Raw genomic sequence first — 45,824 nt, 5'->3', positions numbered from 1 at the left:
CGCCGCGACTTGGGAATGCGCCTGTCCGCCCCAGCCACCTACCACGACATGAAACCGTTCAAACGCCCATCGTCGTTCCTCCGCCGAGGCTCCTTGTTTGCCTTTGGCCTTCTGCTGACCTTGCAGGCGCGGCCCGGCCTGGCGCAGTCCCTCCCCTCCACGCCCCAGGCCAGCGCCCTCAACAATGGAAGTCCGGAGGAAGCATCCGCGTACTACAAGGAGCTCTCCAGGAAGCTGGGCTTCCTCACGCCCGCGACCATCGAGAAGCAGGCGACCACCAAGGACCTGTTGAGCTACCTCGGGTCCAAGGAGCTCACCCCCGCGGACGTCGCGTTCGCGGCGCCCGAGGCGTTGATGGCGGGGAGGGCGACCGTCGCGCAGGCGCTGCCCGTGGGCAGCAAGGTCGCGCTCAAGGCGGACACGGGCTTGTTCCTCGCCCGCTGCAAGGGCTGCCAGACCCCCGTGTCGCCCCCCTGCCGGACACCGTGACCGTCCACGTCACCAACGTGGGCACCGCGGCCGCCGCCATCTTCGAGGTGGTGGACGCGGGCAATGGCAAGATCGGCCTCAAGGCGGACACGGGCCAGTACAACGGTTGCTCGCCCACCGCCACGGTTGCCGACACGGTCACGATCAATGCCGCCGACCCCAGGAGCCAGGCCAGCGCCCAGTGGACCGTCGTGGTGCAGAGGGCCGGTGCGAGCGAGGAGATCCTCGTCTCCCGCTTCTTCGCGCCCAAGATCGTCAACTTCAGCGTCGCTCCCGACAAGCGTGAGATTGGCCGGCTGGAGGTGTTCCCCATCCTCGAGCGCGCCCTGGGGCACCGCCACGTCCACAACCCCGAGGCCTCCAAGTCCTTCCATGCCACCTTCGCGGGTGTGGAGCAGGAGCTCGGCACGGTGGCCTCGGTCAAGGGCCAGCGTCTGCGCAGGACCATCTTCAACTACCTGCGCAACCCCTTCAGCACCGCCCTCGAGCCCCTGCTGATGCCCAAGGGGTTTGGCGACCTCTACTCGGACGAAGCGCCCGACGCGGGGATGAAGCCGGGCTATTTCATGACCCTCACGCGGGTGCAGTTCGCGCTGATCAAGCGCTGGGCCGAAGGGGCGTTCGAGGAGGACTGGGACGCGACGAAGGCCCACGCCATCGACCCGACCCTCACCGCCGAGGGGCTCGACCGGGCCGCGCTGGAGAACGCCGTGGGCGGCCCCTTCTTCCCTGGCATCGACTGCAGCTGGATGGTGCGCCGGCCCGAGCTGTACGCGGCGCCCTTCCGCAACTGGTCGCAGCTCGGCTTCGTCATCAACGAGGGCGGTGCCTACATCGAGAAGGAGCGCGCTCCGACCGCGGTTGCCCCCGCGCAGAAGGCGATCGCCCAGGCCCGGCCCCCCCATGAAGACTCCTCCCACCTCCAGCCCCGCGGACCCGATGGACTCCACTGCGACCCATGGCGTCGTGGTGGTGGGAGGCGGCGTGGCGGGCCTGAGTGCCGCCCTCACGCTGGTGAGGGCGGGGGTCTCCGTCCGCGTCCTGGAGCGCACGGACTACTCGGCCTGGCGCCCCGGGGAGACCCTCTCCCCGGTGGCCTGGGCCGAGCTGCGGCAATTGCTGGCACCCGAGCCGTTGGAGCCGGAGGGCTTCCTGGAGTCGCATGGCCTGGAAGCCACCTGGGGCTCGGAGCGGCCCCACCACCACTCCTTCCTCGCCAATCCCTATGGGAGTGGCTGGCATGTGGAGCGCCGGCACCTGGACGCGCTGCTGGCCCGCCATGCCCAGTCACTCCAGGTGCCGCTGTGGCGGGACACCTGCGTCACCCACCTGGAGCGCGAGGGGCACGGGTGGCGGGTGCGGGTCCGCACGCCCCGGGGCCCCGCGGAGCTGCGCTGCGAGGCCCTGGTGGATGCGACCGGGCGCTCGGCCCAGGTAGCGCGGCGGCAGGGCGTGCGGCGGCGCGACTGGGATGCGCTGTGCAGCGTGTCCGGGGTCATCGACAGGCCGCCCGGGTTCCCGGAGCAGCACCTGGTGGTGGAGGCCACGCCACGGGGCTGGTGGTACGCCGCGCCGCTGCCCGGGGGCCACCTCATCCTCACGCTCCTGAGCGACGTGGATGTGCTCCAGCGCCACGACGCCTTGCGGCCGGCGGGATGGAGCGCGCTCTTCTCCTCGACCCGGCACCTGCGCGAGCGGGTGGGCGGGCTCGAGGCGGTGACGCGGCTGCATGTGCGCCGCTGCGAGACGAGCCGCCTGGAGCACGCGGCGGGAGAGGGCTGGGTGGCGGTGGGGGACGCCGCGGCGATGTGGGATCCGCTCTCCTCGAGCGGCATCCTCAAGGCGCTGCGCACCGGGCGCGCGGCGGCGCGGGCCTTGTGTGCTGCCCTGGGAGGACACAGCGGCGCGCTGGAGGAGTACGCGCGGCAACAAGCGGAGGAATTCAGCCGCTACCTGTCCGCGCGCCAGGCCCACTACTCCCTGGAGCAACGGTGGGCGGGAGAGGATTTCTGGCGGCGCCGGCTGGACGCACGGGCTGCCTCTCATCCAAGAGCCGATGACACGGGCGCCGTTCGAGTTTCGACCTTACCCATTTCGGGAGGGACGGGGTGAGGGTATCGGGCACTTGGGGCCCCTATGAATTGTCTGACACCCTTCCGGTGACACATCACAACGCGTCAATGACGTGTCAGTCGCTCGCTGACACCGCGTTCATTGCCCCTTCACGAGGACCTTCTCCTGCCATCACGGGTCACGCTTGGCGTGGCCGAGCAGTTGCATTACATGAGCAGCAACAGTGCGCCGCGACTTTGGAATGCGCCCTGTCCACCCAACCAGTCTCCCGAATGCGTGAGGAATCATGAGAACCCCTCTACTTACCGCCCTGCTGTTCAGCGCCACCGCCGCCCACGCCCAGCAGTCCATCGTGGTCAATGGCAGCTTCGAGGATCCCAAACTCGGTCAGCCCTGGGCCGTGCGCCCAACCATCCCCGGCTGGCGGACCGTCTCGGGTCCCGGGCCCGAGATCCAGACGGGCAACGTGGGCTGGAGCCCGCTGGACGGCGCCCAGCACGTGGAACTCGACTCGAACGCTCCCTCGTCGATTGCGCAGGACCTGAACACCCGCCCCGGCGGCGTCTATGAGCTCAGCCTCTCCTTCTCGCCTCGGCCCGGCATCCCCGATAACCGCATTGGCGTCTACTGGAACGGCCAGCAGCTCGCCGTGCTGGACATGAACGGCGCGGGTACCAAAGGCACGACCTGGAAACGCTTCACCTACCGCGTGAGCGCCACCAGCGCCAGCACCGAGCTGCGCTTCGAGGATCTCGGCGTCAAGAACGGGGTGGGCGGGCTCATCGATGACGTCCGGGTCATTTCCCAGGACTCGAGTGGTGTGCCCGACAGCGGCGTGCCCGACAGCGGCGTGCCCGGCACGCAGGCCGCCGCGGAGCAGCTGTGGCTCGAGAACCAGAGCAACACCCCCATCACCACCAAGATGGTGCTCGAGCAGGGCAAGCCGTATCGCCTCACGCTGCAGGGCACCTACAGCATGTGGTCTGGCTTCGCCGGCCAGGGCAAGAGGTCTAGCAAGCCGGAGCCCACGCCCATGTTCCCGAGCGCGAAGGGAGAGAACAAGCAGGTGGGCCTCGACCCCGAGTTCATGTTCGCGTGGCCCAGTGGCTCCTCGCTCGACAAGAGCACGGAGCCGGCTCCCCGGAAGAGTGCCCTCATCGAGGTGAGCCTGGACGGGGGAAAGACCTGGAAGCACCCGACCACCCAGGATGCCTTCAACGCCGAGCACAAGTACACCTACGAGCTGACGGGAGAGGGCAACGCGTTGCAGGTGCGCAACATCGACAAGCCCGTCGGTGACAACTACGGGCGCGTGCAGATCTCCGTGCAGCCCGGTACCTAGCAAGGACTGGGCAGGTACGCACGGGCGGGCTCGGGTACACTCCCAGTCCATGCTTCGTCCCGCCTGTGTCCTCCTGCTGCTGGTGATGGTGCTGCCAGCCCTCGGCTGTGATGACGACTTGCGTTCGCCGTCCGGGGAGGATGACGAGGTCTTCACCCTCCCCGTCGGCGCGGAGGTGACGGTGTCCGTGGGCGAGTGCATCAACGCGCCCCCGGTGCGGCTCTGCACGGACTGGGACCTCGAGAGCCTGACCCGGGCCTCCCTGTCCGGCGACGACTTCGAGCTGGGAGAGCAGCGGGTGGAGGCCGGGGCCGCGCTCATCCGCGTGAGGGCGAAGGCCCCAGGGCGGGGGACGCTCACGGTGGAGTATGTCGATGAGCGGGGCCAGGCCCAGTCCGTGGAGGTCCGGCTCCAGGCGCTGGAGGTCACCCGGACGGAACTCGGGCTGCCGTGCGCCGACCGGTTCTCCCAGCGCCCCCGTCCCGTCGCCGCGGGCAGCCGCTTCGAGTTCGACATCTACGCGAACGCCGGTGACACGGGGCTGACGACAGGAGACCTCTCCCTGGTGGAAGCGCCGGGCTTCATGCTGACGGAGCCGGTGGACGGCAAGGGCGTGGCCATTGCTCCCACCGAGCCTGGAATGTACGCCTGGACGCTCGCGGGCGGCGGCTCCGCGCAGTTCCTCGTCTTCACCCCGGACGCCCTGGACCTGACGCTGACGGAGGAGGCGGCGCGAGGGACACAGCCTCGCGCCATCATCCTGGGCGCCGCGGTGGGGGGCACCCCGGTCTGCGTCCACGCCCCGGACGACCGGGCGGTGGTGACCGTGACGGGAGAGGGGTGCGCGCCGCTCCTGTCGGGGGTGGAGATCGCCGGGCCCATGCCGGTCCGCCTCGGGAGCGGCGCCTTCAAGTTCGAGCTGGTGGGCGCCGGGAGCTGTGACGTGGACGCGCGGCGGGTGGGCGGGCGGGGCGTGACGCGGCCCTTCACCGGGGCCGTCCCGGATGGAGGCGTGCCCCCCGTCATCGGGCCGGTGGTCTCCGAGGAAGGGGTGGAGCTGTCACTGCCCGTGCCGGCCGGTGGCGCCTGTCCGGGGAGCGTCTCGGATGGACGGTGCGAGGCGCCCTGGTACCTGGACGGGGACTGCTACATCGACTCCGACTGGCGCATCCAACACCGAGACCCCGCCGCCACGGACGGGGGCGTGGTGGCCGAGGAGGCGCCCGTGGGCGTCGGCCTGACGACGCGGCTCCTGCTGTCGTTGCAGCTGGGCCTCAACCCCACGCCCATTCCCATCTCGCTGGGGCCGCCGCAGCACCTCACCTACGAGCAGGACCCCGCGTGGGACTGGAGCGTCTTTCCTCCCAGGCGGAGCGCGGGGCTGGGGCTGGAGAACCGGGGCTGCGTGGGCTCGGAGGTGCTGATGACGGTGACGCCGCTGGCCGAGGGCACGCACGGGCTGGCCTTCCGCGCCGACAACCTGGATGACACGGGGGAGCTGGACGTCGAGGCCCGGCGGGTGGACCGCGTGGTCTACACCCTTCGCCCGGACGGAGGCCCGTCGAGGACCGGCTCGCCGGTGGAGCTGTTCGTCCGCTCGGAGGCCACGCTGACGGCGCGCTACCAGCGGCAGAACGGCACGCCCCTCCATGGGAGCGGCCCCCTGCGCATCGAGACCGATGACCCGGGGGCCCTCTCCAGTGTGCGTGACCCCGATGCCCTGGCGACGGGCCGCGGCCCGCACACGCTGACCGTGTCCTCGCCCCTGGCTCCAAATACCCTGACCATCAAGGTGCGGGACGCCTCGGCCATCCTGGGGATTGGCGCCTTCAAGGCGGAGGCCGTCGTGCAGGGCCAGAGCGCCTGCGCGGAGGCCGCCGTGCCGCTGGGCGAGGGCGGGGTGGCGATCCTCGGGCGGCCCCCGGCGCGGCCACGGGTGTCGCTCGGCGGTGACGCCCTGGTGTTCAGCCCCAGGGCCTTCAAGGACGGCCTGTGCCTGGAGGGCGTCGCGCCCGGGGAGGCGACGCTGCGGCTCACCTGGGGCTCGGCGCAGGCCGAGCGCGTGTGGCGGGTGACGCCGCGGCCCTGACCCGAGCTGGGCAAGGTGTCAAAGGACTCGTTCCGACGCCTCGCGCCCTACGAGTCGTCTGACACCTTCGGCGGAGTGCCAGCGCGCTCGCCGTGCGACGGGGCGAGCCTGTCTCGCGGGATTGACACCGACGAGCCGCCGCTCAGAGGATTCGTGCGTGCCTGCGGCGGCAACACCTCCGCGAGACCTATCCTCCGAGCGGAGCCACCCTCATGCGTGTCTTGTGGACCAGCCTACTGCTGGCCTTCGTGCTGTTCGTCTGTCCCGGTTGCGATGTGTCAGGGCCCGAGCGTCCCAACCCGCCGCACTCCGAGCCGGCCGGGGCCCGGCCGCGAGCGCTTCGGCAGGTGGGCAGCGAGCTGGTGCGGCCCCTGAGTTTGCTCGCGCTCGAGGCGGCTGAGGGTGGCCTGAGCGGCAGCTATGAGGGGCGGCTGGGGGAGGCGGCGGTCACGCTGGTGGCCCAGACCGAGCGCGAGCTCGTCCTCATCGTGCCGCCGCTGCCGGCGGGCAGGCACTCGTTGCAGGTGACGCAAGGGGGAGGCGCTGCATTCTCTCCGCTGGAACTCGACATCGCGGCGCCGCTGGTGGTCGAGGCTCCGGAGGTGAAGCTCGAGGCGTTCCTCGCCCAGAGCGCATCGGAGGTGGAGGTGCTGCGGGCCTCCGCGGACACGCAGCTCGTGGCGGAACTCGCGGACGTCTATCTCAAGCGGCTCCAGGTGGACCTCAGCAGGGCTTCTCCCGAGACGCGAGCGCAGGTGGCGCAGTTGCTCGCCACGAACGGGCTGCTGGACGACGACTTCGCCAGCAGCCACGTCGCGCCGTACTCCTCCCTGCGCTTCGACTGGTATGCCACGACGCGCAGAATCCTCACGCGCTCGGCCAAGGTGATGGTGTCCATCGGAATCATCGCCGCCACCGTCGTCGGCGGCGCCGTGGTATGCGCGGAACTCCCCCCGCTCTGCCTCGCCGCCGGCGCCGTGACCGTCCGCTATGCTACGAGAGAATTCCCCGCGCTGCAGAGGGACTATAAGGCCCTCTACAACGAGTTCTTCCAGGCTGAGGACGGCACGGGAAGCACCACGGAGGACCAGGGGCACTCGCTCCCGCTCGAGGGCCTGACGGACGCCACGCGCGAGGTGCGCGCGGCGGCGGTGGGCCAGCCCCCCGTCTTCCTGCACGCCATCTCCCGGGACGTCAGCCTCTCGCTCCCCTTGAAGAACCTGAGCGCCGCGGACCTCACGAGCACGTCTCCAGCGCTCGAGCCGCTCGTGGCTGAGTATCAGGAGATGCGCCACAAACTCGCGGGGGTGAATGCCTACTTGTCCGACCCGCTCCCCATGCCGATCGACCTGGAGGCAGTCCCGGAGCGGGTGAGGCTGATGCCGGTGGACGCCGCCTCCGTCAGCGTGGAGTCGGCCACGTCCGTGGCGCACATCCGCATGACCGGCTCGGGCACCGCGCTGGGCCTGCAATTCAAATCCGAGCGGTGCCAGCAGGCGCCCGACACGGCCTTCGAGTTCACCGTCATCCACCAGCCGGGGGCCGACATGCGGCCGGCCAAGGTGCGAATCCGCGCGGTGCTGCGCTGCAACGACCCGTGCGAGATGGCCGGCTGGTGGGCTCTCGGCCCGTGCAGCGTGTCCAGCTACCCCACGCACTTGCGCAGTTTCCCCATCCAGGATTGGTCGCGAGACCGGTATTGGGTCAGCCCGAGCGATCCGAACGTGACGGCCTGGTTCGACCTGGCGACCTGTACCTATACGGAGCGCGGCCCTTCCCTCTTCTGCTCGGAGGAGGCCCCCACGCTCACCAACAAGGTCTTCACGGCCCAGCCTCGGCAGTACAGCACCAGCACGTCTTGCTACATCGACGAGGACACGTGCACGCCCTGCCCGGTCAGCTGCGCCGTGAACTGGCAACCTCGCTGAGACGACTGGAACACCGGACGGTTTGAAGCCCTGGAACTTGAACTCCTCCGTGATACCAGATGGGGTGCCCCCTGCCCTCAGGGCACACGCGGGAGTGAGCGTGGACGAGGGCGGCCCTATCGGTCTTCAGAAGCGTCCGTGAACGTGAAGATCGTCACCGGGGCGGCCTCCCCGCCGAGGGCGCGGTAGAAATCGAGCGCGTGGACATCCTCGTCATCAGCGGGGACGAACAGCTCCCGGATTCCCATGCCAGCCGCCTGGGCCCGAAGCTCGGCAACCAGCCGGCGGCCAATACCCTTTCGCTGATGATCGCTTCGCACGGCGATGTCGTAGATGAAGATCTCCGAAGACTCCGTTCGCGTCATGGGCAGGGTATGGGCGGTGATTCCTCCGACGATGGCCTCGTCAGCGAACGCGGCAATCGCCCAGAAATCCTCTCGGCCGAGGAGCCGGTCGACATAGCCATCACTCAGCTCCTCACTGTCTTCCTCGAAGACCTCCGCCATCAGGGCAAACAGCACCTTCGCCAGCTCCCGGTCGCCAGCCTTCAGTCTCTTCAATCGCATCTCGGCTCTCCCTGGCAACGCCTGTCCCTGTAGAGACGCCCGCGACAGGCCAGCGTGACGGCGCTCAGTCCTTGCCCGAAACGCCGGAGACCCGCGTCACCGCGTCCAGCAACTGGTCCAACCGGAAGGGCTTCTTGAGGAAGGCCCGCCAGAGGCGAGGCTCCGAGGCACGCGGCGAGGTCTCGCTCATGAGGATGACGGGCACGTCCTTCAGCCCGGGGCGCTTCTGCATCTCCTCGAGCACCTGGTGCCCGGAGAGCAGGGGCATCATCACGTCCATGACGATGACATCCGGCGGGCTCTTGCTCAGGGACACGAGGGCCTCCCGGCCGTTGCCGCAGACGGACACCGTGTAGCCCTCGTCCCGCAGGACGTCCGCCACGACCTGCTGCACGTCGAACTCGTCCTCGACGACCAGGATGGTCCTCACCGCTTCCTCCCGCCGCCCTTGCCGGTCCGCCCGGTGCGCGGGCCCGCCTTCTTCCGCGTCTTCCGCGCTGGCTCCCGCGGGGCCCCCTCGCCCTTCTTCCCGTGCTCGCCGCGCAGGCGCCCGTGGCCGCTGAGGATGGCCTCCGCGCTCGCGAAGGAGTCGGCCACGTCGATGCCCTGGGGGGTGATGCGAAACTCGCGCAGCGAGGTGTCGTAGGCGCTCTCGCGCATCTTCATGATGGAGAGCAGCCGGTACATCTGCGAGCGCAGCTCCAGGTAGCGCAGCACCAGCACCGTCTCCACCACGTTGGCCAGCTCGGGGGTGGGCAGGTTCACCTCGGGCGTGAAGAGCTCCAGCTCGTCGGTGATGACGGTGGTGACGTCCTGCATGCGCAGCTGGTTGGTGAGGGCCGACAGGAAGCGGGGGATGCGGTCCGGGTACACCGCCGCCGCGCGGAAGCCCTCGGCTCCGTCGATGAACAGGCGCCGGCGCTCCTGCGTCTTCTCGTCGAGCCCCAGCTTCTCCAGGAGCTGCTCCGCCAGCGAGTCCATGAAGTGCTCGAGCGGCGGCTGCCACTCCAGCTTGATGCTGCCCTCCTTCACGTACCGCTCCAGGGGGATGCCCACCTCCTCGGCCTTCTCGATGAGGCGGGGCGGCGGCTCGTAGAAGCCGAAGTAGGTGCCCCGCTGGCCCTGGCGTGCCCCCTCCACCAGGAAGGAGAGCCCCAGCAGCGTCTTGCCCGTGCCCGGCGCCCCCACCAGCGCGGCGGTGGAGCCCGAGGGCAGTCCCCCCGCGAGCATCTCGTCCAGCCGCTTCAGACCGAAGCCCATGCGGAGGCGCTGCTCGCGCGCCTGCTCGGGCGGCTTGCTGAACTGAATCTCCGTGCGCGGGTGGATGACGATTCCGTCGTCGGTGATCTCCACCTCGTGGCGCCCCCGGAGGTAGTCGCTGCCGCGGAACTTGTGCACCGTGAGCTCGCGCACCGCCCGGGGACCGATGAGCTGGTCGGACAGCTCGATGACCCCGTCCACCAGGGCATTCTCCATGTGCGTGCGCCCGCGCACGTTGGAGAGCAGCAGCGTGGTGCAGCCCAGCAGGCTGGCGGCGGTCTGCAGCGAGTGGATGAACTCCCGGTAGGCCTGGGGGTTGGGGGCGAACTGCTCCGCGCTCTCCATCCCGTCGATGATGAAGAGGGTGGCCCGGCGCTCGCGCAGCGTGCGGCGGATGAGCTCGAGCAGGCCGGTGAAGCCCTCCTCGCGCACCTCCTGGTAGCCGCTGACGTAGTAGAGCCGCTCGGGGATGTACTCCTGCTTGTAGAAGCGCAGCGAGGAGAGGTGCGCCAGCATCTTCGCGTGCGTCTCGACGAGCAGCGTCATGTAGACGCACCGCCCGTCCTGCTTCTGGATGTGGTTGAAGCAGAGCTGGTTGGCGAAGATGGTCTTTCCACTGCCCGGCGGCCCCATCACCGCGTAGGTGCCGCCCGGCTTGAGGCCTCCCTTGAGGATGAAGTCCAGGCGAGGAATGCCGCTCTGGACCCGCGCCTCCCGCACCTCCTCCTTCACTGGCTCACTCATACCCTCCTTCCGCCGCCTCCCGCGGCAGGCGCAGCGTGAAGCAGGAGCCTCCGCCCTCGCGCCCCGTCAGTCCCACCGTGCCGCCATGGGCACGGGCAATCTCCCGGACGATGTACAGCCCGAGCCCCAGGCTCTCTCCCCGGTGACCCGAGGCGGCCCGCTCGAACGGGTTGAAGATGCGCTCCCGGTCCCCCTCGGCCACACCGGGGCCCCGGTCCTCCACCCGCAGGGACACCGCCCCCTCGTGCGGCTCGGCCCGGACCGAGATGGGCCCGCCCGCGCCGTACTTGATGGCGTTGGTGATGAGGTTGCTGAGCGCCTGCTCCACCCGCATCCGGTCCCAGTGCACCTCCACCGGCGGACAGTCCTCCACCGCCAGCACCGAGCCGGCCTGCCGGGCATGCTCGGAGAAGCGCTCGCACACCTCACGCACCAGGGTGCCCAGCTCGAAACGCTCGCACTCCAGCTCGAAGTGGTTGTTGCGGGCCCGGCTCACGTCGAGCAGGTTCTGCACCAGCACGCCCAGCCGCCGCACCTGTCGCAGGGCGGGCTCCAGGCGCTCGACGAGCTGGGCGCCGGACAGGGACACCTCCCGGTGGGCGCCGCGTTGCAGCCGCTCCAGCACGAGCTGGAGCACGGTGATGGGCGTCTTCAGCTCGTGCGAGGCGACGGACAGGAAGGTGTCGCGCGCCCCGAGCGCCCGCCGCAGGTCCGCCTCCGTCTGATGCCACCCGCTCACGTCCTGGAAGGACAGCGTCGCCACGCCCGGCGAGCGGGAGCGGTCCATCCGGGCATGCACCACGAAGGCCCGGCTGCCCTCGGGGCCCGCCCAGCGGACGAGCTCGCCCTCCAGCGGCTCACCGCGAGCGGCCCGCTCCACCGGGTGCTGCTCCACGGGAAGGGGGGTGCCCTCCGCGTCCAGCACGGCGCCCGGGGCCGCCGGGGGCTCGAGGGTGAAGGGCAGCATGCGTGCCGCCGTGTTGGCGAACAGCACTCGCGCCGTCCCCTCCTCGACCCGCAGCACGGGAATGGCCAGCTGGTCGAGGGCACTCTCCAAGCCAGGCTGCTCGGACACATCCCTCTCCATCTCCACCCGCAGGGCATGAGCGGATGGGGTCCGCGGCACCCGGTGTCGCATGAGGTAGCCGCAGTCCCCCAAGTTGAGCCTTCGGGTCAATGCTGGCAACCGGCGAGAGCGCACCCATTCGTCGCCTGCTCGACGCTCCGGGCCCGACTCCAACCGGGGGAGCAAGCACCCTTCACAGGAAGTCCCCCTCCCCTTCTGGACGTCCAGAAGTGATGTAGCACAAAGCCGCACATGACTTCTGGACGTCCAGAAGTGAAGCGCGCACCAGGCGTCAACCGGTGGCCTGGGGCACCTGGCGCAAGGGCGGAGCGTCCGGGGCGGTGGCGTGGCGCAGCACCTCGAGGGGCTTGAGGTCCGGCTGGTGGGTGCGCCGGGCCATCTCCATCAGCACGCCCTGGCTGCGCACCAGCGTCCCCTCCGGGCTCACCGGCACATAGGTGCCGTCCACCCGCAGCCGCCGCGCCTTCACGTTGTCCCGCAGCGCCACGCCCAGCACCTCGTCCAGCAACCGCTGGCGGATGGCCGGGTCCTCCACGGGGAACATGGCCTCGATGCGGCGCAGGAAGTTGCGCGGCATCCAGTCCGCGCTGCTCATCCACACCTCGGGGCTGGGCCCCGCGCCGAAGGCGAACACCCGGCTGTGCTCCAGGAAGCGGTCCACCACGCTCGTCACGCGGATGCGCTCGCTCACCCCCGGCACGCCCGGCCGCAGGCAGCAGATGCCGCGCACCAGCAGGTCCACCTCCACCCCCGCCTGGCTCGCCGCGTAGAGGGCGCGGATGACGCTGGCGTCCACCAGGGAGTTCATCTTCGCGAGGATGCGCGCGGGCTCGCCGCGCCGGGCCTTGTCCGCCTCGCGGTGGATGAGCGAGAGCACCTTCTCCTGCAGGCCCATGGGCGCCACGGCCAGCCGCTTCCACTGCGGGGCCACCGCGTAGCCGGTGAGCAGGTTGAAGAGGGCGCTGACGTCGTCGGCCATCTCCTCGCGCGAGGTGAAGAGGGACAGGTCGGTGTACTGGCGGGCGGTCTGCGGGTTGTAGTTGCCCGTGCCCAGGTGCACGTAGCGGCGGATGCCGTTGCCCTCGCGGCGCACCACCAGCGCCACCTTGGTGTGCGTCTTCAGGCCGATGAGGCCATAGACGACGTGCACCCCGCTCTCCTCCATCTTCCGCGCCCAGGCGATGTTGTTGGCCTCGTCCAGGCGGGCCTTGATCTCCACCAGCACCGCCACCTGCTTGCCGTTCTCCACCGCGCGCGACAGCGCCCGGGCGATGGGGCTGTCGCCACTGGTGCGGTACAGCGTCTGCTTGATGGTGAGGACGTCCGGATCCTCCGCGGCCTCCTCGAGGAAGCGCACCACCGGGTCGAAGGACTCGTAGGGGTGGTGCAGGAGGATGTCGCGCTCGGCGACGACGTCCAGGAGGGACCCCACGTCGCGCAGCACCGGGGGCACCACGGGCGTGAAGGGCTCCACGCGCAGCTCCGGCCGGGGGTCCACGTCCAGCAGCGCCATCAGGTCCGAGGGCTGCAACGGCGCCCACTGCCGGTACACGTCCATGGGCCCCAGCTTCAGGGCGGCGGTGAGCAGGGACTCGATGTGAGGGCTGGCCACGGCGTCCAGCTCCAGGCGCACCGCGGCGCCCCGCTCGCGCCGGCGCAGCTCCTCCTGGAGGGTGGAGAGGAGATCCTCGCTCTCCTCCTCGTCCACGTTGAGGTCCCAGTTGCGCGTGACGCGAAAGGCGGTGGTGTGCTCCACCACGTAGCCGGGGAAGAGGTCGCCCGAGCACAGGGCGATGAGCTCTCCCAGCAGGATGAACGCCAGGCCTCTCTCGGCCGGAAGGGGCACCAGCCGGCGGAGCAGACCGGGCACCTGCACCACGGCCAGCGAGGTGCCCGCCCCGTTGCGCCGACGCTTGGGGCCCTCGCGCCGCAGCAGCACCGCCACGTTGAGGGACTTGTTGCGCAGATGGGGGAAGGGGTGCCCGGGGTCCACCGCCAGCGGGGTGAGGGCCGGAAAGACGAAGGTGGTGAAGTACATGCGCGCGGCCGCCTTCTGCTCGGCCGTGAGCTTGTCCCGCCGGAGGATGGACACGCCCGCGCCCGCCAACCCGGGCCGCAGCTCCTCGACCCAGAGGCGCGAGGCCTCGTCCACCAGCCGGTGCACGCGCTCGCTGATGGCGGCGAGCTGTTCCGCGGGTAGCATGCCGTCCGCGGCCGTCTCCGCCACCCCATTGGCGAGCTGCTGCTGGAGGCCCGCCACGCGGACCATGAAGAACTCATCCAGGTTGGAGGAAGCGATGGCGAAGAACTTCAAGCGCTCGTAGAGAGGAAGCTCCGGGTCGCAGGCGTCCGCCAGGACCCGCTCGTTGAAGGCGAGCCAGGACAGCTCCCGGTTGATGAAGAGCTGCGGGTCATTGATTTCCACGGGCGGAGACACGGGCGGAGACTCTTGCAGGATGGCGACCCCGTCACGTCACGGAGCTGTCACGAAACCCTAATAAGGATGAGGGAGGTGGGGTGAAGCCCCCCACCCGGCCATCCGCTCCCTTTCGGACTTCTGGAAGACCCATGCCCACCTCGCCCCTACAGCCCGTGCTCGCCGCCATCGATGTGGGCACCAATGCCGTCCGCCTGGAGCTGGCCCGGCCCGACGCCGATGGCGCCCTGGAGACGCTCCACCAGGAGCGAGACCCCATCCGCCCGGGAGAGGGCGTCTTCGCCAGTGGGGTGATGCCCAAGGAGACGGCGGATCGCCTGCTGTCCACGCTGCGGCGCTACGCGGCGCTGTGCCGGCGGCACAAGGCCCGGGTGCGAGCGGTGGCCACCAGCGCCATGCGCGACGCGAAGAACCGCGAGGAAATCGTCCAGCGGGTGCGCGACGAGGCGGGGCTGAACCTGGAGGTGGTGAGCGGCAAGGAGGAGGCGCGCCTCATCTGCCTGGGCGTGCTGCACCGCAAGCCGCCCAACACACGCTCGCTGCTGGTGGACATCGGCGGAGGCTCCACCGAGGTGGCCATCGCCACGGGCGAGCGGCCAGATGACCTGTGGAGCCTCGCGATGGGCTCGGTGCGGCTGACGGAGATGTTCGACGCGGCCGGGAAGGTGACGCCCAAGCAGCTGCGGCTGATGCGCAGCTACGTGGAGGAGCAGCTGCGCAAGGCCATCCCCGAGCGGCCCGACAACCTGCCCCGGGTGGCGCTGGGCTCCTCCGGCACCATCAACGCGGTGGTGGGCTTCGCGGCGAGCGAGGGCACGGCGCACGCGACGGTGCGCCAGCTCTCCCAGGCGGTGGAGACCCTGGCGGAGCTGCCGCCGGAGCGGCGGCGCAAGCGCTTCGACCCGAGGCGCGCGGACATCATCGTCGCGGGCGCCACCGTCCTCGAGCGGGTGGCCAAACACCTGGGGGTGGAGAGTGTCACCGCCGTCAACCGGGGCCTGCGCGACGGCCTGCTGGTGGACCTGCTGTACCGGCAGGACGAGACGCGCCAGGACCACTCGCTGGCGGACGCGGCGGTGGCCATGGGGCGGCGGCTGCTCTTCGACGAGAAGCACGCGCGGCAGGTGGCCTCGCTGTCCCTCACCCTCTTCGACGAGCTGGCCGCGCTGCACCAGTTGCCGCTCTCGTGCCGGCCGTACCTGGAGACGGCGGCGCTGCTGCACGACCTCGGCAACGCCGTCAGCTACGAGCGCCACCACAAGCACACCTATTACCTCATCCACAACAGCGACATCCCCGGCCTGGCGGACCGCGAGCGGGAGCTGGTGGCCCGGGTGGCGCGCTACCACCAGCGCAGCCCGCCGGAGCTGAAGCACGCGGGCATGGAGGGGTTGAGTGCCCATGAGGCCCGCCTGGTGCGCAAGCTGGCCACGCTGCTGCGGGTGGCCAACTCCCTGGACAGCAGCCACCATCAGCCGGTGAAGGAGCTGCGGGCCGTGAATGGCCGCGAGGCGGTGTCGCTGCACCTCAAGGCGCGCCAGCCGGTGGACCTGGAGCTGTGGAACGTGGAGCACGAGACGCTCCTCTTCCGCCGTGTCTTCGGCAAGCGCCTCGCCCTGCACGTCAGCCGCTAGCCCCGCCGTCCGCCCTCCTGGAGAGGGAGCGCCTCTGTCTGGCACCGGACGGGGCGCGTGCCCACCCCTAGCGAGGAGGTTCCGAAGCCGGCGCGGCCATCCGCCCGGTGCCCCGCGGGGGGAAGGAGCGGCAATGAAGGCAGTCGTCTTTCATGGGGTTGGGGACATCCGGCTGGAGGAAATGGCGGAGCCGGAGCTCCAGCAGGACACGGATGCCATCGTCAAGCTGACGGCGAGCGCCATCTGCGGCACGGACCTGCACTTCGTGCGCGGCACCTTCCCGGGGATGAGGCCGGGCACCATCCTCGGGCATGAGGGCGTGGGCGTGGTGGAGGCGGTGGGCCGGGACGTGCGCAACCTGCGCGCGGGGGACCGGGTGGTGATTCCGTCCACCATCGCCTGCGGCACGTGCTCCTACTGCCGCTCGGGCTACTACGCGCAGTGCGACGTGGCCAACCCCAACGGCAAGCGCGCCGGCACGGCGTTCTTCGGCGGGCCGGAGATGAGCGGGCCCTTCCACGGGCTCCAGGCGGAGCGGGCGCGCATCCCCTTCGCCAACGTGGGGCTGGTGAAGCTCCCGGACGAGGTGACGGATGAGCAGGCCATCCTGCTCTCGGACATCTTCCCCACGGGCTACTTCGGGGCGGACATCGCGGAGATAAAGCCCGGGGACACGGTGGCGGTGTTCGGCTGCGGGCCGGTGGGGCAGTTCGCCATCCTGAGCGCGAAGCTGATGGACGCGGGGCGCATCTTCGCCATCGACTGCCACCTGGACCGGCTGGAGGCGGCGCGGGCCCAGGGCGCGGAGATCATCAACTTCGAGGAGGAGGACCCGGTGGACGTCATCCTCCGGCTGACGGGGGGCATCGGCGTGGACCGGGCCATCGACGCGGTGGGCGTGGACTCGATGCACGCGCACCACGGGCCAGCGGCGAAGACGGCGCGCAAGGAGAAGGCGGAGTTCAAGCGGGAGGTGAAGGAAGTGGCGCCGAAGACGAACCCGGATGGGGACAACTGGGTGCCCGGTGACGCGCCGGCCCAGGCCCTCGTCTGGGCGGTGGACGCCCTGGCCAAGGCCGGCACGCTGTCCATCATCGGCGTGTACCCGCAGCAGATGCGCACGTTCCCCATCGGCCAGGCGATGAACAAGAACCTGACGATGAACATGGGCAACTGCCCCCACCGCAAGTACATCCCCCACCTGCTGGAGCTGGTGCGCACGGGCGCGGTGGATCCGGTGGAGCTCCTCACCCACGTGCAGCCGCTGACGAGCGCCATCGAGGCCTACCGCTCCTTCGACACGCGCAAGCCGGGCTGGATGAAGGTGGAGCTCGAGCCGCAGCTGCTGACGTAGAGCTGCGGTGACCCCGTGGCCTACACGGGGTGCATCGCCGGGTGCTCGACACTTCTCCCCACCTGACCTGTGCACAGGGCGGCAGGCCCTGGCGCCAGAAGTCCGTGCCTGGACAGGAGGAGGCCATGCGCCGACGCAACGGGGGGCCGTCGGAGGTACGAGTAATCCATGGCCTCCAAAGAGCGCGTCGAGACTCTTCGGGTTGAAGTTGAAGAGGAAGTGAAGCCCCGGCTGCGCGGCGTGTCGCACGCGTTCGCGTTCGTGGTGGCGCTCGCCGGGTACTTCTTCCTGGCCCTGGCCCCGGCGGAGGGGGTGCGGCACCTGGCTGGCAGGGTGTTCGGTGTCAGCCTCGTGCTGATGTTCGGCATCAGCGCGACGTACCACTGTCCCAACTGGAGCCCCACCACCTCCCAGCGCATCCAGCGCTTCGATCATGCGGCCATCTATGCCCTCATCGCGGGGACCTTCACGCCCATTGCCACCATGGACGCGGAAGGCCGGGGCCCGCTGCTGCTCTGCGTGATGTGGGCCGCGGCGCTCACGGGCGCGGGGCTCGCGCTGCTGGGCCGCTCGGGGCCGCGGGGGCTGCGCTCCGTGCTCTATGTCGTGCTGGGAATGGTGTCGCTCCCGTTGATCCCGCGGCTGCCAGACGTCATTGGCCCGGTGCGTGTCGGGTGGCTCGTCTTCGGGGGCGTCATCTATGCCCTGGGCGCCGGGGTCTATGTTCGCAAATGGCCGGATCCCCACCCCACCGTTTTTGGCTACCACGAGGTGTTCCACCTCATGGTCATCGCCGGGGCCTCCGTGCACTACGCCGTCATCGTCGACGTGCTGTGGAGTCGCTGAAACTAGAGCGACTCGTCGTCGACCTGGACGAGCCGCCAGCACGAGTCGAATTCGAAGCGGTAGGAGATCTGGTAGTCGGTGTCTTCCTTCCAGATCGTCACCAGGGCCTGCCGGGCTCCGGAGGTCACCTTCATGCCATTGAGGCCCCGGGCCTCCCGCTTGGCACGGCCCAGCAGCGCCGGATAGACGAGCGTGTCCGCCGGCTTGTGCTCGGTGACGGTGCGGGGTTCCGGCTCCACGTTCTCGACGTGGGTTTGGATGACCACGGGGGCCGTGAACTCGCGCTGGAACGCGGCGTCCTCGCTGTAGCGGGCGAGAAAGGTGTCGAAATCCGCAGGGCATGACGCCGGCTGCGGGGCGGAGCATCCAGCAACGGTGAGCGCGAGGAGGAGGGGCGCGGATTTCATCATGGTGTCACCGAGTCTGCTTCTCCCCGTGTGGGAGAAGAAAGCAGCCCCCCGGGACCGACCGGAGGTTGGCCCGAGGACAGGCTCCCCCTCAACAAGCGTCCCCTCTCCGTTCTATGCTCCCAAGGGTCTGCTCCCTCCACATGCCTTCAGCACCCTTTTCCGGCTAATCCGGTGAAAGCGAGCTCCCACCCGATGGCCCTCGCGCCTCCTGACTACATCGTCCAGAAAAACGACACGCTCTCGAAGATCGCCAGCCGCATCTACGGCGATGAGCGGCGATGGGCCGAGGTGTATTCCTACAACAGCCGCGTCATCGGCAAGGACGCGAACGCGATCACCCTGGGGACACGGCTCCTGCTCCCACCGAAGGACTTCCGGCTCTCAGAGAAGGAGCGCACGGCCATCATCAAGACGGCGGCGCGGCTCCGGATAGCGACCGCCGTGATGTCCAAAGCGGTGACGACTCAAGGTGGGTCCTCCGCCGGTACGTCGAACACGCCACGGGGCGGTGGCCCCGCGCAGTCCCGCACGACGAGCGCCCCCCAGACCTCGAAGACCCCGGGCAACAACGCGGCCCTCACCGCCGAGTTGACGAAGCTCTTCCGCAACGTCGGCGTGGCGGGGCCGGAGAAGTTCCTGAAGTTCCTGCAGGTCGTGCTGAAGCTCGACGAGAAGACGACCAAGGATGTCTTGGCGCTTCTCTCCAAAAAAGAGTCCGGGTTGAAGGCGGTAGAGCTGTTCGCGAAGGCGTACGAGCAGTGGCAGAAGGGCAACGGCCAGGCCGCCTTCGCGTACATGGCGGAGGGAGCTGCCTCGGGCTGGGGGCTCCTCTCCGACTCACAACGCTCGAAGATCATGGACACGCTCCTCACGCCGCTGCGCGGAAGATTCAGCGCCCTCGCGGACATCCTGAAGATGACCAAGTCCACCGATGCGATGAAGGTCGTCAGTGGACTGATGCGCGGCGAAATGGATGACGTCGTCAAGGGGCTCTCGGGCGTGGTCAAGCATCTCCTGGCCGAGCAGGGCATCGGCAAGGAGAAGATCGCCAAGATCGTCGCGGCACTCGCCTCGCTGCTCCCGGAGAGAATCCGCGACAAAACGATGAAGAAGATCGTGGGACGGAAGGTGCCCGTCCTGGGCACGCTCATCGTCGGCGTCACGGACATCTACAACATCGCGCGCAAGCCGGGCGACTGGACGAATTGGGCGGGGCTGGTCAGCACCGTGGCCGGAGCGTTCCCTGGGGTTGGCACGGCGGCGTCCACCGCGATCGACCTCGCCGTGCTGGTGAATGAGATTGGCGCCAGTGTGAAGGAGATCCAGAAGTTGATTCAGGTTCCGGTGACAGCGGTTCCCTAGAGAGGTCCGCCCCCTCGACAAGACCCCATCCGTCCCATGCCCATGCTTCGGCGCACTCACGCGCCGCTGAGCACAGCGACGCGTGCCTCGCCCGAGCCGGGGAGGGCCTCCCACCAAGACAGGACTTCCCATGTCGCGTACCCGAATCGCAGGGTGGAGCTCGACGCTGCTTCTGACCCTCGGGGTCGCCTGTGCACACCGCCAGCCGACACCGGGCGGGGAAATGAGCGCCACCACCGGCTGCACGGCCCAGGCGACCTTGTGCTGGGACTTCGAGGAAGGTGCACTGCCGGCCGGCTGGACGGCCCACCGCGACGACTTCAACGGCCAGCTGCTCGTGGACGACACGCGTGCCCACACCGGCAGGTATGCGCTGCACGCCAGGGAGCTGGTGGGAGGCAAGGAAGGGACGCAGGGAGGCCCCAAGAAGACCGTCCGCTTCGACCTGCCCGCCCACTTCGGTCCCGTGCTGTGGGGCCGCGCCTACGTCTACACGACTCCCGCGCGGCCCGCCTCGCACGCGGGGCTCTTCAGCGCACGGTACCCGCGGCCTGGAAGTGCCGACCGCGCGTTCGACACGCTCGATTGGTACGAGCTCGCCACCTACCAGCAGAAGTACATGGCCATCTGGCACCCGCCCGAGCCGCCAGGCTTCCCCGAGTGGGTGCTGCTCTCCGACACGCCGCTCGTGCTCGATGACTGGGCCTGTCTCGAATGGCTCTTCGATGGAGCCAACGGCTCCCACCCGGAAGCCGCCGAGCCCCGCGTCTGGCTCAACGGAGCCGAGCTCGAATGGCCCGAGAGGTTCGTCTTTTCCGATCCACCCACGACGGCGCGGCCCACGCGGGAGAAGGCCACCGACTTCACCGTGCTCGAGACCGGCGTCGTTCTCTACCAGGGCCTCTCGGTGCCCACCGACTGGTGGATCGACGACCTGGCCATCGGCACACAGCGGATTGGCTGCGACCAGGGCCACCTGCCCCACGGGCAAGCACCCGCTGCCAAAGGGAATCACCCCCGCGCCTTCATTTCGCGGAGTGCGTGGCGAGCAGCTGCTGCTCCCAGGTGAAGCTGGTACCGACGACGCCCATGTGGTCGACGAGCAGCTGGGCGAGGCCGGGCACGGTGTCCGTCCGGGCCCAGTCGCGCTGGAGTTCGGAGGCGAAGACCGTCCAGGTGAGCGGCACGGCGCCGGCCTGGATCATCCGCTGAATCGCCATCTCGTGCGCCTCGAGGGTGACGCCGCCGGAGGCGTCGGTGACGATGTAGACCTCGTAGCCGTCGCCGAGCGCCTGAATCACCGGCATCGCCAGGCAGATCTCCGTCCACAGCGCGGCCATGACGATCTTCTTCTTGCCGGTCTTCTTCACCCACTCGACGACCCGGGTGTCCTCCCAGGTGTTGATGAACGTGCGGTTGATGGGCTTCTGCTCGGGGAAGACGTCCTGCAGCTGCTTGAGGATGTAGCCGCCGCGCTCCTCCACCACCGTGGTCAACAACGTCGGGACGCCGAACAGCTTCGCGGACCTGGCCAGCCCCACGACGTTGTTGATGACGGTCTGGGTGTCGTGGCTGCGCAGGCCGGCGAACTGGAAGGGCTGATGGTCGATGAGGAGCAGCACGCAGTTGTCGGGCGTGAGCAGCGCATCGAGGCCGGCTTTGGGGTGGTGGGCGGGGCTCATGTCGGTCTCCAGGGACAGCGGGAAGGGGGCGGACGCCGTGGTCCGTGCCCGGTTGCTGATGGAGACCATGATGGAGGCGCGGCACCTCTTGCAGTAGAGGGCAATCCGCGGAATCACTTTCAACAGGATGTTTAAAGCATGGAGACCCTCATCACCCTGGAGTCGTTCGTGCGCAGCGCGCAGTCCGCGAGCTTCTCCGCGGCCGCGCGCCGGCTGGGACTCACGCCCGCGGCCGTCAGTCAGAATGTCGCGCGGCTCGAGACCCGGCTGGGCGTGCGCCTGTTCCAGCGCAGCACCCGGGGACTGACGCTGACCGAGCCGGGGGAGCGCTTCCTGCGCGAGGTCAGCGGCGGCCTCGACACGCTCCAGACGGCCATCGCCAACGTGTCGCTGGCCGCGGAACAACCGGCGGGGGTGCTGAAGGTCAGCATGGCCGCCGCCTTCGGGCACGGCTACCTCGTGCCGCTGCTCCAGGACTTCCTCGGGCGCTATCCCGGCATCGTGCCGGACTGGCACTTCGACAACCGACCGGTGGACCTCATCAACGAGGGCTTCGACGCGGCGATTGGCGGCGGCTTCGACCTTCCCTCGGGGCTGGCCGCGCGGGAGCTGGCCCGGGCGCATGTGATCGCGGTGGCCTCACCGTCCTACGTGGCGCGAATCACACCGCCCAAGGAGCCCGCCGACCTCCAGCACCATGAGGGCCTCCTGCTGCGCTCGCCGCTGACGGGGCGCATCCGCTCCTGGCCACTGCGCAACCGCTCCGGCGAGCAGGTCGCCATCGACATGCGGCCGCGCATGATTCTCAATGACCCCGAGGCCCTCTGTCACTGCGCCGTGATGGGCCTGGGCATCGCCTTCGTCGCGACGATGAATGCGCTGCCCTACCTGCGCGAGGGAACGCTGGTGCGGCTCCTGCCGGACTGGCACGCCGACATCGGCCCCATTTCGCTCTACTACGCCGGGCACCGGCAGCTCCCCGCGAAGACCCGCGTGTTCGTGGACTACGTCGTGCGCGAGTTCAAGCGCCAGGACCTGGCCGGGAGGTTCGACGCGAGCGGAGGCGGTGTCGGCCGGGGGCGCAAGGGCGCCGGAGCCAGGCGCTGATCACCCCTGCGCGGGAGGCTTCTCGCCCGAGGCGGTGCCAATCCTCCGGGAGTGCTCCTGGAAGTCACTCCAGGCCCGCTCGAACTGCTCCTTGAGCGGGTGCCAGTCGTTGTCGTCGGCGAGCAGCAGATGGGAGAGCGACTGCCGGACGATGCCCAGCGAGCGGCGCATGAGCTCGAACTCCTCCCGCGTGACCTGCAGCTGCTCGGCCGAGTTGCGCTGGAGCAGGGCCTCCATCTGGCTGACGTGGGAGTCGATCTGCTGGAGCTCGGCCCCGTACTTCTGGGCCAGGACTCCCTGCTGCTGCTCCTTCTCGGTCATGACGGAACCCTCCTTCGGGAAGGTACGGGGAGTCAGGACTCGAGGCACCCGGGCACCGGCCGTGCAGCCCCTTGGGCACACGCTTGCCCAGCCCCCCTCACCCCGCGCCCCGCCCGTAGTACCAGGCGGTGAGCGCGAGCCGGGAGCCCTGCGCGGGCAGCACCTCGTGCTCGATGCGCTCGCTGAGGAACACCACGAGCCTGTCCAACGTGGGCGCCACGTCCACGGCTCCGCCCTCGGGGTAGAGGCGCAGCAGGCCCCCGTGGGCGGGCACCCAGTCCGGGTTGAGGTAGTAGATGGCGGTGACGCGCCGGTTGGACTGGCCGGGGAAGGCGTCGAAGTGGCGCGCGTACCGAGCCCCCTCACCCGGGTACCAGGCGAGCTGCAGATCGAAGCGCCCGAGTCCGAGGTACGCCTCGGCCGACAGCGTCTCCCCGAGCGCGGCGAAGGCCTCGCGCAGGCGGGCGATCGCCGAGCCCTGCTCCTCCGGGGTCACCCAGGAGATGAAGTCGCCGCGCGTGTCCCTGTCCAGCGTGTGGTCCGCGCCCCGGCGGATGCCCGCGGGCCGCAGCAGGCCGGCCTCGGCGCGTGCCTTCGCCTCGGCATGGACGGCCCGCGCATCCGCCTCCCCGAGGAAGGACGCGCGGGTGAACCACCCCCGCTCACCGAGTGACTGGATTTCTTCATCCCCAAGGGACGTGAGGGCCATGGCGCGGCGAACCCTACCCCACAACGACTAGAATGGCGGCCCATGGTGCGCCTCCTCCCGCGGGTGTTGTTCCTCCTCGTCGCCCTGGCCGCCGGGGCCGTGGGGGCCTTCCTGTTGCTGCGTCCCAAGCCCCCCGCCCTGCCCGACACGCCAGCGCTCGTCACCCGCGTGCGCGAGGTGGCCCGGCTGGAGACGCTGGACGTGTCCCTCTACAAGAAGGTCGAGTTCTCCCCCGAGCCCCAGGCGACGAACTCACTCTGGAAGGACGTCATCAACTGGGCGGCCTACTCCATCCACACACCGCGCGGCCGGGCCATCGTCTTCGCGGACGTGCACCTCGGGTATGACTTCGGCCGGCTCGATGGCTCCTCGCTGCGCGTCCAGGGCACGCGCGTGGACGTGGCCCTCCCGCCGCTGGAGGTGCAGGTGGAACTCAGGCCTGGGGAGACGGAGATCATCGGCTCCAACCTGGACAGCGCGCAGACGACGCTGCTGCTGGAGAAGGCGCGCGAGGCCTTCGAGCGCGAGGTGAAGGGAGATGCCCGCCTGAGGGAGCGGGCGCGGCGCTCGGCGGAGAACACCCTGCGCGTGCTGTTCCTCTCGGCGGGCTTCCGCGAGGTGAACGTGGTGGACGTGCTGCCGCCTCCGGCCACCGCCGGGTGACTCAGAGCCGCTCGAGCCCCCCGGCCCCGAGCCGGAAGAGGCCGGAGATTCCGTCCGGGGCACTGCCCAGACGGGCCAGCGACTCCCGGGCGGGCACGTCCGACTCGCGGCACACCAGCGCGAACTCCCGCCGGCCCAGGTGGACGCACAGGGGCACCTCTCCGGCGTGCAGCACGAGGCGCTCGCGCTGCTCCGCCGTGAGGAGCCGGGCGGCGTCGTACCCGTCCCCTCCGGCCACGGCCCACAGCCCGCTGAAGCTCTCCGCGAGCACCACCTGCCCCTCGTCCACCACCACCGGCCGCACCGGCGCGGGGTGCGCCTCGAGGTTGCGCCAGGCCACCGCGTCCACCGCCTCGGCGGAGAGCCCCGCGGGCCCGAGCGCCGCCCGGGGCAGGTAGCGCAGCAGCTCCGCGTCCTCCAGCACGTAGAAGACCTCGAGCCCCGCGGGCCCCGGCCGGTGGAGCGCGCCCACCGCCTGCGCCTCGAAATCGGCGGGCCGCAGCACCGGTCGCAGCCGGGCCTCCAGGGCACGCGCATCCCCGGCGCTCCCGGACAGGCCCTGGAGCTGGGCCACCAGCGCCTCCACGTACGCGGCCAGGTCCCCCTCGCCGTCCCGGTAGTCGGCGTAGAGCGAGGCCACGTCCACCCGCCCCACCTCGCCCGAGGCGAGCTTCACCAGCAAGGCGCCTGCCTGCCGCCGACACGCCACGCCCGCGCGGTGGAGCGCGGCCAGCAGCGCGGCGGTGAACTCGGGACGCAGCGCCCGCGCCCGGGGCGAGGGCGGAGGGGGCACGTCCGCGGCCTCCAGCTCCGCTTTGAGCAGCCGCGCCTCCTCGTCGAAGGGGTCTCTCTCCAGGGCCTCCACCACATACGCCCGGGCCCGGCCGTGCTCACCCCGTCGCAGGGCCAGCACCGCGAGCACCTTGAGGGCCTCGGGATCTCCCGGGTTGAGGGCGAGCGCCTCGCGCAGCACGGCCTCCCCATCCCCCATCCGCTCCAGCCCGAGCAGCGCCCGCGCCAGGCCCAGCCGCACCTGCACGTCCTGGGGAAAGTCGCGCCGGAGGGACTCCAGCAGGGGCAGGGCCTCGCGCTCCGCGCCCGCGTTCACCAGCGCATGCGCCACGGCGAGCCGCAGGGTGGGCCCCGGCGTGTCCCGCGCCGCGGAGCGCAGCGCGTCCAGCTCCGGATGACTCAGGGTCTCGCCGGCCTCCACCTTGCGGCGGAGCTGCTCCAGGAAAGTCGGGTCCACGGAGGCGCAGTGTAGCCGCCCGCCGCTCCCCGCGACTCACTGCCAGGCGATGTCGTACTCGCTGTCGAGCAGGTTCGTCTGACGGCCAACCACCTTCACCTTGCTGGCCTTCAACCGCTCCAGCATCGCCACCAGCATGCCCTCATGGAAGGGCGCGGGCATGAAGTCGCGCTTCATGATGAAGCGGCACGATTGCGGCCCCAGCCACTTCACCGAGCGCTCCCCGGTCAGCGCCACCTGGTAGGTCGAGGGCAGGTTGTTCACCAGCCGCTTCGCCTCCCCCCGCACCAGCACCTGCATGGTCCTGCCCGCTTCCGAGTCCAGGAAGTCCATGGCCACGCAGTGCCCCAGCAGCCACAGGGCCTGCTCCCCATCCCCGTGACGGGCCGCGAGCGCCGGCATCGCGGCGGAAATCATCTGGAGGTGTAATCGGATGGGGTAGCTGAAATAGTCGACAAAGCGCGCCTGCCCGCACACCGCGGAGCAGCGCCGCGCCAGGGCCTCGTCGCCCAGGGCGCGGATGGACTTGAGGACGCTCTGGGAGAACAGCCCCCGGACGCTGTCCTCCGAGGAGGCCAGCGCCATGCGCTGCCCCCACTCCTGCACTCCCCCGGGGGGAACCATGTTCCACGCCTGCGGCGCGACATTCCATGCGGTGGCTGCGCTGCTCATTTCCCCTGACCCCTTTGTGCCGAGTTCTCTGCGTCGATTCCCGCTGCCAGGTGTCTGGCTTTACCCACCCAAGGGTCCGCGGGTACTCACGGTCCCGAGTGCCCCCGTTGGCAGGAATCAGCCCGGCTGAGCAATGACTATCCTAATTGTTTCAGGGCCGCCTGTCAGCTTCACGAGCGACCATCGTCCCCCCGGTGTCGGAGGGGAAACGGGGTGGGCCCCCGGCCATCCACTGACATTGTTGGATTGCACCGGGAGCGCACGGGCATGGCAGGGTTTCGCGAAAGCTTTCAGTGCTGAAAAGCTATCAACACTATTCCAGATTTCCGTGGCACGGGATTCAAACAGTGTCAGCGAAGAGCAGCTGCTCGAAGGCCCGCGGCAGCGTGGCGAAGTCGCCGATGACCCAATGGGCCCCGGCCTCGCGCAGCACCGCGTCGGGCGTGAGGGTGGAGACCCCCACCGCGAGCATCCCCGCCGCGCGCGCCGCGAGAATGCCGTTGACCGCGTCCTCGAAGACGACGCACGCGGAGGGCTCCACCCCGAGCGCCCGCGCGGCGGCGAGGAAGAGGTCCGGGGCCGGCTTGCCGCGCGACACGTCCTCGGCCCCGATGACGTGGGCGAAGTGCGGACGCAGGCCCAGCCCGTCGAGCACGAAGGCGCGGTTGGCGCGCGGCGCGGCCGAGGCCACCGCGAGGCCGAAGCCCGCCCCCCGCAGGCGGGAGAGGAGCTCGCGGGCGCCCCGCAGGGGCGCCAGGTGGGGCGCGTAGAGCTCGCGGTAGTGGCGCTCCTTGCGCTCGGCCAGGTGCGCCAGCTCCTCGGTCGCCACGGGCCGGCCGAGCAGCGCGGGGAGGAGCTCCTCGTTGCGCATGCCGGCGAACTCCCGCTCGAAGCGCTCCGCGGGCGCGTCGAGGCCGAGGCCGCGCGACAGGGCCACCCACGCCTGGACGTGGAAGCGCATGTTGTCGACCAGGGTGCCATCCATGTCGAAGATGGCGGCGAGCGGACGCGGGGAGGGGCTCATCGTCTCCCCGTATCAGCCGGCAACCGTCAGGGCCACCTCGCCGGAGTGCTGTCCGCTCGCCCGGCCCCCGCGGGGGCGCTCACGTCTCCCAGGAGATGTCGTAGTCGCTCTCCAGCGTCGAGAGCTGATGCCCGCACACCCGAACGCCCTTCGCGTGGGCCTTCTCCAGCACGCCCAGCAGCATGCCCTCCTGGAAGGGGTAGGGCATGAACTCGCGCCGCATGGTGAGGCGTCCGCTCGTCCGCCCCGTCCACACCACCGAGCGCGCCCCGAAGCTCACCGCGGCGCGGTAGGCCGAGGGCAGGTTGCTCACCAGCCGCTTCGTGTTTCCCCGGGCGAGGAACTGGAGCGCCAGGCCCGCCGTGGAGGCCAGGAAGCACTCCCCCGCCCTGCGCCCGAGCTGCCGGAGCGCCTCGTCGCGGCTCCCGCACCGCGTCTCCAGCATCCGCGCCGCGGCGAAGACCATCCGGAGGTTCACGGTGATGGGGTAGATGAAGAAGTCCACCAGCTTCTCCTCCCCGCCCGCCGCCTGGCAGCGCCGCATCAACTCCTCGTCCCCCAGGGTGCGCACCGCCTCCAGCATGGTCCGCAGGAACATGCCACGCGCCGTGTCCGACGGAGAGGTCAGCGCCAGCCGCAACTCCAGGTCCTCGTCCGACCCGGGCACGGCCATCGGCCACTCGGCCCTCCCTGCGTCCATGTGCATGCATTCCCCTCAGCGCGTTGTGGCACGGCCCCCGCGCCCTACTGTACCCGCTCTGGCTCCCCGCTGTCGGACGCATGAAGAAATCCACTCCCGGTGTTCCACCTCCGACACGGGAGCGCGCCTGGAGGCCTGGCCGGAACCGCCGCGCCCGGGGCCTCACGTCTGGGGAAGAGACCCGGAGCCGCTCGCGCCGGCCCCGCCCGCGCCGCCCGCCAAGGGCGACTCCGACTGACCGAGGAAGTCGTCCAGCGCGCCCACGTCGATGGGCTTGCGGAACACGGCGTCCACCAGCGCGAGGTTGGCGCGGTTCTGCCCGCGCACGTCCATGCCCGTCACGATGGCCATCAGCGCCTGGGGCGAGCGCTTGCGCAGCTCGCGCGCCACCTCCCACCCCGACATGTCCGGCATCACCGCGTCCAGCAGGGCGGCGTCGTAGCGGCGCTCCTCCCAGAGCTTCAGCGCCACGTCTCCGCTGGGGGCCACCTTCACGTCATAGCCCTCCTCGCTGAGCACCTCCGCCATCATCCGCGCGTTGTCCAGGTCGTCGTCCACCACCAGCACCCGGCGCGTCTGCTGGAAGCGCCTCGGGCTCGGCGCGGCCCGGCCCGCCTCCACCCGCTCCGCCGCCTCCTCCTCGGAGCGCGCCAGCGGCAGCCGCACCACGAAGGCCGTCCCATGGCCCTCGGGCATGTTCTCCACCGTCAGCTCGCCCCCCCAGCGCTGCACCTGGCTGCGCGCCACCGCCAGCAGCAGCGAGAGCTGGGGCGCCCCCGCGTCGCGGTTGAGCGGATCGAACAAGCGCGTCAGCTCCTCCTCGTCGTAGGGCGCCGCGGAGTCCTCCACGCGCAGCATCACCCACCCGCTCGCCTCCGCCCGCGTCTCCACCCGCACCCGCCCGCCCGCCTCGCCCAGCCGCTCCTTCTCGGCCAGCAGCAGGTTCACCACCAGCTCGCGGAAGAAGCCCGGATCCGCCCTCACCGCCCCCGGGTTGCCCAGCCGCAGCTCCACCGTCACCGGGTGCTCGCGCTGCTCGAGCTCCGCCCGCGCCAGCTCCAGGGCCTCGTGCACCGTCGCGTCCACCTGCACGTCCGCGTGCTGCTCCTCGGTGCGCTGGACGTTGAACTCCTGCAGCCGCGCCACCAGCTCGCCCACCTGCCCCACCGTCTTGTCCAGCGCGTCCAGGTGCTCGGGCTTGGAGTCGCGCCGCAGCAACGTAATCCGCAGCCGCAGCACGTTGAGGAAGTTGTTGAGCGCGTGCGCCGCGCCGCTCGCGAGCTGCCCGAGCGCCTGCGTGCGCGTGCGCTGCAGGAGCCGCCCCTGCAACCGCCGCAGCTCGTCGTGGGCGCTCACCAGCGCCTTGGACTTGTTGGCCGACTCGGTCCGGTCCGTGAAGGTCTGCAGCACGCCGACCAGCTCGCCGCCCTCCTCCCACACGGGGGTGGCGCTCAGCTCCAGGGTGGCCTCGCCACTGCCGGGCCGCTCCACCAGCACCAGCACCCCGCGCACCGGGCCGCGCTCCTTCAGCGCCCGCACGAAGGGCATGTCCGTCACCTTGAAGGGCTCGCCATTCGGGTGGCGCGCGTTCACCTGGGCGAGCACCGCCACCAGCGACGCCTGCGAGCGCGCCCCCACCACCGCCCGCATGGGCACGCCGATGAGCCGGCTCACCGGCGGCGTGGCGAAGGACACCGTCCCGTCCATCTCGGCCAGGAGGATGCCCACCTCCACGTGGTGCAGCACCGACTCCATCACCGCCGCCTCGCGGAAGCGCACCTCCTCCGTCCTGAGCACCCGGGCGAAGGAGGCCTGCGCCGAGGCATGCGCCTCGCCCACCAGCTCCACGATGAAGGTGGCCACCTCCGGCTCCAGCACGCCGTTGCGCCGGGCGTACACGTACAGGAGCACCTCCTCCAGCGACTTGAACTCGCGCGCCAGGTCCTCCACCTCGAAGCGCTGGTCGTACCGGCGCGCCCCGTGCGAGCGCACCACCTCCGGCCAGAGGCGCAAGGCGTCATCTCCTCGGTCCCTGAGCAGGCGGACGAGCTCATCCAGGAGCCGGCGCAGGGGGGCGCGCAGGTTGCGCCCGGGGATGTCCACCTCGTACGTCTCCGCGCGGATGCGCTTGGACCACAGGCGCACCACCCGCTCCGCCTCCGTTTCCAGGAGTTGGAGCAGCGCGGCCACCGGATCCACGGGCGGCGGGGTGTCGTGGAGGAAGGGAATGGCCATGGTTCCTCCGGGAGGGTGCACACGGCGGGCCGGTCCGGCCACCCGCCTGCGCGACCCAGGAGAGGACACCGGATGGTCAACGACGGTAACGAGCGGGACAAGAACGAGTACGAGGGGCCCTCCATCTCGGAAGCGGCCATGGCCCAGTTGTTCCGGGGCGAGCTCAGTCGCTCGGACACCTGGCGCTCACGTCTGGACAACACCACCAACTGGTCCCTCACCACCACCGCGGCGGTCGTCTCCTTCGGCTTCTCCAGCACCGCCTCCCACGTCGTCTTCATCGTGGGCATCTGGATGGTGGTGTCCTTCCTCACCATCGAGGCGCGCCGCTACCGCTATTACGACCTGTGGATGCGGCGGGTGCGGCTGCTGGAGGAGGGCTACTGGATTCCCATGCTGCGCCGCGAGCCGGTGGACCCGGACTCCCTGCGCGAGCTGGTCAGCCTCATGGAGCGGCCGCAGATCCAGCTCTCGGTCTTCTCCTCCATCTCCACCCGCCTCAACCGCGCCTACGGGCCCATCCTGCTGGTGCTGACCCTCTCCTGGTTCGTCAAGGTGTACAGCCACCCGGCCGCCCCCGAGAGCTTCGAGGAGTTCGTGGAGCGCGCGCACGTGGGCCCCGTCCATGGTGGGGTCGTGATGGCGTTCCTCTTCCTGCTGGTGCTGGTGTTCGCCTACCTCTTCGTGGCGTCCTTCTTCACCCGGGCCCCGCTGGGAGAGCTGCGCAGCCGGCCGCGTGGGCGCCGCGCCACCCTGTGGGAGTCCTTCTACCGGCCCTACGCCACGCTCTCCCCGCGCCGCCGGGCCCGCCGCAAGTCCGCCTCCCCCCCGGGGCCGCCCTCGCCTCCCACCCAGACTCCACCGATGCATTAGCCAGGCTGGGGCCGGAGCGTTTTCCTCCTTCCGGGCCCCTGTGTTTTGTGCTTCAAGCGCGAGACATGGCGAATACGCGTACGGTCACGGTCATCAATGGCGACGGCATCGGCCCCGAGGTGATGGCGGCCACCCTCCGCGTCCTGGAGGCGCTCAAGGTTCCCCTGGAGTTCGAGTTCAAGGACGCGGGCGCCGAGGTCATCGCCAAGTACGGCACCAACCTGCCCCACGAGACGGTGGAGGCGGTGCTGCGCAGCGGCGTGGCGCTCAAGGGCCCCACGGGCACGGTGGTGGGCGGCGGCATGGCCTCGGCCAACGTGGGCCTGCGCAAGCGCCTGGACCTCTACTCCTCGCTGCGCCCGGTCAAGAGCGTGCCCGGCGTGAAGACGCGCTACGACGACGTGGACGTCGTGGTGGTGCGCGAGAACACCGAGAGCCTCTACGCCGGCCTGGAGCACATCATCGTCCCGGGCGTGGTGGAGTCGCTGAAGATCATCACCGAGAAGGCCTCCACGCGCATCGCCCGCTTCGCCTTCGAGTACGCCAAGCGGCACGGGCGCAAGAAGGTGACGTGCGTCCACAAGGCCAACATCATGAAGTTGTCGGACGGCCTCTTCCTCGACTGCACCCGCAAGGTGGGCCGGGAGTTCCCGGAGATTCAGTACGAGGAAGTCATCGTCGACAACATGTGCATGCAGATGGTGAAGGACCCGACCCGCTACGACGTGCTGGTGATGGAGAACCTGTACGGGGACATCATGAGCGACCTGTGCGCGGGCCTGGTGGGCGGCCTGGGCCTGGTGCCCGGCGCCAACATCGGTGAGCGCACGGCGGTGTTCGAGGCGGTCCACGGCACGGCGCCGGACATCGCCGGCAAGGGCCTGGCCAACCCCACCGCGCTGATGATGTCGGCGGTGATGATGCTCGACTGGATGGACATGCGCGACGAGGCGCGCAAGTTCGAGAACGCGCTCACCAAGGTGTACGGCGAGGGCAAGGTGCGCACCGGCGACCTGAGCGGCAGCGCCACCACGCGCGACTTCACCGACGCGGTCATCGCGGCGCTGTAGTCCCCCACCAGGCAGTGGAAGGGGCCCACCGCGGCGGGCCCCTCCCTTTCGTCACGGCAGGAACAGCTCGGTGCCGCTGATGGCGCTGCTGCTCCCCGGACCCCCACTCCAACCCCCGGCCAGGAGCACGTCGCCCGACGACAGCGGCGTGGCGGAGTAGGTGCTGCGGCCCACGCTCATCGTGCCCGCGGAGGACCAGGTGCCCGTCGCCGGGTCGTACAGCACGGCGAGTTCGGGACGTCAGTCGAGGAAGCGGCGCCACCAACGCAGGGTCTCCTCGTGAGACGCGCCCTTGAAGTCGTGGGACTTGGGACATGGGTAGAGCCAGGGCTCCAACACACGTGCGAGCTCGCGGTACGCGGGGAGGTCGCGGCCTTGCGTCAGGTCTCCGCCCTCGGGCCACTGTCCCAGCGTCACCACGACCCGCTCGCCCTCCAGCTCCTGCACCGTGGTTCCGGGGGAGTGCAGCCGGGAGCGCAGACCCGCCGCGCCCCCCAACTCTCCCAGTACCGGATGGCCCAGGAAGTTGAGCCAATGCACGCCATCCACCCGGGACCCGAGGGACAGGCTCCCATGTGCCACATCCAACCCCGGATAGCGGAAGGCTTCCTCGTGAATCCCTTCCAGAGAGGAACCAAAGGGGCTGGGTGAATAGAAGGCGAGGCCGGCATGGCCGGAGGAGAATGGCAGCAATGAGGCCAGTTCCAGCGCCAGCTCCCGCAGTCTCCCGGGGCCGTGCGCCTCGAGGTACTCCGTGGGCCACGAGAAGCTCACCATGCTGACCTCGTCCTTCACTGGAGCTCGTGCGCGCCATGGGAGACGAGCCCAGTAGAAGAAGCCGTAGCCGCTGACGCCGGAGTCGCCACCGGACAGCTCCACGGTCCGCTCGAACTGATTCTTCACATAGAAGTGGACCGTCTGTTTGTCTTCGACGTCCTCGAGGAAGCGGGGTCCGACAGGTGGGGAGAGCTCATCGCGGATCCGCTCCCAAGCGTCCGCGTGCAGCCAAGAGGGCTCGTAGCCAAGATCGTACTCGGAGAAGACGTCCGGCCCGGTGCCGACAGCATCGAGGTAGACATCGAGCGCACGCCGCACCCGCTCCGCGAGCTCATGGTGGTCAAACGGCAGATGCAGAACGAGCCTGACCACTTCCCGCATGGAGAGGCGCTCGCCGTCCGGCCGCGAGGAGCGGAGACGAATTCGAGGGTAGTGGTCGGTCATCGGCTGATTCCAAGCTGAGGCGTGACGAGTGCGCTCCGTTTCTCCCCTGGGAGGTCTTTGTACTTGTCCAACTTCCGGCTCAGCGTCCGCTTCTGGTACCCAAGGGGGTCGCTCTTGCTCGTGGAGGTACAAGGGAAAAGGAAGTCGTAGAGGAATTGAACCTTGTTGGCGTCGCGCACCAGATGCAGAACGATGTCGGGGACAAGAGAGCCTGTCCCTTCATCGGTGAGGGCGTACTCTTCGCCCGGCGGCTTCTTGCCATAGCGTGGTTCCCGGGTGAGGTGGTCCGAGAATTCCCGACCAAGCTTTCGCTCGACACAGGCGAAGGCCACCTCATGCTTCATCGTTCCCAGTTCCATGGCCCGAGTTATCCTCTTGCCCTTCGCGTTCTTGCCGACCACCCGGTCACACTCGGGATCACTCGGGTAGCCCTCCTTGGGGTACTCCCGTTGATTGACCTAGGAGTCGGCTTCCTTGGCGCACTGGATGAGCACCTCCTCGACCCGAGCCACCTCCGCCTCGTCGAGGAACTCCTTGAGGGTGAGGAGGCCCTGAACGGTCTCAGCCGCCTGCACGATCTTTCGCACCGTGGCGGGGACGACGAACTCCCCGCTCGCCGCGGGAGCCGCACATCCGGGGTTGAGCGCACACGACTGCTTGTAGCTCGAGGGAACGCCACGCCGCGCTCCAGCCCACCGAGGTGAGCCCGTGGCGCACGCGGACTGGAGCAGCAAAACGACCAGGGACAGCAAGCCCAACAAGGAGCGCTGGCCCAGGCCCGCCAGAAGCTGGCCAACAAGACGGGTGGACAAGCCGCATCTCCCAACAAGACATATGGGCCAGGTCAGCAGCGCCACCTCCCCAACTCCACGGCGGGCCCTCAGCCCACGGTGACGCGGCGCACGCCTCGGGCCTCCAGGAGCGCGGGCAGGCGCTCGCGCTGGTCCCCTTGCAGCACCAGGGTGTCGTCCTCCACGGTGCCGCCGCAGCCGAGGCCACCCTTGAGGGCCTTCAGCCACTTCTCCAGCTCCGCGGCCGGCAGCCCGAGCTGCTCCACCACCGTCACCTCCTTGCCACCACGGCCCTTGCGCTCCATGCGCACCACGGCGCGCGCGGGGCCCTTGGGCTCCTCGGCCTTCTTCACCGGCGCGGGAGCCGGCCCGGCGGGCAGCTCCTCGCGCTTGAGCCCCAGGGCGGCGAAGGGGTTGTGGAAGGGCGCCGCCGGGGCGGGCGACTCGGGCTTCTTGTCGCGCTTACCCATCGCGGCCCACTCAGTGCGGGTGGTCGTGGGCCTGCAGGGCCTGCGGCTGAGGCTGCGGCAGCAGGCTGAAGGCCGCGGCGTTGGCATCCCCGTCCGCCAGGATGATGGCGTACAGGAAGGGCTCGATGGGCGGCGCGGTGCGGCCGTTGATGACCACGAGCGGCGTGCCCTCCAGGTGGTGCTTCATCGCGTACTCCACGTCCTCGACGATCTTCCGGCCCGTCTCCTGTCTGGCGACGCACTCCTCGAGCTGCGAGCGCTCGACGGAGCCGGAGGAGAGGATGTCCATCACCTTGCCGGACGAGAGCGTGGCCTGCTCGGCGAAGAGCTTCTCGCGCAGCGACCAGAAGTCAGGGGCGCCCTCGAGGCAGACCTGCGCCTTGGCGGCCAGGCAACGGATGCCCGTGGGGTCGACGGCCCGCGGGGGCATGGCGGGGTTGCAGGCCGCGTCGAGCGGGAACTGGCGGGCCTCCAGCGACAGCTTGCCCTCGGGGAGGCGCTTCTTCATGAGGGTGAGGGTCTCCACCAGGGACTTGCAGTGGGGGCACCGGCTGTCCGTCCACTCGACCATCTTCACCGGCGCGTTCTCGGGCCCGTAGCGGAGGCGAGCGGGCGCATGGGCCGCCAGGGGCTCCTCCTGACGGTAGCGGGCGAGCGCGTTGGAGACGGCCTGCTGCTCCTTCGGGGTGAGGCTGCCCAGGTACGCCTCCAGCGACGCCGGGAGGGGCGTGACGGGCGCGCTGGCGCTCTGCTCGGAGGAGGAGGAAGAGGAGGAGGAGGAGGCCCGGGGGGTCTGCATGCCGGGCACGAGCAGCGCGAGGTAGCCGGCCACGGCGAAGCCGCCCGTCCACTGGAGGGCGCGGCCCCACTCACCGGCCTGCGGCAGGACGGGGCCGGGCAGCATGCGCCAGGCCACGCCGGCGAAGGCGAGCGAGAGGGCATAGGTGCCCAGGCACGTGGGACACAGGGCGCCGGAGCTCGCGCTCGCGGTGGCGAAGACGAGGCTGGCCGCCACACCGGCCGCGGCCGTCAGGCGCAGCCCGTTGGTGGCGGGCCGCACGGTGTACCCGTTGCGCCGCCACACGAGGTAGAGGGCGGAGAGCGCCACGGCGACGATGCCCCACACCAGGCCGAGCCCGGCCACCGGCATGCGCACCAGCTCATGCACCGCGCTGGCGAAGGGCGAGTTCCACACCGTCTCGCAGTTGATGCGCTCGGAGATGCCACACTGGGTCGTGCCGCCACCACGCAGGGTGAGCAGCTCGCTCCACTGGTAGATGGCGAGCGCGCTCTCGGCGAGGCCCAGGGCGAGCAGCACCTGGGCACCACGGACCGGGACGGGTGGGGGCGGATTGGCCTTCTTGCTCATGCGTGCTCCGGAGGAGGGGTCATCAAAACGAGGAGGCGGGCGTTGTCGGGGCCATCATTGGTGACGCCGTGCTCGACGCCCGCGGGTGCGAAGAGGGCGGCCCCGGGGCCATGGGAGGCCTCGTCGGTGCCGATGCGAAAGCGGCAGCTCCCCTCGAGGACGAGGTACACCTTGTCCGAGGTGGCGTGCCGGTGGGGCTTCTGGGTCTGGCCGGGAGTCAGGCAGTACACGTCCAGGAAGAAGCGCTCGGATTGGAAGAGGTTGTGCTTCTGGAGCTTCTCGGCCGAGAAACCCAGGAAGTCCGACAGGTGTCTCACATCCATCGTGGCATTCACTCCAGGGCCTCTATATAGCGACGGACATGGAACCGCTGTCTCTGCATTTTCTTCATGAGCAGGCAGGCGCCCGCTTCCTGGATGTCAACGGCCGGGAAGTGGCGACCGATTACGGGGATGGAGAGTCGGAATACCGGGCCGCCCGGGAAGCGGTGGCCCTCCATGATGCCACCTATCGTGAAGCGCTGCGGATAACCGGGGAGGACCGCGCAAGCTTCCTGCACGGGATGGTGACCCAGGAAGTGAAGGGGCTGGCGGCCGGGGCGGCCACCTACGCGGCGATGATCACCGTGAAGGGCGCCATGGTGGCGGACGCCCGCATCCTGCGGCGCGAGGCGGACCTCCTCCTGGACGTGGAGCCCGGGATGGGCGCCAAGGTCCGGGAGTTCCTGGAGAAATTCCTCATCTCCGAGGACGCGGAGCTGCACGACGCCTCGGGCGAGCTGGGGGTGCTCCGGCTGCTGGGACCCCGGACGGCCGACCTGCTGGGCGCCGCGCTGGGAGGCCCGTTCGCTCCCCTGCCCCAGGACGCCACCCGGGCCGCCCCCCTGGCGGGCCAGGAGGTGCTGCTGGTGGGCTCCACCCGGGTGGAGCCGCATGGGGTGGACCTGCTGGTGCCTCACGGCGGGCTGGAGGCGGTGTGGAAGGCGCTGGTGGCGGCGGGTCCGGCCTTCGGGCTCAGGCCGCTGGGCTGGCGGGCCCTGGAGGTGCTGCGGGTGGAGGCGGGCGTGCCGCGCTTCGGGCAGGACATGGTGGAGACCACCATCCCCCTGGAGGCGAACCTCACGCACGCCATCTCGTACAACAAGGGGTGCTACATCGGCCAGGAGGTCATCGCGCGGGCCACCTTCCGGGGGCACATGAACCGCAAACTGACGGGCCTGCTGCTCGGCGCCACCGAGGCGACGCCCGGCACCGAGCTGAAGAAGGACGGCAAGAAGGTGGGTTGGTTGACCACCGTGGTGCGCTCGCCGCGCCAGGGGCAGGTGGTGGCGCTGGGGTACGTGCACCGGGACCATCTGGAGCCGGGGACGGTGCTGGCGGTGGGCGAAGGCCCGGCCGAGGCCACCGTGGCGGCCCTGCCCCTGGGCTGAGGACGGGCTCAGCGCCGCGAGGCCTGTTGCGCGCGCCAGGCCTCCTGGCCCTGGGCGTCGAGGGCGCGGAAGTCCTCGTCGCTCAGCTTCACGGTGGCCGCCGCGGTGTTCTCCTCGAGGTGCTTCACCTTCCCGGTCCCCGGAATCGGCAGCATGACGGGCGAGCGCTTCAGCACCCACGCGAGCGCGACCTGCGAGGGCGTGGCACCGACCTTCTTGGCGATGGTGTCGAGCACCCCGCCCTCCTTGGCCAGCGGACCCCCGGCGAGCGGGTACCAGGGAATGAAGCCGATGCCGTGCTTCTCGCAGTGGTCGAGCACCGCCTCGCTCTGGCGGCTCACGAGGTTGTAGAGGTTCTGCACCGTCGCGACCTTGAAGAACCGGCTCGCGGCCTGGATGTCCTCGACGGAGACCTCGCTCAACCCGACGTGGCGGATCAGCCCTGCGCGCTGCAGCTCCGCGATGGCCCCGAACTGCTCGTCGCGCGGCACCTTCGCGTCGATGCGATGGAGCTGCCAGAGCTCGAGCCGCTCCAGCTTGAGGCGCCGGAGGCTCATCAGCACGCACTGCTTGAGGTACTCGGGCCGACCGACGGGGAGCCAGAGGTTGGGCCCGTGCCGGGTCAACCCCCCCTTGGTGGCGATGACCAGGCCGCGCTTGTACGGCGCGAGGACCTCCGCGAGGATCTCCTCGCTGGTGGCGGGACCATAGCTGTCGGCGGTATCGATGAAGTTGAGCCCCAGCTCGGGAACGCGCGCCACGGTCCGTCGTGCCTCCTTCGGATCTTCCGGGTCCCCCCAGATGCCGTTGCCGGTGATGCGCATCGCACCGAACCCGAGCCGGTTCACCTCGAGGTCGCCGCCAATCCGGAAGGTGCCGCTCGCCGCCGCGTTGATCGTCGTCATCCGCTCTCCTGGTGTCACTGGGCTGTCGGCAACCCTAACCGGAGCCGCCTCCCCCCCGCAGCGCGTTTGTCGCCCCCCTTCGCGAGGCAGCGAAAGCAGGAGATGATCTGATTGCACCTCCGACCTTTCATCTGGAGCCTCCATGTCCGACGTTGTCCCCCCGCCTCCCTCCCTGCCCGAGAACGCCTCGCTGCTCACGCGCCTGCGCACGGCCTGGCAGGCCCTGGAGGTCCTGAAGCGCGACGCCTCGGACCCGGTCTACGGCCCCCTGTTCAACGAGTGCCTGGATATCGATGTCTACAAGTCGCTGGTCCGCACGTTCTCCCGGAGTGAAGAGGGGCGTCGGCTCCTCTCCGAGCGGCCTTCACTGCGGGCGGGAGACCTGGACCTGGAGGCGCTGGAGAAGCTGCCGTCGGGAACGCTCGGCCGCGAGCTCATGCGCTACTTCCAGGACAACAACATCCAACCGTTCCCGACCACCCAGCCGGTGACCACCGACCTCCAGTACATCGGCAAGCGTGTGCGCGAGACGCATGACCTCTTCCACGTGGTGACGGGCTACAAGACCGACGTCGTGGGCGAGATGGAGCTCCAGGCGTTCATCCTGGGCAACCTCCACCTCCCCACCGCGGTGCTCATCCTCCTCTTCTCGTCGCGGGACCTTCACAAGCGCGTGCCCCAGTTCGACGCGGGCGAGTACAGGCGGCGGCTGTGGGCCGCGTTCCGGCGCGGCGGCAGGTCCCGGCACTTCGCCAGCTTCCCGTGGGAGTCGCACTGGGAGACGCCGGTGGCGCAGCTGCGTCAGCAGCTCTGCGCTCCCGCGGAAGAGTGGAACTGAGGTGGGTATCCGTTTGAGGAGTCCCCCAAGGGGACGGGAGGGAAGGAAGCGATGCGAGGACTGAAAGGCAAGAGGATCATCATCGCTGGTGGCGCGACGGGCATCGGCGCCGCGACGGCCGAGCGGCTGGCCGCCGAGGGCGCACGCGTGCTCGTCGGGGACATCAACCTGGAGGGGGCCGAGGCCACCGTCAGACGCATCGCCGCGGCGGGGGGCGAGGCGAAGGCGGCCCGATTCGACCTGGCGGACGAGGCCTCGGTGCGCGACCTGGTACAGCTCGCGGTGGACGCCTTCGGTGGCGTGGACGGACTGGCCAACATCGGAGCCGACCTCTCCCCCGAGACCATCGGCCGGGACCGGGACCTGCTCGAGATGGACACCGCCGTCTGGGAGCGGACCTTCCGCGTGAACCTCACCGGCTACGCCCACACCTGCCGCGCCGTCCTCCCCCACCTCCAGAAGAGCGGCGGCGGCGCCATCGTGAACACCTCGTCGGGCGCGGCCTTCGTCGGCGAGGCGACCCGGCCGGCCTACGCCGCCTCCAAGGCCGGCATCAACGCCCTCACCCGCCACGTCGCCCGACGCTGGGGGCCGGAGAACATCCGGTGCAATGGGGTCACGCCCGGCGCCGTCATGAGCGAGACCGCGCTGCGCACGATGAGCGAGGAGTTCAAGACCCGGCTGCGCGCCAACACCACCCTGAACCGACTCGGTCGCCCCGAGGATCTCGCGAACGCCATCTGCTTCCTGCTCTCCGATGACAGCTCGTGGGTGAACGGGCAGATCTGGAACGTCGATGGTGGCTCCAACTTCCGCGAGTGAGCCCTGAAGCGCCCGCACCGAATGAGGACCCGATGAGCCCCGCGAAGAAGGCCGTGACGAAGACGCCCAAGGCGAAGACGCCGACAGCGAAGACAGCGAAGGCGAAGACGCCGAAGGTGAAGCCAGCGCCCGTGGGGGAGCTACCGATCATCTCCTTCGCGCAGCCGCGCGCGTGGTCCACGTGGCTGGCCTCGAACCACGCGTCGTCGCGCGGCGTGTGGCTGAAGCTCGCCAAGAAGGCGTCTGGCATCGAGTCGATCAACTACGCGCAGGCGCTCGAGGTGGCGCTCGCGTGGGGGTGGATCGACGGACAGAAGAGGAGCCACGACGACACGGCGTGGCTCCAGAAGTTCACGCCGCGCGGCGCCAGGAGCATCTGGTCCAAGATCAACCGCGAGAAGGCCCTGGCGCTCATCGCCTCGGGCGAGATGAAGCCGCCAGGGCTGGAGCAGGTCGAGCGCGCGAAGCAGGACGGACGCTGGGAGGCGGCCTACGACTCACCGAGCCGCGCGACCGTGCCCGAGGATCTCTCGGCCGCCCTCGCCGCGAACGCCCGGGCGGCCGAGTTCTTCTCCACGCTCGACGCGACGAACCGCTACGCGGTGCTGTTCCGCATCCACACCGCGAAGAAGCCCGAGACCCGTGCCAGGCGCATCTCCCAGTTCGTCGAGATGCTCGCCCGGCACGAGAAGCTGCACCCCTGAGACGGGGGCGGACTACAGCCGCCCTTCCGCCTTCTGCTGGCGCTCGATGCTCTCGAACAGGGCGCGGAAGTTGCCGCCACCGAAGCCCTGGTCTCCCTTGCGCTGGATGATCTCGTAGAAGAACGGGCCCGCGCTCGGGTCCTTATAAAGAGCCGCCGCGTCCTTCATGAAGATCTGCAGCAGGTAGCTGTGCTCCCCGCCCCCGTCCACGAGCACCTCCAGGTCGCGCAGCACCTGGATGTCCTCGTCGATCTTCTTGATGCCCAGCCGCTGGATGCGCTCGGGCAGCGCGTCGTAGTACGTGCCCGGGGTGGGCATGAAGGAGATGCCCGCCCGCTCGCGCATCTCCTTCACCGCGGTGAGGATGTCCTTCACCACCAGGGCCAGGTGCTGCACGCCGTCGCCCTTGTGGTCCTCGTTGAAGATGTTGATCTGCGAGGCCTTGAAGAAGGGCTTCAGGGGCTCGTTGTTGGCGAACTTCACCCGGCTCACGGGGTCCCACATCACCTCGGAGCGCAGGCCCGAGCCGTGCTCGCGCTTCTGCTTGGCCGCCACGTCCTCGGTGTGGAACTGGATCTCCCAGAACTTCTCGAAGCCCATCACGTGCTCCATCCACAGGAGCATGGGCCTCATCGTCTGGAAGTTGGACGTGATGTGGTCGATGTGCGTGAAGCCATAGCGGTTGGCGCCGCCGCGCGGCTTCTCGTACTGCATGAAGCCCGGGTAGAGGGCCTGGTAGCCCTCGCGCTGGATGAAGCGGAAGGTGGTGTCGCCGAAGGGCGTGGCGATGGAGAACTGCGCCAGCTTGCCGCCCTTCGCGTCGGTGTGGCGCTCGATGTCGTTGATGAAGGTGGCGCCCCGCTGCTCCAGCAGGCGGTACGTCTTGTCGATGTCCTCCACCTGGTAGTTGAGGGTGCCCACCCCGTCCGGGTGCTTGCGCAGGTAGCGCCAGGCGCGACCGCCCTCGCCCACCGGCTGGCTCACCACCAGCACGATGTTGCCCGCCTGGAAGACGGCGGACTTCTGCCGGCCCTGCTTCTCCAGCTCCGGCGAGGAGACGCCCTGCTCCGCGAAGTCCAGCCCGTCCACGTAGAAGCGCCGGCTGCGCTCCAGGTCGTGCACGTACCAGTGGACACTCTCCAACCCCTTGATGCCCAGAGACTCGACCTTCGCCATTCGTCGCCTCCTTCGGTGCTTCCTGTTCAGGTGCCGCGGCGCAACCGACTCAAGCCGGCTGCGCGTCGGGCTGCCGATCCGCATGGGCCGCCTGGAAGGCGGGGAGGCTGGCGCAGGCCGCCTCGATGCGGGTGAGCAGCTCGTACGGCCCGAGGTCTACCCCGAAACGCCGGGCGCCGTAGAGTTGGGGCACCAGGCAGATGTCCGCGAACGACACCTCGCGGCCCAGGCAGTACGTCCCCGCCGTCTCCTGGAGGGCCGTCTGGAAGGCCGCGAGCCCCCGATCAATCCAATAGGCGCACCACGCCTTGTCGTCGCCCTTGAGCTCCCCCTTGATGCGCTGCAGCACGGCCAGGTTCTGCAGCGGCTGAATCCCCGAGTTCACCATCTCGGACAACATCCGGCACCGGGCGCGGAGGTACGGGTCGGCCGGCAGCAGGGCGGGCGAGGGGTGACGCTCCTCCAGGTACTCGAGGATGGCGAGCGACTGGGACAGGCGGCGCACCTGGCCGCCCTCGGTGAGCTCCAGCGTGGGCACGGTGCGCATGGGGTTGATGGCGCGGTAGGCCTCGCTGTGCTGCTCGCCCCCGTCCTTCACCAGGTGCACCGGCACGTACTCGTAGGACAGGCCCTTGAGGTGGAGCGCGATGCGCACGCGCCACGAGCACGACGAGCGCCAGTAACTGTAGAGCTTCATGGCTTCACCACCTTCTGGGAGATGCATCCGAAGAGGCTGCTTCCATCCGGGCCGAACATCTCGATGTCGATGGTGTCCCCCACCTTCATGAAGGGCGTCTTGGGCGAGCCCGTCTCGATGGTCTCGATCATCCGGCGCTCGGCGAGGCACGAGATGCCGCGGGCGCGATCCTCGTTGGAGACGGTGCCGCTGCCGAGGATGGTGCCGGCGGTGAAGGGGCGCGTCTTGGAGATGTGCTGGATGAGGTCGAAGAAGGAGAAGTGCATCTCCGGGCCGGCGTCGGTGTCCCCCACCACCTGCCCGTTGAGGGTGGAGCGCAGGCGCAGGTGGACGCGGCCGTCCTTCCACGCGGGGCCGAGCTCGTCCGGGGTGAGGGCGAAGGGGCTGAAGGCGCTGGAGGGCTTGCCCTGGAAGAAGCCGAAGCCCTTGGCCAGCTCGTTGGGGATGAGGTTGCGCAGGGTGACGTCGTTGACGAGCATCACCAGCTTCACGTACGGCGCCGCGTCCTTCGCCTGGGTGCCCAGCGGCACGTCACCGAGGATGACGGCCACCTCGGACTCGTAGTCCATGCCCCACGCCTCGTCGTGCAGGGGCAGGTCCTGCGTGGGCGCGAGGAAGGTGCCGGAGCCCCCCTGGTAGACGAGCGGGTCCGTCTTCATCGTGGGCGGGGGCTCGGCGTTGCGCGCCTTGCGCACGAGGATGACGTGGTTGAGGTAGGCGCTGCCATCCACCCACTCGTAGGCGCGGGGCAGCGGCGAGAGCAGGGCGCGCACGTCGACGGGGTGGCTCCGCACGCGGCCGGCCTCGAGCTCCTCGGCGAGCGCGCGCAGCCTGGGCTCCGTCTCGTCCCACGTATCGAGCGCGGCCTGGAGCGTCAGGGCCACGTGGGTGGCGAGCGCGTAGGCGGAGTTGTCCCGCTTGACGACGATGAGCCGTCCATCGCGGGTTCCGTCGTTGAGGGTGGCGAGCTTCACGCGTCGGACTCCCAGGCGGCCCGGAGAAGAAGAGGAGGCGGGCCGGCGCCTCGCCCCGGGCTTTTCCGTGCCAGCGCACGGGGAGTCAAGCGAAGTCCGCTCGCGCCCCCGGGGAGGGTTGGGAGCGCGTTTCCTACCCGAAGTCCCAAATTCTCGACCTGCGGCAATGGGGCGTTAAGCTTCCAGGTGGACCCAAACCATGCCCTCCAACAAGACCGAACTCGCCGCGCGCATCGCCGTCACCAAACCGGGCGACGCCGTCCGAGGCCTCTTCTTCAAGGTGGTGTTCGATCTCATCGAGCAGAAGGGGGGCATGGAGGCGCTGCGGCAGGTGCGCACCGGCGCGCTGACCAAGGACATCAGCGAGCTGCGCACCTACCCGGCCGCGGACTACCTCACCCTGCTCTACAGCGCGGCGGACGTGCTGGAGGAGAAGCTGGGCCCGGCCGACGTGGTGTTCAACGCCTGTGGCAGGGCCTGCGTGGGGCGCTTCTCCAAGGGCCCGGGCCAGGTCGTCTTCGGCATCCTCGGCAAGGGGGACCCGCAGCGGCTCTTCGCCCAGACGCGCGTGGCCTTCAGCACCGTGGTGACGTACGGCACGCGCGAGCATCGCCCCGCCGGCCCCAAGGCCTGCATCATCGCCTACCGCGGCGACATGCAGCCGGCCGCCTACCATGTGGGCATCTTCGAAGGCGCCCTGGAGGCGCTGGGCTTCAAGGGCACCGTGAAGGCCCACACGCTCAACATCGACTCGGTGGACTACGAAATTTCCTGGGAGTGAGGCTCACTCCAGCGGGGTGAGCGTCAGGTCCATCACGCCGATGAGGCGCTCGCCCACCGAGGCCCAGCAGTAGAAGCGGTGGTCGGAGCCCTCCACGCCGTGGCGGTGGGCGCCGAACGTCACCGTCTCCCCGGCGAAGGCGAGGCTCTCGGCGCGCACCTCGCCCCGCGTCACCAGGTAGCGCGCCTGCTCGTTGCCCAGCAGTTGGCGCAGCAGCGTGCCGGCCAGCCCAGACAGCCCGCTCATCACCACCGCCACCGGCAGCACCGGGTGCAGGGCGAAGTGGCCCTTGCAGTGGTCGGCGTTCACCGGCCCCAGCTGGGCCTTCAGGCACTCGCCGTCGCGCACGTGGTCGCGCAGCGCCAGCGGCAGGCGGTGGGGGTTCTGCCGCATGGCGGCGAAGTCGCCCGGCATGGCGCCCCGCGGCGCGCGCTCGGCCCGGGGCTCGCGGCGCATCTCCAGCCGGGCTCCCTGGAAGAGGCGCAGGAAGGCCTGCGCGGACAGCACGTTGTAGTCCACCTCGAGCGAGAAGAGCGGCAGGCCGTCGGGGCTCGCGAGCACCATGTGCGCCAGCGCGCTGCGCTTGTCCGTGAAGCGCGCCTGCGCCAGGCCCCACAGGTCCTCGTCGAAGCGCCCCTGGGGGCCGTGGTGCAGCCGCTCCAGCCGCGCGCGCCGGGCCAGGTAGTAGTGCTGCCCGTCCTTGGGGTTCACCAGCGACGCCGCGCACGAGCCGAGGATGGCCAGGTGCCGCCCCACCTCGGCAGCGTTGATGGGCGAGGCCTCCGCCCCGGGCTCCTGCTCCACCGGCACCCGCGCCAGCACCTCGCCCGGGCCCATCTCCGTCACCTCGCGCAGCGCGAAGTACGGGTCCCTCACGCAGATGCGCGCGTAGAGTTCTGACGTGTTCAGCATCGGGTGGCTCCGTGTCCCCGCGTCCTCGAAGGGCATCCGGTCACCCCAGAGGGTGGCCAGGACGGGTGCGGCCAGGGCGGAGACGGAGTTGACCGGCTGGGGGGCAGTCGGAAGCAGGCGGAGTGCGTTACCCATGCGTCTTCCCTCGTGTGGCGACCCTTGGGGGGGAAAGGGTCCCGTGCGACACCTAGGGTGTCGGAGCTGACACGGGGGTGCACCCTACCCCAGGTGCGTTCGCGCAGGTAGGGGGTAACTTTGCCGTGAGGTCAAATCTCGTTGGCCCCCGGACACCTGAAGGGGAAGGTGCTGAATTCCCAGCGATTTTCAGACCGTGAGAACCCGCCCCGGCGGGGGCTCCGAGGCGGGTGCTCGCGGTGACAGCGGGTGGGTCGGGCTCAGGGCAACGAGACGCCGAGGCTCACCCGCACCCCGAAGTCACACGAGGCCGTGTTACCGGAGCCGTCCTTCGCGGTGCAGGTGACGCGCGTCAGGCCCAGCGGGAAGAGCGTACCGGAGGGGTGCGAGCAGGTGACGGGCGCCGGGCCGCAGTTGTCCCTGGCCGAGACGGCGTACCGCACCGCGACCCCCAGGTCGAGGTTGGAGCCCAGGCCCACCTGGACGTCCACCGAGAGGGGGCAGGTGATGGTGGGCTTCGAGGTGTCCACCACGGTGACGGTGCCCACGCACTGAGCGCTCGCCTCCCCGTCGAAGGCCGTCAGCGTGACGGCGTGGCTGCCCGGGCCGAAGGAGGCATCGGGAGCCTGGGTCACCGAGAGCGGCGAGGGCCCGTGGTCCGGGTCGTGGCTGCC

Annotated in this window: 46 protein-coding genes and 1 pseudogene; 20 read left to right on the top strand and 27 right to left on the bottom strand. The window is 69.8% G+C overall.

The features are described 5' to 3' along the window. The 6 genes and pseudogenes from VF697_RS19260 to VF697_RS19240 form a co-directional block, all read left to right on the top strand. The coding region (locus VF697_RS19260; RefSeq protein ID WP_331097077.1) for a hypothetical protein at positions 1-489 on the top strand (489 nt) is incomplete at its 5' end. Positions 490-986: 497 nt separating this feature from the next. Beyond that, positions 987-1,268 (top strand): annotated as a pseudogene (locus VF697_RS43525) (LodA/GoxA family CTQ-dependent oxidase); the annotation flags it as partial. Between the two features lie 124 nt (positions 1,269-1,392). Next, entirely contained in the window at positions 1,393-2,601 is a 1,209-nt protein-coding gene (locus VF697_RS19255; protein WP_331097075.1) for an NAD(P)/FAD-dependent oxidoreductase, read from the top strand. Between the two features lie 247 nt (positions 2,602-2,848). Then, a complete protein-coding gene (locus VF697_RS19250) occupies positions 2,849-3,904 on the top strand; it encodes a DUF642 domain-containing protein (protein ID WP_331097073.1) in 1,056 nt (351 codons plus the stop codon). Positions 3,905-3,953: 49 nt separating this feature from the next. Next, the gene (locus VF697_RS19245) at positions 3,954-5,993 is read left to right on the top strand and encodes a hypothetical protein (RefSeq protein ID WP_331097071.1); all 2,040 of its coding nucleotides are present in this window, start codon (positions 3,954-3,956) and stop codon (positions 5,991-5,993) included. A 212-nt stretch (positions 5,994-6,205) separates the two neighbouring features. Further along, positions 6,206-7,921 carry a hypothetical protein gene (locus VF697_RS19240; protein ID WP_331097070.1) on the top strand — a complete coding sequence of 572 codons (1,716 nt, stop codon included), beginning with the start codon at positions 6,206-6,208 and terminating at the stop codon, positions 7,919-7,921. Between the two features lie 116 nt (positions 7,922-8,037). Here VF697_RS19240 and VF697_RS19235 read toward each other — a convergent pair whose 3' ends face one another. From VF697_RS19235 to ppk1, 5 genes are all read right to left on the bottom strand, one after another. Continuing rightward, positions 8,038-8,487: a GNAT family N-acetyltransferase gene (locus VF697_RS19235; RefSeq protein WP_331097068.1), complete on the bottom strand. Its 450-nt coding sequence runs from the start codon at positions 8,485-8,487 to the stop codon at positions 8,038-8,040. Positions 8,488-8,551: 64 nt separating this feature from the next. Further along, complete coding sequence (locus VF697_RS19230; protein WP_331097066.1) at positions 8,552-8,917, bottom strand: response regulator; 366 nt, start codon at positions 8,915-8,917, stop codon at positions 8,552-8,554. Continuing rightward, complete coding sequence (locus tag VF697_RS19225) at positions 8,914-10,491, bottom strand: ATPase domain-containing protein (RefSeq protein WP_331097064.1); 1,578 nt, start codon at positions 10,489-10,491, stop codon at positions 8,914-8,916. The genes VF697_RS19230 and VF697_RS19225 overlap by 4 nt, the downstream gene beginning before the upstream one ends. Beyond that, positions 10,484-11,566, bottom strand: a complete 1,083-nt coding sequence (locus VF697_RS19220; RefSeq protein ID WP_331097062.1) for a HAMP domain-containing sensor histidine kinase — start codon at positions 11,564-11,566, stop codon at positions 10,484-10,486. Before VF697_RS19220 ends, VF697_RS19225 begins: the two co-directional genes overlap by 8 nt. A 283-nt stretch (positions 11,567-11,849) precedes the next feature. Beyond that, on the bottom strand, positions 11,850-14,015 hold the full coding sequence (gene ppk1 / locus VF697_RS19215) for a polyphosphate kinase 1 (protein WP_331097061.1): 2,166 nt from the start codon (positions 14,013-14,015) through the stop codon (positions 11,850-11,852). Positions 14,016-14,146: 131 nt separating this feature from the next. On the opposite strand from ppk1, the gene VF697_RS19210 reads away from it, so the two are divergent. From VF697_RS19210 to trhA, 3 genes are all read left to right on the top strand, one after another. Further along, a complete protein-coding gene (locus tag VF697_RS19210) occupies positions 14,147-15,649 on the top strand; it encodes a Ppx/GppA phosphatase family protein (protein ID WP_331097059.1) in 1,503 nt (500 codons plus the stop codon). A gap of 133 nt (positions 15,650-15,782) precedes the next feature. After that, on the top strand, positions 15,783-17,003 hold the full coding sequence (locus tag VF697_RS19205; RefSeq protein WP_331097057.1) for a zinc-dependent alcohol dehydrogenase: 1,221 nt from the start codon (positions 15,783-15,785) through the stop codon (positions 17,001-17,003). A 168-nt stretch (positions 17,004-17,171) separates the two neighbouring features. Next, the gene (gene trhA / locus VF697_RS19200; protein WP_331097055.1) at positions 17,172-17,849 is read left to right on the top strand and encodes a PAQR family membrane homeostasis protein TrhA; all 678 of its coding nucleotides are present in this window, start codon (positions 17,172-17,174) and stop codon (positions 17,847-17,849) included. Between the two features lie 2 nt (positions 17,850-17,851). Here the strand turns inward: trhA and VF697_RS19195 are convergent, their stop codons facing one another. After that, the gene (locus VF697_RS19195) at positions 17,852-18,259 is read right to left on the bottom strand and encodes a hypothetical protein (RefSeq protein WP_331097053.1); all 408 of its coding nucleotides are present in this window, start codon (positions 18,257-18,259) and stop codon (positions 17,852-17,854) included. A 192-nt stretch (positions 18,260-18,451) separates the two neighbouring features. Between VF697_RS19195 and VF697_RS19190 the strand changes: the two genes are divergently transcribed. Further along, entirely contained in the window at positions 18,452-19,621 is a 1,170-nt protein-coding gene (locus VF697_RS19190) for a LysM domain-containing protein (protein WP_331097051.1), read from the top strand. 223 nt (positions 19,622-19,844) lie between these two features. Beyond that, positions 19,845-20,690 (top strand): hypothetical protein, encoded by an 846-nt coding sequence (locus VF697_RS19185; RefSeq protein ID WP_331097049.1) that lies wholly within the window; start codon positions 19,845-19,847, stop codon positions 20,688-20,690. Here the strand turns inward: VF697_RS19185 and VF697_RS19180 are convergent. Further along, on the bottom strand, positions 20,647-21,303 hold the full coding sequence (locus VF697_RS19180; protein ID WP_331097048.1) for a hydrolase: 657 nt from the start codon (positions 21,301-21,303) through the stop codon (positions 20,647-20,649). The genes VF697_RS19185 and VF697_RS19180 overlap by 44 nt on opposite strands. 138 nt (positions 21,304-21,441) lie before the next feature. On the opposite strand from VF697_RS19180, the gene VF697_RS19175 reads away from it, so the two are divergent. Beyond that, on the top strand, positions 21,442-22,410 hold the full coding sequence (locus VF697_RS19175) for a LysR family transcriptional regulator (RefSeq protein WP_331097046.1): 969 nt from the start codon (positions 21,442-21,444) through the stop codon (positions 22,408-22,410). Here the strand turns inward: VF697_RS19175 and VF697_RS19170 are convergent, their stop codons facing one another. After that, positions 22,411-22,731 (bottom strand): hypothetical protein, encoded by a 321-nt coding sequence (locus VF697_RS19170; RefSeq protein WP_331097044.1) that lies wholly within the window; start codon positions 22,729-22,731, stop codon positions 22,411-22,413. A 97-nt stretch (positions 22,732-22,828) separates the two neighbouring features. Further along, positions 22,829-23,440 carry a 2OG-Fe(II) oxygenase gene (locus VF697_RS19165; protein WP_331097042.1) on the bottom strand — a complete coding sequence of 204 codons (612 nt, stop codon included), beginning with the start codon at positions 23,438-23,440 and terminating at the stop codon, positions 22,829-22,831. A gap of 42 nt (positions 23,441-23,482) precedes the next feature. On the opposite strand from VF697_RS19165, the gene VF697_RS19160 reads away from it, so the two are divergent. Further along, positions 23,483-24,103: a DUF4230 domain-containing protein gene (locus VF697_RS19160; protein WP_331097040.1), complete on the top strand. Its 621-nt coding sequence runs from the start codon at positions 23,483-23,485 to the stop codon at positions 24,101-24,103. Position 24,104: 1 nt separating this feature from the next. Here VF697_RS19160 and VF697_RS19155 read toward each other — a convergent pair whose 3' ends face one another. From VF697_RS19155 to VF697_RS19135, 5 genes are all read right to left on the bottom strand, one after another. Beyond that, complete coding sequence (locus VF697_RS19155) at positions 24,105-25,352, bottom strand: tetratricopeptide repeat protein (protein ID WP_331097038.1); 1,248 nt, start codon at positions 25,350-25,352, stop codon at positions 24,105-24,107. A 36-nt stretch (positions 25,353-25,388) separates the two neighbouring features. Continuing rightward, entirely contained in the window at positions 25,389-26,024 is a 636-nt protein-coding gene (locus VF697_RS19150; protein WP_331097036.1) for a TIGR02265 family protein, read from the bottom strand. A gap of 340 nt (positions 26,025-26,364) precedes the next feature. Continuing rightward, entirely contained in the window at positions 26,365-27,048 is a 684-nt protein-coding gene (locus tag VF697_RS19145; RefSeq protein ID WP_331097034.1) for an HAD family phosphatase, read from the bottom strand. Between the two features lie 79 nt (positions 27,049-27,127). After that, positions 27,128-27,748 (bottom strand): TIGR02265 family protein, encoded by a 621-nt coding sequence (locus tag VF697_RS19140; RefSeq protein ID WP_331097032.1) that lies wholly within the window; start codon positions 27,746-27,748, stop codon positions 27,128-27,130. Between the two features lie 162 nt (positions 27,749-27,910). Beyond that, on the bottom strand, positions 27,911-29,983 hold the full coding sequence (locus tag VF697_RS19135; protein ID WP_331097030.1) for a hybrid sensor histidine kinase/response regulator: 2,073 nt from the start codon (positions 29,981-29,983) through the stop codon (positions 27,911-27,913). A gap of 72 nt (positions 29,984-30,055) precedes the next feature. On the opposite strand from VF697_RS19135, the gene VF697_RS19130 reads away from it, so the two are divergent. Both VF697_RS19130 and VF697_RS19125 read left to right on the top strand, forming a co-directional pair. Beyond that, positions 30,056-30,856 (top strand): DUF2270 domain-containing protein, encoded by an 801-nt coding sequence (locus VF697_RS19130; RefSeq protein WP_331097028.1) that lies wholly within the window; start codon positions 30,056-30,058, stop codon positions 30,854-30,856. A 65-nt stretch (positions 30,857-30,921) separates the two neighbouring features. Further along, the gene (locus tag VF697_RS19125; protein WP_331097026.1) at positions 30,922-31,926 is read left to right on the top strand and encodes an isocitrate dehydrogenase (NAD(+)); all 1,005 of its coding nucleotides are present in this window, start codon (positions 30,922-30,924) and stop codon (positions 31,924-31,926) included. A gap of 51 nt (positions 31,927-31,977) precedes the next feature. Here VF697_RS19125 and VF697_RS19120 read toward each other — a convergent pair whose 3' ends face one another. The 7 genes from VF697_RS19120 to VF697_RS19090 form a co-directional block, all read right to left on the bottom strand. Further along, a complete protein-coding gene (locus VF697_RS19120) occupies positions 31,978-32,151 on the bottom strand; it encodes a hypothetical protein (protein WP_331097024.1) in 174 nt (57 codons plus the stop codon). Positions 32,152-32,166: 15 nt separating this feature from the next. After that, positions 32,167-33,084, bottom strand: a complete 918-nt coding sequence (locus VF697_RS19115) for a type VI immunity family protein (RefSeq protein ID WP_331097023.1) — start codon at positions 33,082-33,084, stop codon at positions 32,167-32,169. Positions 33,085-33,143: 59 nt separating this feature from the next. After that, on the bottom strand, positions 33,144-33,548 hold the full coding sequence (locus VF697_RS19110) for a hypothetical protein (protein ID WP_331097021.1): 405 nt from the start codon (positions 33,546-33,548) through the stop codon (positions 33,144-33,146). A 57-nt stretch (positions 33,549-33,605) separates the two neighbouring features. Then, positions 33,606-33,959 carry a hypothetical protein gene (locus VF697_RS19105; protein WP_331097019.1) on the bottom strand — a complete coding sequence of 118 codons (354 nt, stop codon included), beginning with the start codon at positions 33,957-33,959 and terminating at the stop codon, positions 33,606-33,608. 68 nt (positions 33,960-34,027) lie between these two features. Then, the gene (locus VF697_RS19100) at positions 34,028-34,408 is read right to left on the bottom strand and encodes a translation initiation factor (protein WP_331097017.1); all 381 of its coding nucleotides are present in this window, start codon (positions 34,406-34,408) and stop codon (positions 34,028-34,030) included. Positions 34,409-34,418: 10 nt separating this feature from the next. Further along, positions 34,419-35,777: a thioredoxin domain-containing protein gene (locus tag VF697_RS19095; protein WP_331097015.1), complete on the bottom strand. Its 1,359-nt coding sequence runs from the start codon at positions 35,775-35,777 to the stop codon at positions 34,419-34,421. Then, a complete protein-coding gene (locus tag VF697_RS19090) occupies positions 35,774-36,100 on the bottom strand; it encodes a cupin domain-containing protein (protein WP_331097013.1) in 327 nt (108 codons plus the stop codon). The genes VF697_RS19095 and VF697_RS19090 overlap by 4 nt, the downstream gene beginning before the upstream one ends. Before the next feature lie 38 nt (positions 36,101-36,138). Between VF697_RS19090 and VF697_RS19085 the strand changes: the two genes are divergently transcribed. Continuing rightward, positions 36,139-37,206 (top strand): YgfZ/GcvT domain-containing protein, encoded by a 1,068-nt coding sequence (locus VF697_RS19085; RefSeq protein ID WP_331097011.1) that lies wholly within the window; start codon positions 36,139-36,141, stop codon positions 37,204-37,206. Between the two features lie 8 nt (positions 37,207-37,214). Here VF697_RS19085 and VF697_RS19080 read toward each other — a convergent pair whose 3' ends face one another. Next, positions 37,215-38,111: an aldo/keto reductase gene (locus VF697_RS19080; RefSeq protein ID WP_331097009.1), complete on the bottom strand. Its 897-nt coding sequence runs from the start codon at positions 38,109-38,111 to the stop codon at positions 37,215-37,217. Positions 38,112-38,253: 142 nt separating this feature from the next. On the opposite strand from VF697_RS19080, the gene VF697_RS19075 reads away from it, so the two are divergent. Genes VF697_RS19075 through VF697_RS19065 form a run of 3 tightly spaced genes read left to right on the top strand, consistent with a single transcriptional unit; the run spans position 38,254 to position 40,475 of the window. Further along, positions 38,254-38,949, top strand: coding sequence for a Coq4 family protein (locus VF697_RS19075; RefSeq protein WP_331097008.1), 696 nt, complete (start codon positions 38,254-38,256; stop codon positions 38,947-38,949). 51 nt (positions 38,950-39,000) lie between these two features. Next, positions 39,001-39,771, top strand: coding sequence for an SDR family NAD(P)-dependent oxidoreductase (locus tag VF697_RS19070; protein ID WP_331097006.1), 771 nt, complete (start codon positions 39,001-39,003; stop codon positions 39,769-39,771). Positions 39,772-39,803: 32 nt separating this feature from the next. Then, entirely contained in the window at positions 39,804-40,475 is a 672-nt protein-coding gene (locus VF697_RS19065; protein ID WP_331097004.1) for a YdeI/OmpD-associated family protein, read from the top strand. Positions 40,476-40,487: 12 nt separating this feature from the next. Here the strand turns inward: VF697_RS19065 and hppD are convergent, their stop codons facing one another. Genes hppD through VF697_RS19050 form a run of 3 tightly spaced genes read right to left on the bottom strand, consistent with a single transcriptional unit; the run spans position 40,488 to position 43,322 of the window. After that, positions 40,488-41,651 (bottom strand): 4-hydroxyphenylpyruvate dioxygenase, encoded by a 1,164-nt coding sequence (gene hppD / locus VF697_RS19060; protein WP_331097002.1) that lies wholly within the window; start codon positions 41,649-41,651, stop codon positions 40,488-40,490. 49 nt (positions 41,652-41,700) lie between these two features. After that, the gene (gene maiA / locus VF697_RS19055; protein ID WP_331097000.1) at positions 41,701-42,348 is read right to left on the bottom strand and encodes a maleylacetoacetate isomerase; all 648 of its coding nucleotides are present in this window, start codon (positions 42,346-42,348) and stop codon (positions 41,701-41,703) included. Next, the gene (locus VF697_RS19050) at positions 42,345-43,322 is read right to left on the bottom strand and encodes a fumarylacetoacetate hydrolase family protein (RefSeq protein WP_331096998.1); all 978 of its coding nucleotides are present in this window, start codon (positions 43,320-43,322) and stop codon (positions 42,345-42,347) included. Before VF697_RS19050 ends, maiA begins: the two co-directional genes overlap by 4 nt. A 199-nt stretch (positions 43,323-43,521) precedes the next feature. On the opposite strand from VF697_RS19050, the gene VF697_RS19045 reads away from it, so the two are divergent. Further along, positions 43,522-44,103, top strand: coding sequence for a TIGR02265 family protein (locus tag VF697_RS19045; protein ID WP_331096996.1), 582 nt, complete (start codon positions 43,522-43,524; stop codon positions 44,101-44,103). Between the two features lie 3 nt (positions 44,104-44,106). Here the strand turns inward: VF697_RS19045 and VF697_RS19040 are convergent, their stop codons facing one another. Both VF697_RS19040 and VF697_RS19035 read right to left on the bottom strand, forming a co-directional pair. Then, a complete protein-coding gene (locus VF697_RS19040) occupies positions 44,107-45,150 on the bottom strand; it encodes a hypothetical protein (protein WP_331096994.1) in 1,044 nt (347 codons plus the stop codon). Between the two features lie 260 nt (positions 45,151-45,410). Further along, positions 45,411-45,824 (bottom strand): HYR domain-containing protein (locus VF697_RS19035; RefSeq protein ID WP_331096992.1); only part of this gene is annotated, 414 nt, incomplete at its 5' end.

The sequence above is a fragment of the Archangium sp. genome (assembly GCF_036388035.1).
GTDB lineage: Bacteria > Myxococcota > Myxococcia > Myxococcales > Myxococcaceae > Archangium.
This window is presented reverse-complemented; position numbering and strand designations above follow the sequence as displayed.

What these genes read in the sequence shown, in the direction of transcription:
- VF697_RS19085 (WP_331097011.1), top strand. Translation starts at nt 36,139, where the DNA reads ATGGAACCGCTGTCTCTGCATTTTCTTCATGAGCAGGCAGGCGCCCGC.
- VF697_RS19245 (WP_331097071.1), top strand. Translation starts at nt 3,954, where the DNA reads ATGCTTCGTCCCGCCTGTGTCCTCCTGCTGCTGGTGATGGTGCTGCCA.
- VF697_RS19195 (WP_331097053.1), bottom strand. Translation starts at nt 18,259, where the DNA reads ATGATGAAATCCGCGCCCCTCCTCCTCGCGCTCACCGTTGCTGGATGC.
- hppD (WP_331097002.1), bottom strand. Translation starts at nt 41,651, where the DNA reads ATGGCGAAGGTCGAGTCTCTGGGCATCAAGGGGTTGGAGAGTGTCCAC.
- VF697_RS19145 (WP_331097034.1), bottom strand. Translation starts at nt 27,048, where the DNA reads ATGAGCCCCTCCCCGCGTCCGCTCGCCGCCATCTTCGACATGGATGGC.
- VF697_RS19180 (WP_331097048.1), bottom strand. Translation starts at nt 21,303, where the DNA reads ATGAGCCCCGCCCACCACCCCAAAGCCGGCCTCGATGCGCTGCTCACG.
- VF697_RS19070 (WP_331097006.1), top strand. Translation starts at nt 39,001, where the DNA reads ATGCGAGGACTGAAAGGCAAGAGGATCATCATCGCTGGTGGCGCGACG.
- VF697_RS19165 (WP_331097042.1), bottom strand. Translation starts at nt 23,440, where the DNA reads ATGGCCCTCACGTCCCTTGGGGATGAAGAAATCCAGTCACTCGGTGAG.
- VF697_RS19210 (WP_331097059.1), top strand. Translation starts at nt 14,147, where the DNA reads ATGCCCACCTCGCCCCTACAGCCCGTGCTCGCCGCCATCGATGTGGGC.
- VF697_RS19115 (WP_331097023.1), bottom strand. Translation starts at nt 33,084, where the DNA reads ATGCGGGAAGTGGTCAGGCTCGTTCTGCATCTGCCGTTTGACCACCAT.
- VF697_RS19065 (WP_331097004.1), top strand. Translation starts at nt 39,804, where the DNA reads ATGAGCCCCGCGAAGAAGGCCGTGACGAAGACGCCCAAGGCGAAGACG.
- VF697_RS19100 (WP_331097017.1), bottom strand. Translation starts at nt 34,408, where the DNA reads ATGGGTAAGCGCGACAAGAAGCCCGAGTCGCCCGCCCCGGCGGCGCCC.
- VF697_RS19255 (WP_331097075.1), top strand. Translation starts at nt 1,393, where the DNA reads ATGAAGACTCCTCCCACCTCCAGCCCCGCGGACCCGATGGACTCCACT.
- VF697_RS19175 (WP_331097046.1), top strand. Translation starts at nt 21,442, where the DNA reads ATGGAGACCCTCATCACCCTGGAGTCGTTCGTGCGCAGCGCGCAGTCC.
- VF697_RS19140 (WP_331097032.1), bottom strand. Translation starts at nt 27,748, where the DNA reads ATGGACGCAGGGAGGGCCGAGTGGCCGATGGCCGTGCCCGGGTCGGAC.
- VF697_RS19125 (WP_331097026.1), top strand. Translation starts at nt 30,922, where the DNA reads ATGGCGAATACGCGTACGGTCACGGTCATCAATGGCGACGGCATCGGC.
- VF697_RS19095 (WP_331097015.1), bottom strand. Translation starts at nt 35,777, where the DNA reads ATGAGCAAGAAGGCCAATCCGCCCCCACCCGTCCCGGTCCGTGGTGCC.
- VF697_RS19205 (WP_331097057.1), top strand. Translation starts at nt 15,783, where the DNA reads ATGAAGGCAGTCGTCTTTCATGGGGTTGGGGACATCCGGCTGGAGGAA.
- VF697_RS19170 (WP_331097044.1), bottom strand. Translation starts at nt 22,731, where the DNA reads ATGACCGAGAAGGAGCAGCAGCAGGGAGTCCTGGCCCAGAAGTACGGG.
- VF697_RS19135 (WP_331097030.1), bottom strand. Translation starts at nt 29,983, where the DNA reads ATGGCCATTCCCTTCCTCCACGACACCCCGCCGCCCGTGGATCCGGTG.
- VF697_RS19160 (WP_331097040.1), top strand. Translation starts at nt 23,483, where the DNA reads ATGGTGCGCCTCCTCCCGCGGGTGTTGTTCCTCCTCGTCGCCCTGGCC.
- trhA (WP_331097055.1), top strand. Translation starts at nt 17,172, where the DNA reads ATGGCCTCCAAAGAGCGCGTCGAGACTCTTCGGGTTGAAGTTGAAGAG.
- VF697_RS19045 (WP_331096996.1), top strand. Translation starts at nt 43,522, where the DNA reads ATGCCCTCCAACAAGACCGAACTCGCCGCGCGCATCGCCGTCACCAAA.
- VF697_RS19235 (WP_331097068.1), bottom strand. Translation starts at nt 8,487, where the DNA reads ATGCGATTGAAGAGACTGAAGGCTGGCGACCGGGAGCTGGCGAAGGTG.
- VF697_RS19040 (WP_331096994.1), bottom strand. Translation starts at nt 45,150, where the DNA reads ATGGGTAACGCACTCCGCCTGCTTCCGACTGCCCCCCAGCCGGTCAAC.
- VF697_RS19240 (WP_331097070.1), top strand. Translation starts at nt 6,206, where the DNA reads ATGCGTGTCTTGTGGACCAGCCTACTGCTGGCCTTCGTGCTGTTCGTC.
- VF697_RS19080 (WP_331097009.1), bottom strand. Translation starts at nt 38,111, where the DNA reads ATGACGACGATCAACGCGGCGGCGAGCGGCACCTTCCGGATTGGCGGC.
- VF697_RS19185 (WP_331097049.1), top strand. Translation starts at nt 19,845, where the DNA reads ATGAGCGCCACCACCGGCTGCACGGCCCAGGCGACCTTGTGCTGGGAC.
- VF697_RS19150 (WP_331097036.1), bottom strand. Translation starts at nt 26,024, where the DNA reads ATGAGCAGCGCAGCCACCGCATGGAATGTCGCGCCGCAGGCGTGGAAC.
- VF697_RS19225 (WP_331097064.1), bottom strand. Translation starts at nt 10,491, where the DNA reads ATGAGTGAGCCAGTGAAGGAGGAGGTGCGGGAGGCGCGGGTCCAGAGC.
- VF697_RS19190 (WP_331097051.1), top strand. Translation starts at nt 18,452, where the DNA reads ATGGCCCTCGCGCCTCCTGACTACATCGTCCAGAAAAACGACACGCTC.
- maiA (WP_331097000.1), bottom strand. Translation starts at nt 42,348, where the DNA reads ATGAAGCTCTACAGTTACTGGCGCTCGTCGTGCTCGTGGCGCGTGCGC.
- VF697_RS19090 (WP_331097013.1), bottom strand. Translation starts at nt 36,100, where the DNA reads ATGGATGTGAGACACCTGTCGGACTTCCTGGGTTTCTCGGCCGAGAAG.
- VF697_RS19250 (WP_331097073.1), top strand. Translation starts at nt 2,849, where the DNA reads ATGAGAACCCCTCTACTTACCGCCCTGCTGTTCAGCGCCACCGCCGCC.
- VF697_RS19075 (WP_331097008.1), top strand. Translation starts at nt 38,254, where the DNA reads ATGTCCGACGTTGTCCCCCCGCCTCCCTCCCTGCCCGAGAACGCCTCG.
- VF697_RS19130 (WP_331097028.1), top strand. Translation starts at nt 30,056, where the DNA reads ATGGTCAACGACGGTAACGAGCGGGACAAGAACGAGTACGAGGGGCCC.